The 57671-nt window shown below is 60.1% G+C and carries 50 protein-coding genes (1 of these 50 running past the window's edge); 6 read left to right on the forward strand and 44 right to left on the reverse strand.

The genetic code is table 11. From position 1 onward, the window contains the following. Positions 1 to 107: 107 nt before the first annotated feature. The 3 genes from EET67_RS18855 to EET67_RS18865 are packed head-to-tail and all read right to left on the reverse strand — an operon-like array spanning position 108 to position 3088. Complete coding sequence (locus EET67_RS18855; RefSeq protein ID WP_210211142.1) at positions 108 to 1643, reverse strand: helix-hairpin-helix domain-containing protein; 1536 nt, start codon at positions 1641 to 1643, stop codon at positions 108 to 110. After that, positions 1640 to 2404 carry a PP2C family serine/threonine-protein phosphatase gene (locus tag EET67_RS18860; protein ID WP_128627763.1) on the reverse strand — a complete coding sequence of 255 codons (765 nt, stop codon included), beginning with the start codon at positions 2402 to 2404 and terminating at the stop codon, positions 1640 to 1642. Before EET67_RS18860 ends, EET67_RS18855 begins: the two co-directional genes overlap by 4 nt. Before the next feature lie 6 nt (positions 2405 to 2410). Beyond that, entirely contained in the window at positions 2411 to 3088 is a 678-nt protein-coding gene (locus tag EET67_RS18865; protein WP_128627764.1) for a vWA domain-containing protein, read from the reverse strand. A 435-nt stretch (positions 3089 to 3523) separates the two neighbouring features. Here EET67_RS18865 and EET67_RS18870 point away from each other — a divergent pair, with 435 nt between their 5' ends. Further along, complete coding sequence (locus EET67_RS18870; RefSeq protein ID WP_128627765.1) at positions 3524 to 5224, forward strand: hypothetical protein; 1701 nt, start codon at positions 3524 to 3526, stop codon at positions 5222 to 5224. Positions 5225 to 5865: 641 nt separating this feature from the next. Here the strand turns inward: EET67_RS18870 and EET67_RS18880 are convergent. The 3 genes from EET67_RS18880 to EET67_RS18890 all read right to left on the reverse strand — a co-directional run bounded on the left by EET67_RS18880 (position 5866) and on the right by EET67_RS18890 (position 10159). Next, a complete protein-coding gene (locus EET67_RS18880; protein WP_128627767.1) occupies positions 5866 to 7227 on the reverse strand; it encodes an MmgE/PrpD family protein in 1362 nt (453 codons plus the stop codon). 187 nt (positions 7228 to 7414) lie between these two features. After that, on the reverse strand, positions 7415 to 8806 hold the full coding sequence (locus EET67_RS18885) for an MmgE/PrpD family protein (protein ID WP_128627768.1): 1392 nt from the start codon (positions 8804 to 8806) through the stop codon (positions 7415 to 7417). 270 nt (positions 8807 to 9076) lie between these two features. Then, a complete protein-coding gene (locus tag EET67_RS18890; RefSeq protein ID WP_128627769.1) occupies positions 9077 to 10159 on the reverse strand; it encodes an AbrB family transcriptional regulator in 1083 nt (360 codons plus the stop codon). Positions 10160 to 10290: 131 nt separating this feature from the next. Here EET67_RS18890 and EET67_RS18895 point away from each other — a divergent pair, with 131 nt between their 5' ends. Further along, complete coding sequence (locus EET67_RS18895; protein WP_210211143.1) at positions 10291 to 11379, forward strand: LysR family transcriptional regulator; 1089 nt, start codon at positions 10291 to 10293, stop codon at positions 11377 to 11379. A 76-nt stretch (positions 11380 to 11455) separates the two neighbouring features. Here the strand turns inward: EET67_RS18895 and EET67_RS18900 are convergent, their stop codons facing one another. The 10 genes from EET67_RS18900 to EET67_RS18945 form a co-directional block, all read right to left on the reverse strand. After that, positions 11456 to 12202 (reverse strand): SDR family oxidoreductase, encoded by a 747-nt coding sequence (locus EET67_RS18900; RefSeq protein ID WP_128627770.1) that lies wholly within the window; start codon positions 12200 to 12202, stop codon positions 11456 to 11458. Between the two features lie 237 nt (positions 12203 to 12439). Beyond that, positions 12440 to 12634, reverse strand: coding sequence for a hypothetical protein (locus tag EET67_RS18905; protein WP_128627771.1), 195 nt, complete (start codon positions 12632 to 12634; stop codon positions 12440 to 12442). Positions 12635 to 12660: 26 nt separating this feature from the next. After that, a complete protein-coding gene (locus EET67_RS18910) occupies positions 12661 to 14109 on the reverse strand; it encodes an amidase (protein WP_128627772.1) in 1449 nt (482 codons plus the stop codon). Positions 14110 to 14177: 68 nt separating this feature from the next. Beyond that, entirely contained in the window at positions 14178 to 15173 is a 996-nt protein-coding gene (locus EET67_RS18915; protein ID WP_128627773.1) for a Bug family tripartite tricarboxylate transporter substrate binding protein, read from the reverse strand. A 49-nt stretch (positions 15174 to 15222) separates the two neighbouring features. After that, positions 15223 to 16731, reverse strand: a complete 1509-nt coding sequence (locus EET67_RS18920) for a tripartite tricarboxylate transporter permease (protein ID WP_128627774.1) — start codon at positions 16729 to 16731, stop codon at positions 15223 to 15225. 14 nt (positions 16732 to 16745) lie between these two features. Continuing rightward, positions 16746 to 17225, reverse strand: coding sequence for a tripartite tricarboxylate transporter TctB family protein (locus tag EET67_RS18925; protein WP_165899966.1), 480 nt, complete (start codon positions 17223 to 17225; stop codon positions 16746 to 16748). Between the two features lie 606 nt (positions 17226 to 17831). Next, on the reverse strand, positions 17832 to 18827 hold the full coding sequence (locus tag EET67_RS18930; RefSeq protein ID WP_342634675.1) for a 2-hydroxyacid dehydrogenase: 996 nt from the start codon (positions 18825 to 18827) through the stop codon (positions 17832 to 17834). A gap of 100 nt (positions 18828 to 18927) precedes the next feature. Then, on the reverse strand, positions 18928 to 20391 hold the full coding sequence (locus EET67_RS18935; RefSeq protein ID WP_128627776.1) for a TRAP transporter large permease: 1464 nt from the start codon (positions 20389 to 20391) through the stop codon (positions 18928 to 18930). Between the two features lie 11 nt (positions 20392 to 20402). Then, a complete protein-coding gene (locus EET67_RS18940; protein ID WP_128627777.1) occupies positions 20403 to 21176 on the reverse strand; it encodes a maleate cis-trans isomerase family protein in 774 nt (257 codons plus the stop codon). Beyond that, positions 21173 to 22153, reverse strand: a complete 981-nt coding sequence (locus tag EET67_RS18945; protein ID WP_128627778.1) for a TRAP transporter substrate-binding protein — start codon at positions 22151 to 22153, stop codon at positions 21173 to 21175. The genes EET67_RS18940 and EET67_RS18945 overlap by 4 nt, the downstream gene beginning before the upstream one ends. Before the next feature lie 304 nt (positions 22154 to 22457). Here EET67_RS18945 and EET67_RS18950 point away from each other — a divergent pair, with 304 nt between their 5' ends. Continuing rightward, on the forward strand, positions 22458 to 23387 hold the full coding sequence (locus tag EET67_RS18950; RefSeq protein WP_128627779.1) for a LysR family transcriptional regulator: 930 nt from the start codon (positions 22458 to 22460) through the stop codon (positions 23385 to 23387). A gap of 59 nt (positions 23388 to 23446) precedes the next feature. Here the strand turns inward: EET67_RS18950 and EET67_RS18955 are convergent, their stop codons facing one another. From EET67_RS18955 to EET67_RS19045, 19 genes are all read right to left on the reverse strand, one after another. Then, positions 23447 to 24964, reverse strand: a complete 1518-nt coding sequence (locus tag EET67_RS18955) for a tripartite tricarboxylate transporter permease (RefSeq protein ID WP_128627780.1) — start codon at positions 24962 to 24964, stop codon at positions 23447 to 23449. Positions 24965 to 24977: 13 nt separating this feature from the next. Beyond that, positions 24978 to 25460, reverse strand: coding sequence for a tripartite tricarboxylate transporter TctB family protein (locus EET67_RS18960; protein WP_128627781.1), 483 nt, complete (start codon positions 25458 to 25460; stop codon positions 24978 to 24980). Then, on the reverse strand, positions 25457 to 26401 hold the full coding sequence (locus tag EET67_RS18965) for a Bug family tripartite tricarboxylate transporter substrate binding protein (RefSeq protein WP_128627782.1): 945 nt from the start codon (positions 26399 to 26401) through the stop codon (positions 25457 to 25459). The genes EET67_RS18960 and EET67_RS18965 overlap by 4 nt, the downstream gene beginning before the upstream one ends. A 473-nt stretch (positions 26402 to 26874) precedes the next feature. After that, positions 26875 to 27576, reverse strand: coding sequence for a tRNA (guanine(46)-N(7))-methyltransferase TrmB (gene trmB / locus EET67_RS18970; protein WP_128627783.1), 702 nt, complete (start codon positions 27574 to 27576; stop codon positions 26875 to 26877). Positions 27577 to 27596: 20 nt separating this feature from the next. Further along, positions 27597 to 28886, reverse strand: a complete 1290-nt coding sequence (gene metK / locus EET67_RS18975; RefSeq protein ID WP_128627784.1) for a methionine adenosyltransferase — start codon at positions 28884 to 28886, stop codon at positions 27597 to 27599. A 140-nt stretch (positions 28887 to 29026) separates the two neighbouring features. Then, on the reverse strand, positions 29027 to 29443 hold the full coding sequence (locus tag EET67_RS18980) for a helix-turn-helix domain-containing protein (RefSeq protein WP_128627785.1): 417 nt from the start codon (positions 29441 to 29443) through the stop codon (positions 29027 to 29029). Between the two features lie 121 nt (positions 29444 to 29564). Next, positions 29565 to 31157 carry an apolipoprotein N-acyltransferase gene (gene lnt, locus EET67_RS18985; RefSeq protein ID WP_128627786.1) on the reverse strand — a complete coding sequence of 531 codons (1593 nt, stop codon included), beginning with the start codon at positions 31155 to 31157 and terminating at the stop codon, positions 29565 to 29567. 273 nt (positions 31158 to 31430) lie between these two features. Continuing rightward, positions 31431 to 32507, reverse strand: coding sequence for a hemolysin family protein (locus EET67_RS18990; protein ID WP_128627787.1), 1077 nt, complete (start codon positions 32505 to 32507; stop codon positions 31431 to 31433). A gap of 27 nt (positions 32508 to 32534) precedes the next feature. Then, positions 32535 to 33038, reverse strand: a complete 504-nt coding sequence (gene ybeY, locus EET67_RS18995; RefSeq protein ID WP_128627788.1) for an rRNA maturation RNase YbeY — start codon at positions 33036 to 33038, stop codon at positions 32535 to 32537. Between the two features lie 16 nt (positions 33039 to 33054). Continuing rightward, positions 33055 to 34050 carry a PhoH family protein gene (locus EET67_RS19000; RefSeq protein ID WP_128627866.1) on the reverse strand — a complete coding sequence of 332 codons (996 nt, stop codon included), beginning with the start codon at positions 34048 to 34050 and terminating at the stop codon, positions 33055 to 33057. A gap of 74 nt (positions 34051 to 34124) precedes the next feature. Beyond that, positions 34125 to 35537 (reverse strand): tRNA (N6-isopentenyl adenosine(37)-C2)-methylthiotransferase MiaB, encoded by a 1413-nt coding sequence (gene miaB / locus EET67_RS19005; RefSeq protein ID WP_128627789.1) that lies wholly within the window; start codon positions 35535 to 35537, stop codon positions 34125 to 34127. Between the two features lie 49 nt (positions 35538 to 35586). Continuing rightward, entirely contained in the window at positions 35587 to 36387 is an 801-nt protein-coding gene (olsA, locus tag EET67_RS19010) for a lyso-ornithine lipid O-acyltransferase (RefSeq protein WP_128627790.1), read from the reverse strand. Between the two features lie 141 nt (positions 36388 to 36528). After that, positions 36529 to 37020 carry a GNAT family N-acetyltransferase gene (locus EET67_RS19015; RefSeq protein ID WP_128627791.1) on the reverse strand — a complete coding sequence of 164 codons (492 nt, stop codon included), beginning with the start codon at positions 37018 to 37020 and terminating at the stop codon, positions 36529 to 36531. Beyond that, positions 37020 to 37709: a tRNA (adenosine(37)-N6)-threonylcarbamoyltransferase complex dimerization subunit type 1 TsaB gene (tsaB, locus tag EET67_RS19020; protein ID WP_128627792.1), complete on the reverse strand. Its 690-nt coding sequence runs from the start codon at positions 37707 to 37709 to the stop codon at positions 37020 to 37022. The genes EET67_RS19015 and tsaB overlap by 1 nt, the downstream gene beginning before the upstream one ends. Positions 37710 to 37719: 10 nt before the next feature. Then, positions 37720 to 39879, reverse strand: a complete 2160-nt coding sequence (locus EET67_RS19025) for a malate synthase G (protein ID WP_128627793.1) — start codon at positions 39877 to 39879, stop codon at positions 37720 to 37722. 129 nt (positions 39880 to 40008) lie between these two features. After that, a complete protein-coding gene (locus tag EET67_RS19030) occupies positions 40009 to 42030 on the reverse strand; it encodes a hydantoinase/oxoprolinase N-terminal domain-containing protein (RefSeq protein WP_128627794.1) in 2022 nt (673 codons plus the stop codon). Between the two features lie 171 nt (positions 42031 to 42201). Next, entirely contained in the window at positions 42202 to 42993 is a 792-nt protein-coding gene (locus EET67_RS19035) for an ABC transporter substrate-binding protein (RefSeq protein WP_165899969.1), read from the reverse strand. Positions 42994 to 43053: 60 nt separating this feature from the next. After that, positions 43054 to 43776, reverse strand: a complete 723-nt coding sequence (locus tag EET67_RS19040) for an ABC transporter ATP-binding protein (RefSeq protein WP_128627796.1) — start codon at positions 43774 to 43776, stop codon at positions 43054 to 43056. Between the two features lies 1 nt (position 43777). Then, the gene (locus tag EET67_RS19045; RefSeq protein WP_128627797.1) at positions 43778 to 44470 is read right to left on the reverse strand and encodes an ABC transporter permease; all 693 of its coding nucleotides are present in this window, start codon (positions 44468 to 44470) and stop codon (positions 43778 to 43780) included. Positions 44471 to 44556: 86 nt separating this feature from the next. Here EET67_RS19045 and EET67_RS19050 point away from each other — a divergent pair, with 86 nt between their 5' ends. Both EET67_RS19050 and gyrB read left to right on the forward strand, forming a co-directional pair. Beyond that, positions 44557 to 45441 (forward strand): helix-turn-helix transcriptional regulator, encoded by an 885-nt coding sequence (locus EET67_RS19050; protein WP_128627798.1) that lies wholly within the window; start codon positions 44557 to 44559, stop codon positions 45439 to 45441. Positions 45442 to 45612: 171 nt separating this feature from the next. Next, positions 45613 to 48060 (forward strand): DNA topoisomerase (ATP-hydrolyzing) subunit B, encoded by a 2448-nt coding sequence (gyrB, locus tag EET67_RS19055; protein WP_128627799.1) that lies wholly within the window; start codon positions 45613 to 45615, stop codon positions 48058 to 48060. Between the two features lie 39 nt (positions 48061 to 48099). Here gyrB and olsB read toward each other — a convergent pair whose 3' ends face one another. The 9 genes from olsB to sppA all read right to left on the reverse strand — a co-directional run bounded on the left by olsB (position 48100) and on the right by sppA (position 56723). Further along, entirely contained in the window at positions 48100 to 48930 is an 831-nt protein-coding gene (olsB, locus tag EET67_RS19060; RefSeq protein ID WP_425359534.1) for a l-ornithine N(alpha)-acyltransferase, read from the reverse strand. Positions 48931 to 49231: 301 nt separating this feature from the next. Continuing rightward, on the reverse strand, positions 49232 to 51475 hold the full coding sequence (locus EET67_RS19065) for a PAS domain-containing hybrid sensor histidine kinase/response regulator (protein ID WP_245451072.1): 2244 nt from the start codon (positions 51473 to 51475) through the stop codon (positions 49232 to 49234). A 93-nt stretch (positions 51476 to 51568) separates the two neighbouring features. Beyond that, positions 51569 to 52045 (reverse strand): signal peptidase II, encoded by a 477-nt coding sequence (gene lspA, locus EET67_RS19070; protein WP_128627867.1) that lies wholly within the window; start codon positions 52043 to 52045, stop codon positions 51569 to 51571. A gap of 2 nt (positions 52046 to 52047) precedes the next feature. Further along, a complete protein-coding gene (locus tag EET67_RS19075; protein WP_128627802.1) occupies positions 52048 to 52902 on the reverse strand; it encodes a TrmH family RNA methyltransferase in 855 nt (284 codons plus the stop codon). After that, positions 52899 to 53948, reverse strand: a complete 1050-nt coding sequence (locus EET67_RS19080) for an RsmD family RNA methyltransferase (RefSeq protein ID WP_128627803.1) — start codon at positions 53946 to 53948, stop codon at positions 52899 to 52901. The genes EET67_RS19075 and EET67_RS19080 overlap by 4 nt, the downstream gene beginning before the upstream one ends. 102 nt (positions 53949 to 54050) lie before the next feature. After that, complete coding sequence (gene lhpI, locus EET67_RS19085) at positions 54051 to 55019, reverse strand: bifunctional Delta(1)-pyrroline-2-carboxylate/Delta(1)-piperideine-2-carboxylate reductase (protein WP_128627804.1); 969 nt, start codon at positions 55017 to 55019, stop codon at positions 54051 to 54053. A gap of 34 nt (positions 55020 to 55053) precedes the next feature. After that, complete coding sequence (locus EET67_RS19090) at positions 55054 to 55377, reverse strand: LapA family protein (RefSeq protein ID WP_128627805.1); 324 nt, start codon at positions 55375 to 55377, stop codon at positions 55054 to 55056. Between the two features lie 31 nt (positions 55378 to 55408). Next, positions 55409 to 55693, reverse strand: a complete 285-nt coding sequence (locus tag EET67_RS19095) for an integration host factor subunit beta (protein ID WP_128627806.1) — start codon at positions 55691 to 55693, stop codon at positions 55409 to 55411. 73 nt (positions 55694 to 55766) lie between these two features. Then, positions 55767 to 56723, reverse strand: a complete 957-nt coding sequence (gene sppA / locus EET67_RS19100; protein ID WP_128627807.1) for a signal peptide peptidase SppA — start codon at positions 56721 to 56723, stop codon at positions 55767 to 55769. Positions 56724 to 57280: 557 nt separating this feature from the next. Here sppA and lptC point away from each other — a divergent pair. Beyond that, a protein-coding gene (gene lptC, locus EET67_RS19105; protein ID WP_165899967.1) for an LPS export ABC transporter periplasmic protein LptC crosses the window boundary here: on the forward strand, positions 57281 to 57671 show its 5' portion. The gene runs 314 nt beyond the window's last position; the window shows 391 of its 705 coding nt (coding positions 1–391); it begins with the start codon at positions 57281 to 57283; the stop codon falls past the right edge of the window.

Genomic DNA, 57671 nt, shown 5'->3' on the forward strand with positions numbered 1-57671 from the left:
ATTCATGGCGGGTGTGGCCTCCGGGAAACGGCGCGGATCGGCGTAAGCAACCAAATCCTACGTCATTTCAACGGCTTGCACCACATCCGCCAACCCCCATGAATTTTTCAGGCTAGCTGCTTTTGCCGCCTATGTTTCTCGTACTCGTTTCTGACATTCCCGAAGGCGGATGCCAGTTGTTTGAACTCGTCGATGGCATCCAGCGCCTCCGCCTTTTTCCGCAACACCTGCTCAATGGGTGATGAGCGTTGAAGCTGCTCTACGCGCGAGGACAGGGCGCTGGCAGTCTTTCGATGTTCGGCCAGCAAGCTCTCTGCCGGTGAGGATGAGCGGAACAGAAGCCAGCCACCAAAGGCAGCGATGCCCAAGGCGACAATACCGGGGACACCGGACGCGAACGCATACGCCGCGCCGAACATGACGCCGACCCCTGCGATCTTGGCTAGTGGACCCAATCGCTTTTGAGACAGCGCCTCGCTGGCCGCCTGACTTGGTAAAGGCGCGCCCGCCACCGGCGGGATTGTCACCGATATGGAAGACGGGATGGAAACGCCGTTGATCGCCGACAGGAGCGCAGGAATGTCCAGAACAAACCCTGCTGCCGGGTCCAGACGACCGTTCGGGACGTGGACATTCGTGAGGTCCGTATCCAGAAACAGGGGGCGTCCGTATTCGTTCTCCATCCGGCACCACGGGCATTCCATGGCGTTCCGCGCGTAGCGATGGAGTTTGTTGCGGCTGCAAACCCGCAATGCGGATTCCAGTTCGCCAAGGGCCTCAACCCATGTCGGCGCGGACGGGCGTTTTCCCATATGGTTGGGGGAGAAGGCCGATTCAAATAGCTGGGCGATCTTCGGGGTGAAGTCGTGAAGCCGGACAGTGCCAGGCGGCGGAACCATGCCCGTGTTCCGGGAGGAATAGGCGAAGCGGTAATCCGCGATGGCCTTTTCCAACGGCATGTCCCCATGGCCGGTGAACCGGCCTGAGAACGGATGCCGGTCCATGCAAAGTAGCTGAAACAGGCACACAGCCAACCCGAAAGCATCGTGGTCGATGGTACGGACGATGGCTTTCAGGGATTTGCCCTGCAATTCGGGGGGCGTGTATTCGGGAACGCCGACGACGCACAGATAGCGTTGCGCGCCATCACTGACCTGAAAGCTATCGGCGTCTATCAGGGCGACAGTCGCGGTTGGGGATACGAGAATGCCGCGTTGATTGATGTCGCCAATAACGCAGCCTGTGGCATGGACCTGTGCGAACACGCGGGCGATGTTGAGCGCCACGCGCACGATGAAGGCATAATCGGCCTTGGGGAAATACTTCTGCCGGGACGACGGGGTTTGAAGCTCATGGATTTCCTTGTGCTTCTCGACAAGCCGCATCACGAAACCGGCGAAGATTCCGCGCCCATCAACGGCAACTTGATGGGGGAAGGCCACCATGGATGCGTTGTCGGCAAGCCGGGCGCTGACCATCGCCCGGATTTTCTTTTCGCGCTCGGCCACGATGCCGGGCAGATAGGTCTTCACCGCAAAGCCCGGCATATTGCGGATGGCGAACACCTCACCTTCGCCGCCTTTGCCGATACGCTTGTCGATGTGCAGTTCGTGGCGACCTACGAACAGCTTGGCCGTCTTCATTTCAGCACCGCGACGATCAGGGTCTTGTCGTCGTCCGTCCGCTCGTTGAGGCGGTCGCTGGCGAGGAAGGCGGCAAGGCTTCGGCTCAACGTGCAATCCCTGCCTGTGGCGGTCGAGGCGTCCAGCGGTTTTGCCATGGGTGTGAAAAACGCGGCTGAGGCTGCGCCGGTAACGCTGTCGAGAACAAGGTTCTCGATGCCGTCAGAAAAGGCCGCGATGGCATTGAATTGGTTGTCATGCCTGCCTATGCGCATGGCTGGCTGTGGGTCATCCGTGACGAAATAGGTGGTCGATGCGTACTCGCCGTGATGCGGTTTGCTAAGGACGCTCCATTGGGTATTGTCTCTGTCGCGGACGACGATTGCGCCGTCGCCTATATGCGCGGTGACGATTGTATCCGGCGACGCCATGACCAGAACCATCGTCGTGGCAAAATCTCGCGGGGTTAGTTCCCGCTTCTTTGCAGCTAACTGTATACGGTCGCGAGCAATATCCAGCCAAGTCCAGATCGTTTCATCGTCCGGTAGCTCCGTTGCGCCGCGCAACGCGCAACGGGCTTGACTAGCAAAGGTGCGGCATACGATGGACGCGCCCTGTCCGCCGAACTCGGCTGATCCTGCGCCATCGGCAACCACGGCGAAAAGCACCCGGCGACCTTCGGCACCGCTGGCGACAAAGCAATGCTTGGCATCCTGAAGTCTGGTCCCGGCGCGAATATGCGACAGGCCGACCGCGGACGCGGCCGCGTAACACCACTTCATGACGGCTTATCCGGCAGTTGCCCAGCCATCCGGCGCGGTGGGGTTGGCAAGCGGAACCTGATCCCCCGGGTTGGACCTGGACATTGCGCCCAGTGAGTTGGAAAGCCACTGGAAGAACTCTTTGAACTGGAGTCCCTTGAGCTTGAGGGGTTGGCGGACGGAGATTTGCGCGAGCATTCCGAGGTCCGCGCCTTCAACGCCGATTGCGTAGAACATGAAGGCTTTCGACGCTTCGCCTTCCTGTATCTGCTGGGCTGCGTTCCTCCAGTTGTCGGTCGGCGCGCCATCCGTAATCAAGAAGACCCAAGGGCGATAGAAGCTGACACCATTGGCGCGGTAGCGGTCCTTACGCTCACGCAGCATGCGCAAAGCCGTTTCGATAGCTTCGCCCATAGGCGTGTTGCCCTGCGTAGATAGATGTGGAGGGAAAAAATTGGTCGCGCTCGTAAAATCCATTTCTGTGCTGACGGGGCCGAAGGTCACGATGGCAAATTCAACGCGCTTGGCCGCTAGACTATCGCTCTGGATTTCCTCTTGGAGATGTCGCAGCCCCTCGTTCAACTGGCCGATGGGTGCGCCCGACATGGATGCGGAAACGTCGAGGAGCAGAATGCAGGGGCATCGTGCCTGCGGATTGTCCAAAAACTCGGCATCCCCAAACGGCTGCTGTTCAAAATCAGTCATATATTCCCCCAGAATAGAATCTCTCGCGAGCTGGGATCGTACCCAGCGACCGAGCATGCCCACATGTATTGTAGGCGGCGGCATTGCTCAATGTCTACGCCGCATGAATAGAGGTACTCGCGGCCTATGCGCCTGCATAGCCATGCCGCTCGGCGCTGCTGGATACAGGTGATCGGTGCGGGTATGGCGGAACTACGCATGTAACGCACCAGATTTTATGAATGTCACCATTTTTGGTCTTCGTGTTGTTTCCTCGACATGCCCGAATGACAATCTCAACCATGCGCCGTCGTTGGGGATTGTGGGGATAGTGCATGTTTTTGTTTTGTTCCGAGATGGCCAGCCATATAATCCGGTGGCGACTCAATTTTGGGATGCGCACGAAAGTCAACGTAGAAATCCGCATCTAGCGACGCGGTAAAGGGGACCCTGCAAATGTCCGGGCATGAGAAACGCCTGCAGCGGGTAAGGGAGGCGGCCGACAATCTCAGCCAGCTGATTGATTCAGCTAACAATGTCCCGCTGGACAACTATGTCGACCTTACCGACATCCGTGGGCTTCACGCTTCGCTTGGCATGGAGGTGGAGGAGATCACAATCCAAGATTTGGAGCGTATCATCATCGTTCGAGACGGCTTGTATAACATCGTCGAAACCACCAACGACTTGGAGGAAAACGCCCAGCACTCCATCGGCCAGCTTCTACATGCGTTAAATCGCTTGTACGTCGACCTTGAAGCCCTACTCAGATCCACGCATTCGATAGTGGAAGAAGCCAAGGCAACGGTGGCAAAGCAGTCCGAGACGGACCAGATTCCACTTTCAGCGGGTGGGCCGATCGCGCAGAACATCATCAATGTCTCGAACGAGGTCATCAATACGGTTACGATCAACCAGCGCTTCATTCAGATCAACATTCTGAATGGACTAAGCGTCGACACGCTGCGGAACCTCAAGGTTCGAATTCAGCGTCTCAGCGCTAGTGCATTCGCGGTAAAAGTACACCTCAACGCTAAGATTATTTATGAAGGAACGATAAAGTTTCTAACCGCTGGTGCCGACAAGGTGCTGACCGACATAAAGGCTCTGGCGGAGGTTCTAAGAGAAACCTTTAGCTCGGCCTCCGATCTTGTGAAAAGTCTTGAGCCTGTCATAAATGCCGGCACACGGTTCGTTAGATTGGTAGGCGGGCTTATTACCGGGTCGTTGAGCGACGACGAGCCTGAAATGAAGTTGGTCTCGTTCAAGATCGCCCGGCTTATGCAAAGCCGCTGTTTGACCAGCTCGACGGTTCAGAAAGATGGCTCGGTCGCGATAGGCGGTCGAGGTATTATCGTGACCGTCGAGACTTCGGGCAAGACAAGCCACATTTCAACCGAGAGCAATCAGGCCATCCTAGCGATCGCCGAGGTCGGCCCCACCATATATGCGCTCGGCACCCAAGACGGGCTTGAAATTTGGTCGCAGTCCCACACCGGCTTTCGCGGCCAGCATACCAGCTTCCGTGAGAAGGTCGTCGCCATAGCCCATCAACGTCGCAAAGGCACTGATACTCTCATAACTGGAGCAGGTGATGGTGGCATGAGGCGGTGGTGGCGGGTACTACAGGACCTTGAACAGGTAAGAGACAAGGATATGATTGCGCGCGACGTGGTCAATCGTATTGGCCGCTCGTTGCAAGCCCTCGTGGTCAGAGGCAGCCAGATATTGGTGGCGGTTAACAACAAGGTCGCAGTGCTGGACGAAGACTTCGACCTAGAGCGTGAAATCGACCTCAATCAGCGCGTCAACGCGATGTGCGTTCTAAGTCAGAACGAGGTCGTAGCCGTCGGCGAAGGCATCGTTGCGGTCGTCGACTTTAGCGTTGGCGTATTCACGCGCGTTCTTGGCGTGCCTGCCTTCGTCGACTATGTCAGCGTCGTGAAGCTTGCTGACAACCTCATTGCAGTGGCGACGGCGGAAGGTATCATTCGAGCAATCGACCTGACGTCGGGAGCGGAGTCAGGCGAAGTCAACGTCCAGATGCCGGTGAAGGGCCTAGTCGTCGCTGGGCGCCACTTAGTCGCCTACGGCGGAGAATGGAATAAGACCGGCAAGTCCTTGTGCTTGATTAGCTGGGACGAGGCAGCAAGCTAGGCAGCAGCATAATCGACCACATTCTGCCGACCACCCGACTTGTCGCCGACATTGTTAGATTAACTTGCATCATCTACTTGACCGGTCGCGGTCACAGTGCGGTCACCGTTTCGTCGTTTCGTTGCAGTTCAAGTCAGTTCATTGGAGTATCATTCCGTTCACAAGCCGCCAACCCGACGAATATCGGAAGAACGCGCCCTCTTGCGTACTAGGACGAAATCTGGGATATTCTGAACGAATACCTTGACAGTGTAATTTCTTGCTTGCCAAGGTTGGGGTCGAGCGTTCGAATCGCTTCACCCGCTCCAATAGTCAAAGCGTCGAAAGGCCGCGGTTTTCCGCGGCTTTTTCGTTTTCCGGACGGTTGGAATCGCAGCCGGCCGATGGGCTTCAAAAGGTCAGGGTTACACGCGGGTTACCAGTTTGCGTATTCGACGTAGCGTGAAGTCGCGGCGTCATCAGGAGCGGCTAGCCCAGCCAATTCGTTTCACTCCCAGCTTGGTGCCGTAGAGGAACGGCCATCGGCGGTGATCAAGCGGGCCCAGCAAAAAGGGCTGCTGCTGTTCGGCTGCAACTCCATGGCCGCAGCCGAACTCCGTGCGATGTCACCCCGTCTCCAGCAAGGCGACCGCGTCCGGATATCAGGCAGCTTTACTCGATGCCGGCGCGCAAGCCGCCGAGATTTCGGCAACGTTTGACAGCCTGGGCAGCGTCCATGCCAGAGCAATCAGCTTGCGCGTCTTGTCTTCGCCAATGATACGGACTGCCTGGCCAAGAAACTTGGCATCAAGCTCCTCATCGGTCAGCGGCCGATGAATGCTTCCGATTGCGTGCTCGACATGGTGCTCGATCCGGCGGCCGTCCTTCAAGGTGACGGTAATGTGGACGGCATCCTCATCGACATCCTTGCGCGCTTCGGCAGAAACGCGGTCGCGTAGCGCGATGACCCGTGGATCCGTTGCCATTTCGTCGGTGAAGGCGGTCGGCGTTCCATCGCCATAGAGCAGGGCGACCGCGGCAGAGTGATAGACACTGAACTTGGACTCAAGGCCGGTGCGGGGCGTCTTCTTGCCAGTCAGTTCAAGCACGAGCGGGTGGGTGACCAGTTCCACTTTTTCGATATCGGCTACAGCATCACCAAGTCCGGCGCGAAGCTGAATACAGCCGTCGATAGTGGGGTGGATAACGATACCGCAGGCGAACGGCTTGTAGCTGTTCAGCGCCGATTCCCAGCGACTGCCGAGACCATCGAGAATCTCCGAATAGTCCTGTTTGGTCGAGAGCACGTTGGCAAAGCCGCGCGGTGCTTCGATCGAGCGTTCGGAGCTGTCGAACCCGGCCGCCGCCATGAAGGCCGCCGCGGCTCCGTTCTGTGCCGCGCGTCCCGGGTGCAAGCTTTTGCACATGGTGCCGAACATCTCGCGCAAACCGGACGATTGGGTGGCAGCAATGCCGAGCGCCCAGACGGTCTGTTCGACGTCCAGCCGCAGAAGCCTTGAAACGGCCGCAGCAGCACCAAATACACCGGCCGTTGAGGTGATGTGCCATCCGCGGTCGTAGTGATCGGGATAGACGCAATTTCCGATCCGGCACTCTACCTCGACGCCAACGATGAGAGCGGCCAGAAAATCCTCACCGGTCACAGGCTGATACTCTGCAACAGCCATAAGCGCAGAAGCAACCGGCCCGGCTGGATGGATAATGGTTTTCAGGTGGGTGTCGTCATAGTCGAGAACGTGAGAGGTGATCCCGTTCATCAGTGCCGCATGGAGAACGTCGAAACGTTCAGTTCGTCCCAGGACGGACGCCTGTGCGGAGCCCGAAAACGGCGTGAAGGCAGCAATTGCACGATCGGCGGTTTCGTGGTCGGCGCCACCGATGGCACAGCCAAGCCAGTTCACGAAAGTGCGTACCCCTTCTGACTGGACATTGGCCGGAATGTCGGAGGGCTGCAGGCCCACGATCCATTCTGCGAGCTTGCGGGTTACGGGAGTATTGGACATATCGATACCTCGAAGGGTTGGAGAGGCCTCTTGCGAAGGCCCGTTCTATCCGATTGGATTTTCTTGATTATTTGCTGCAGCACAGCGATCGCTACCGCAAGGAACCGCCCAGGCCCATGTGATCGGCTGCGGCCGACATTGACGCTCAACCTTGTAAGATCAGCGTGTAGTTTTCATTGACCTTTCCTTAACAACGGAATGCCTTGAGTCGGCCAAGATCGGGGGCTGAAAACAGGTCTGCCGCAGCCTCGGCCAGTTCTTCGGCCTTGTCCGCGCCCCACCCGCCGAAAGCACAATTGGCGCGAAATTTTGTGAGAATCTCCTCCATTTCGAGCGTTTCTTTCACGCCGCCACGAAGGTAGGGCTGATGAGCCTCGAATTTTTGCCCGTCATCCAGCGTGACGATGACGGTTCCGGTGTAATTTCTGGGATATTCGTCAGCAGGATCGATCTCGTAGGAGACCTTCACGGTGAGATCGAGAATATCGGCAGCGGTGATCCGCTCCTCGGTGAACTGGCTCAAGCCGGCGGCACGGTCGAGCAATCCAACGGCAACTCCGAACGGAACGCTGAACTTGGCCGAATATGGCGTCGTCGGCCGACGCTTCTCCGTAAGTGGCTCCCATAGCCGATGAACCGTGCCCTCGCCGACCTTACATAGGACTGATTTGATGCGATCGACCGGAATGCCTTGGCCAGCCAGTCTGACGGCGCAGTCGATGAAAGGCTGCACCATGGTGCCGCAGGCATAAGGCTTGAACGCGATGCGCCCGCAATGCCAATCCTCGCCAAGATCGGCGGTTATCCTGGTCATGTCGGGTTTGATCTGGCCAACACCGAACGCAAAGAAGAAACCGTGCTCCCCCTCGAACACGGTACGCGGCCCGAGAAACCCTCCCCGCGCCAACAACGCCGCCCTTATGCCGCTCTGCGCGGCCCAGCCGGGATGGATGCGCTTGGTCCATGTCCCTTCCGCAAGATATTCGATGATGCCTGATGCGAAGCTGCCGGCTATGCCAAGCGCATCGGTAATTTCGCTGTCCTTCATGCGAAGCGCTGCAGCCACTCCCGCGGCAGCGCCGAGCGCACCTGCAACCGCTGTGGGATGAAAGCCGGCGCGGTGCTGCGCGGTGGGCGCAACGATCGCCATGCGGCACATCAATTCGGTGCCGACAACCATGCCGCGCAACACATCCGCACCGCTCAAACCGAAACGCTCGCCAGCCGCCAAAACAGCCGGGATCACTACGGCACTGGCATGCATGGGCGAACCTTCGAAGGTGTCGTCATAGTCTTCGCCATGCGCTGCGGTACCGTTGATAAGCGCGGCCCCCGCCATGTCGAAACCGGTGGAGTGACCGAATGCCGTACATGGCCCGGCCTGGTCCCATGTATCGACGATTGCGCGGACATAGGGTTCGCCCCGGGCAGACACAGTCAGGCCGGCATGATCGATCAGCGCACGCAGAGCGGTGTCACGTACCGATGCCGGGATCGCGTCGTCCTTCAATGCCGATGCCCATTGCGCGAAACGTTCCGCAACGGCTGCGCCACGAGGTGGATTTTCTGATTTGGCCATCGGCGCCCTCTTCCTATTCAAATATGCGTCGGCGACGCACCAAGTATTTGTCCGCCGGGAGCTTCATCCGGCGCCTGGCCTCATTGCTCCAGGATCGCACCTCTACCGACCCTACCTCAGGGCCGCCCGCAGCGGCCGACAATCAGAACAAGCAAGTAGCAGAATCATTGTATATTGTCGACAGTATTTTGTCGTCAATTTGTGAGTTGTTGTCACCAACCCCTTTGATTTTCCATATCCAGGCAGTTCGCCACGCGTGCACCCGCAAGCCTATTGCTGGCGTCTTGGCCCGACCATCCGGTCCAGCAATGCTTCCATCTTGTCGAACAGGCCTATCTTCCGGAACAGATGATAGAATTGCGGGCTGTAGGCATTGATGATGAAGGAGCGCACCACATGAAACGAGGTGATCAGCGCCGTGTTGAGATGCAGTACCTGGGCGGTGAGCGCCATCTCCGCCAACCCGCCGGGCGAAGCCGACAAAGTCATGCCCGACAGGTCTAGCCCCGTCACCAGATGCACCAGGACCGCGTAGCCGAACAGCATGGTGGTCATGCAGGCAACGAACAGTGCCGACATCAAACAAATGCGCGGCAGTTGGACCAGACTCTCGCGCTTGAACCTGGCGCCGATTGAAATGCCGATCATGAACTGGCCGAATGCAAAAATCGCGTAGGGAACCCTCCCCTCAACCATCCCGGAAGCGGCGACAATGCCCGCGCCGAGGAGTCCGCCGATCATCCAGGTATTGTTCGCGCCGGTGAAGCGAACAAGGTAAACGCACAGGGCTGCGACCGCGAAGACAATACCAAGCTGATCGAGCGATAGTAGCGAGCGTTCGGAATTCTGCGGCAACCCTCCGTCAATGCCGAAATTCAACAGCAGCGAGGGCAGAATGCAGACGAGCAGCGTGACCCGGATGGTTTGTGAAAACGCCACCGCTTCACGCTGGGCGCCTTCCTTCGCACCGGTCCGCGCCATCTCGGCAAGCCCCCCCGGAGTGAGCGAAAAGAACGCCGTGGGGATATTGACGCGGCTGACACGACTGAACGGCACGCACAACAAGGCAGTTGCCAGAATGGAAACCAAAGCCGTCAGCAGCATGACCGGGAACCATGTGGCGATCATTCCGACTGCGGCGACCGTGAGGCTGAGGCCGATGGACGTACCGACGATCAATTGACCAAGCTTGCGTCCGCGTTTGGGCGCAAAAACGTCGACGCCGAAGATGGACCCCAGCGCCGTCGGAACAAGGGACCCCAGCACCCAGGCGAGCGGAACACCGCTCAGCGAGGCGACATACCCGGTCAGAGCAGAAACCACGAATACCGCGATCGCCGGCAAATGCTTCATCGGCTGAAGTCCTTTTCCAATTGGAGCTGAAAGCCGCTCGCAAACGCACGACGGCTAGCGCCCAGGCGCCGGGCTTGAAAGCGCTCGGACACAATGCCAATGTCACTGCGACTCGCTTGGGGACACGGCGGTTGATCAAGATCGATGAAGGACCGCCATCCTGCTCGATCGGCGTGGCCACGGATTTCCAGAGGCGTGTCTTTGCACGGCAGGGCGCGCGAAAAATGGCTGCGCCCTACGGCCGCCAATCGTTTTTCCCACCGCAAGAGCCATTTGATGACAGCTGCATCCCACCATCGCAACAGCTTCGGTTTGCACAGACGATGAGGTTCGATCTGGCCGACATTAAAGCGTTCGTGACGGTGGCAAAGTTGGGAAGCTTCACTGCGGCGGCAGCGGAGATGCATGTGTCGCAACCGGCGCTGTCTCGACGCATCGAGAAACTGGAGACCGCCCTCAACACGCGCCTGCTCAAGCGCACCACGCGAAAAGTCGACCTGACGCCAGTAGGTATGGAGTTCAACCGGCGCGCGACCGAATTGCTGCACAATTTTGACGAGGCGCTGCTGGGCATCAGTGACGTTGCAAGAAATGTCAGCGGCGAGGTCAGCATTTCCTGCATGCCGTCTGCCAGTCGCTTTTTCCTTCCGCGCATCCTGCGCGACTACCACGAGCGCTATCCTGGAATCACAGTGCGCGTCGTTGACCAGGGCGCGACCGACGCGATAGCGGCAGTGAAGCGGCGTGAGGTGGACTTCGCGTTCAACCACCTGGAGGTGCCGGATCCCGAACTGACCTTCATGCTCGTTCTTCAGGAACGACTGGTGCTGGCATGCCAGCCCTCGCATCCGCTGGCACGCAAAAAGAGTGTCAAATGGGCCGAACTCGGCGCCTACGACTACATGACCGTCACCAAGGCGAGTAGCAACCGGCTGCTGATCGACCTGGCCCTGGCAACGGTACCGAACAAGCCGCGTGCCTTTTGCGAGGCCCAGCACGTTTCCACCCTGGTAGCCTTCGTGGAAGCCGGCATCGGCATCGCCGCCGTCCCCAATATGTGCATGCCGATCGGCAACCACCCCAGCCTCGTAAGCGTTCCGCTGACGAACCCGATGATCTCCAGGAAAGTGGGCCTCATCCGCCGAACAGGGTCGCGCCTGTCGACAGCAGCGCAAAAACTTTATGACGAAATCCTGAAGGTCAAGCATACGCTTCGATAGCGGTTGCGGGGCGCTGGCCGAGCCGCACCGCATCGCGCCGGATCGCGAAAAACCCGCTACGGTCATGCCCAAGGTCTCAGGGAAGATAGATCCCTCCATTCACGTGGATCGTCTGGCCCGTGACATAGCGACCGCCGGGTCCAGCCAGATGGCGCGTCATGGCGGCAACGTCTTCAGACGCACCCTGGATGTTAAGCGGGGACGAGTGATAGCTGTGATGAATCGGCTCCGTCAGCCCGCTCGCCTTACGGTTCGTGGCAATACGGCCCGGGACGACAATATTCGATGTTATGCCGCGCGGGGCCAGTTCAATGGCAAGCGCCTTGGTCAGACCGACAAGCCCGGCCTTTGCGGCTACCACATGGGCTCGTCCAGGCGCGCCGGAATGGGCCGTCAGGCCACCGATATTGATGATACGTCCTCCATCCTCCATGCATGAGGCGGCCGTCTGCGCGCACAAGAAGCTTGCGTCAAGGATGCTCGACAGCACATCGCGCCATTCCTGAAGCGAAATATCCGCCAACGCCGTCTCACGTCGCACGGCCGCATTGTTCACCAGCACGTCGAGCCGGCCATAGATTTCTTGTGTCTGTGCGAATAACGCCTTGACCTGCTCCGGATCACTCAGATCCGCCATGGCCAGCGTTGCCCTCCCCCCGCGTGAGCGGATTTCCGCAGCAACACCTTCTGCATCCTGTTGCGAACTCTTCGCATTGACGACGACGCATGCGCCGTCCTCGGCAAGGCCGAGCGCAATTGCGCGACCTATGTTGCGCGCCGAGCCGCTCACAATGGCTACTTTTCGCTCAAGTGGCTTGTTCATGACGAAACATTTTTCCTGTAGAACGAGATGCTTTTCGATCGCCGCCCCAGGCCACAGCAGACCAGACGGCAGGCGGTCCTGGCGACACGTTTGCCACCAACCGATTCCGGTGCGCCTGCCAGTGAGGCTGGCGCGAACCCGGTCATATTCATCACCTTGCCTTTGGTACGTGGACAAGTGTCCTCATCCAGAAGCCAAGGCACGGGTCAGAAGCGCGGCGATCTTCACCCTGAAAAGTCAGAACTCTTCCCGGGGAAAGACCGGCGGGATCGGCTCCGCTGCGTTGATCTGAGGCCCCAGCTCGGCCTCGATCTGCTCCATTGCCGAAAGCCAGGTCGAGAACCGGATTTCGATACTCTCGAAATCCTCCTCAGGAATATTCAATCCCTGCATCCTGGTTAACAGTCGAATGTCGTCGATGCTCAGTTCCATATGTGTGCTCCTTCGTGAAACTCAGCCTAAGCTGCCGCCAATGTTTGATTGAGATCGGGATGACGAAGGTGCCACTGCGTCGCCTGCTGATAGGAATATCCGACCTTCAACACGGTGCTCTCGCCAAACGGCCGGCTGGCGATTTGCATCGACAGCGGAAGGCCCTTGGCCGAAAAACCACTTGGGACGGACATCGCCGGCACGTTGGAAAGGCTGAACGGATAGTGGGCGATGCGGCGACGGATCAGTTTCGGCAAGACGTCAGCGCGATCGGTCAGCGTCTCGCGTGCGCTGGCTACAAGCCGAGGCGGCGTCACATCGGTGGGCATCAGCAGCGCATCATATTTGCGCATCGCATCCAGCACCTGCGCCCGCACGATCGTGCGGGCACGCATGGCGCGGTGATAGACCGTCGCCGGGATCAGGCTTGAGGCGACCAGTCGGGTGCGGGTACCCTTGTCGAAACGCTCGTAGCGATCGCGCAGGAAATTGGCGAGGAACCAGGAAGCGACATCGGCATCGGTCGTCAGCATTTGCAGCGCTACCGAATGCTTGGCCAGCGGCAGGGAAATCTCCTCGATCGTCGCACCTTGCCGGCGCAGGACATCGAGCGCATTTTCGAGGGCAGCACGCACCTCCGGATCGACGCCATCGCCATAGGCGAGTTCGCGCACCAAGCCGAGCTTTATGCCCCGCAGGTCCTCTTCAAGATGATCCCTGTAGCGAGGAACCGGACGTGGGCTCGACAAAACGTCATTGGGGTCGTGCCCGCTGACGACCTCCATAACCGCGGCGATGTCCTCGACGGAGCGGGCAAGCGGGCCGAAAGTGTCGCTGCTATAGCCAGCCATCACACCGCCATGGCGGCTGATGCGTCCGAATGTCGGGCGCAGGCCAACAATGCCGTTACAGGACGCCGGGCCGCGTACCGAACCGCCTGTATCCTCGCCGATCGAGAAGCTGCACTGCCCTGCCGCCGGAGCGATTCCCGAGCCGGTGGAAGAGCTCGAAGCATCGTAATCCGGGTTCCAGGGGTTGCGCGGCAGGCCGTATGGAAATTCGATAGTGCTGCCCTTGCCCCATTCATGCTGGTTCTGCTTGCCGATCAGGATGGCACCGGCGTCTGCCAACCGTTTGATCACCGTCGAATCGTAGGGCGGCACCATCTCGCTTTCGTCCATGACCTTGGTGCCAAGCGTGGTCAGGAAGCCAAGCGCGTGCATCTGGTCCTTCACGCCATAGGGAAGCCCGTGCAGGGGGCCACGATATTTGCCGGCTGTAATCTCGGTCTCGGCCTGTCGCGCCTGCTCCATGGCGCGCTCGCCATTGATATTGATCCAGGCACGAAGCACCGGATCATATTGCTCGATGCGCTCGAGGCTTGCCTCCATGAGTTCGACTGGGGACAGTTCGCGCGCCTTGATGAGGCGAGCCTGCTCTGTAGAGGTCAAATAGGTGCAGTCGGTCGAGGCCATAGAGGATATTCCCTGAGTTCAATGCGGTTGGTGGCCGCCAGGGCCAGAACGTCCTGGCGGCTCTTGTTTCACTTGGCCATGCCGAGTTCGGTCATCAGTTCCTTGGCGCGCTGGTAGTCAGCGGCGAAGAATTCTTTAGTTTCCGCGGAGTTCTTGTATTCGTTGCTAGCGGAACTCGAAGCCATGAGGTCTATCCAGACCTGGCTCTCGCTCACCCGCTTGAGTATCTTTTCCCAGCCCGCAATCTGCTCGGGCGTCATGTCCTTCGGTCCGAGCACGACCGTCCAGTTATTGGCGATGACGTCATAGCCCTCTTCCTTGCAGGTAGGGACATCCGGAACGGAGGCCGCCCGCTCGGCCGAGGTCAGGCAGAGGATACGCATGGTGCCGGCCTGGTGGTGCGGGATAGCGTTGTTCTGAAGCTGCGACATCGCGTCGATATGGCCGCCCAGCAGGTTGGTGACCGATTCGGCGCCACCGCCGAAGATCACGATCTTGAGTTGCTTGGCGTCAATGCCCTTCGCCTTCGCCAGCAGCGCAATACCGCTGTGGTTGGTGCCGCCACGGTCGCTACCGACCGAAATGGAAAGTGATGCTGGGTCCTTCTCGAGTTGGGCAAGCAACTCCGAGATGTTCTTGTATGGAGAGTCGGTGCGAACAGCGATCGCCACCGCCTCATTGCCCATGTAGCTGAGCGGGGTAACGTCAGTGAGCGGATCAAGCTCGCTGCGCCCGCTGATATGGTTGCTCATCAAGCCGCCCTGGGCGATGCCGATGAAGTGCGGATCCCCCTTCTGGCTGACATAGCCATAGGCGATACCACCACCGCCGCCGACCTTGTTCAAGACGACACTTTCAGCGATCTGCTCTTGCGTCAGGACCTTCTGGATCGCGCGGCCGGACTTGTCGTTACCGCCGCCGGCAGCCGAGCCGACAACGATTTCAACGACCTTGCTTGGGGCCCATTCCTCCGCCCTTACGTCAGCCGTACTGACCGACAGCAGTGCAAGACAGCCTGCCAAGGCAATACTGCGCGCCCTCCAGACATGTTTTTCATTTCTCATTGCTATACTTCCTCCAGTTTTTGAGTTGGCACTCACCAACGCTCCCAATTCAGTTGTCTTCCGTGCCGACAATCCGCCGCCGGCGCGAAACGGTGCTGTAAAGCGTGAAAGCCAGGATCACGACGCCGATTACCGCCAAGCCAATGGTCAGCTTGCTGCCGACGAAGATGGAAAGACTGCCGCTCGAGATCGTCATTGCCTGCCGGAACGACTGTTCCATGATGCCTCCGAGCACCACGGCTAGGACGAGCGGTGCCAACGGGATGTCGACCTTGCGGAAAATGTAGCCGGCGACGCCGAAGAACAGACAGAGATACAATTCGAAAATACTGTTGTTGATCGCGTAAACACCGATGGTCGACAGAACCAGCACGATCGGCAGAAGGATTCCCGTCGGGATGTAGAGAAGCCTGACAAAGATGAAGATCAGCGGCAGGTTGAGCAGCAGAAGCATGACGTTGCCGACATACATGCTGTTGACCAGCCCCCAGACCAGGTCAGGGCGGGTCTGGAAAAGCATCGGGCCGGGCTGGATACCAAACATGATGAACGCGCCAAGCAGGACGGCGGTGGAACCGGAACCGGGAACGCCGAGCGTGAGGAGCGGAACCATTGCGCCGGAACTGGCGCCATTATTGGCAGTCTCGGGTCCAGCCACCCCTTCAATCGCACCCTTGCCGAACTCCTCGGGGTGCTTGGAGCTGTTCTTCTCCACGGTATAGGACATGATCGACGCGATCGTGGCACCAGCACCGGGAAGGGCCCCGACAAGAAACCCGATGACACTTCCGCGGGCAATCGGCTTGGCCGATCTGCGCCATTCGTCCCGGGTCAGCATCAGCTTGCCTTTAAGGCGAATGATGTCGCTCTTCTGGGTAAACTTGTCTTCGAGGGCGCTGAAAACTTCACCAATGGCGAACATGCCGATCACCACGATGATGAAGTCGATCCCCTCTTGCAAAGCAGGCAAGCCGAAGGCGTAGCGGATCTGGCCGCTCTGCAGGTCGGTTCCGACGGTGGCGATACCAAGGCCCAGCATGGTGGCGAGCATGCCTTTTGCCGGTGACTTGCCGGTGAGCGAGAACACCGCCGTCAGGGCAACGAGCATCAGCATGAAATACTCGGCCGGGCCGAATCCGAGCGCCGCCTTGGTCAAGGGAACCGCCAGCAGCGTCAGGCCGATGACGCCGACAGTGCCGCCGATGAAGGAACCCCAGGCCGAAACGGCGAGTGCGGCGCCGGCCCTGCCCTTGCGGGCCATTTGGTAACCATCGATCGCCGTCATCACCGACGAAGATTCGCCCGGCGTATTGATGAGGATCGAGGTTATGGCGCCACCATACTGGGCGCCATAATAGACGCCAGCCATCATGATCAGGGCTGAGGTGGCGTTCAGATCGTAGCAAAATGGGATCAGCAGGGCCATGGCCGCAGACGGACCGATACCCGGAAGAACACCGATTATGGTGCCCAGCAAAACACCGATGAATGTGTAGGAAAGATTGCCCGGCTGAAGGCTGATGCCGAAGCCATCTATAACGTGGATAAGTGCTTCCATGATATGTCTCGGGCCTAGATGTCCAGGAGGCCCTTGGCGAGGGGAACGCCAAGAACATGCGTGAAGAGCACATAGACGCCAACCGCGAAGATGAAGCTCACCAGAATGTTTGCCACCCACTTCCCTGGATTGAAGTAGGCTGTAAGGCTGACGAGAAATATAACGGTACTGACTACAAACCCGGCAGCCTCTATTGCTGCATAATAAATACCAAGACTCACAACTACGAAAGAAAGCATGATATAACGCTTGTTATCTACTGTTTCGGATTCACGCTCAGAAACATCTTCTGCTTGGACAGCAACCTTACGTGATTGAACAGACTCAAGCAGTAACCATACCACTGAACCAATAAGTCCTGCAGCAACGAGGTATGGATACGCTCTCGGACCAAGTGGATCGACAGTATCCAGAGAAGGAATTTTCGTCGTTGCATACAAATATCCAACCGCGAGCGCTGTAGTGCATAGAATTATGATGTGATCACGGTTCAACGGAGCCTCCCTACGCTGCATCGTTGCTGACCTGCGTGCCTACCGGCTATGCGATCCATATAAAAGCAAACCATCTATGATGATAAGTGCAAATATCATCACTATTAATACGCTGAGTGCATGAATTAGGATGACCTGGAGTCGGCTGCCGGTATGAAAGGGCAGCCTCTCAGGGCATAAAATACGATTTCCTAAATGTATGTTTTTATTTGATTTTTTTTGCTCACAAAGCGTGAGACTACGGCAACCAGGTGCCACCACAAGACGAGATCAGCACGCGGATTGCCAGTTTATGGATTCCACGCAACGCGATATTGTGACGCTGAGGCCTACGCGGCAGCATTTGCCCAACGGACGTCAAGCCCGCCTAAGGCGGCCACCCTTGGGGTGAGGCCATTGCGGTCGGACCATTACGCGGAATGGAGACGGGACGCGCATAGAATTGTGGATGAATCAACCATCATCCGCCCCATTGTCGCCTGTGGCGACGCGGCCCAACTGCGCGACCAGGGCCGGCGTCGCTTTCCCGACGGCCATGAATATTCGAGGTGGCCGCCGCCCGTATATTCTCTATCGGGATTCACCGACGAACCGCATCGGCAGCTATCAGTAACCCCGGCGTGGATTGACCAGATGAAGCGGTTCCTTGCCTTCATGCACTCGCCGGATATTTTCGGCGACATCGCGGGCAGCCGTTTCCGGCACCGTGATGCTGGCAAGGTGCGGGGTGATCAGTACATTGTCCATCTGCCAGAACGGGTGGTCTGCGGGCAGCGGCTCGGTCCAGAATACATCGAGCGTCGCTCCCCCGATCTGGCCCGACCGCAAGGCTTCGATCAGCGCCGGTTCGTCCACCACCGGGCCGCGCGAAGCGTTGATGAACTTGGCGCCCTTCGGCAAGGCCTGGAACACATGCCCGTCGATCAGCCCCCTCGTTTGCGGGGTCAATGGCAGCATGTTCACCAGAATCTCTACCTGCGACAGGAATTCACCGCGAGCATCGCCGAACAGACAGCGCACACCGGGAATGGATTTTTGCTCGTGATCCCAACCGAGAACGTCGAAACCCAGATTTGCCAGCGCGGACGCAACAGCGGATCCGAGATGGCCAAGCCCCATTATCCCGACCTTGATACGGTGCAGCGGACGCGGATGGATATAGCGCCATTCCGCCACTCGCTTGGCCTCTTCGAAGCTCGGAATGTCGCGGGCGTATCGGATCACGGAAAACAGTACGTAGCTCTTCATGAGCGCGATCATTCCATCGTCGGAAAGGCGCGCGATAGGCACATCCGGAAGGTCCGAGCGGCCTGCCAGTGAATCGATGCCGGCACCGAGATTTGTGACAAGAGCAAGGTTGGGGAACGGTGCGAAGAAGCCGGGAAAGGGCTTCCAGGCAAGCACATAGCGCACGTCCTCCGGATCGCCGATATCAGGATAGACCCGGAAATCCAGCGATGGCAGTTCCGATTTCAAGAGATCGCGCCATTCATGCGGATCGTCGAACTCGCTGTAGAAGACAAGAGCCCCCACTGGCTTGATTTCTGCGGCGGAGAGGCTTTTCTCGTCTTGTGAATTGGGCATGGTGATAACCTCGATCATATCGGAATCCGGGCACGCGGAAGGCCCCGAAGGCAGGTCGCAGCCTGGTCGCTGAAAAGGAGTGGCCCACCTTGAAACAGGTGGGCCAGTTGCCTGGCGCCTACATCATTAGGCTGGGCAGCCAGGTCGCGATGGATGGGAAGAACACCAGCATCATCAGCAGCAGCACCATGCTGAGCAGAAGCGGCGTATTGGCCTTGAACGTAGCGACTATGTCTTCCTGCCCAATCCGGGCTGCGACAATCAAGGCAAGGGCTACGGGTGGCGTGACCTGGCCGATAACCACGGTGACCACCATCAGGACACCGAAATGCACCAGATCCACGTCAAGCGCCAGAAGCGAGGGGAGCAGCACCGGCATGATCATCGGGATCAGGGGGTCGAGGACCATTCCGGCCACAAGAGCCAGTGACAGCATGAGCAGTATCTGCGGAATGGTGGACTCGAAGGGGAACAGATATTGCATCATATCCAGCAGGGCTACAGGCACCCTTGCGGCCGACAGAGCCCAGCCCAGCGCCACCGAAAAGCCCACCACCAGCAGAACCTCACCGGTCAGCACGGTCGCCTCCACCAATGCCTTGCGCAAATCGGCAAAGGTCATCGACCGATAGATCCCCATCGACAGAACCAATGCATAGGCCACGGCAAAGGCCCCGGCCTCGGACGGCGTGAAGATGCCGAACACCAGCCCGCCGAGAATGAGGGTCGGCATGCCCATGGGCAGGATCGCCTCCTTGCCGGTGCGCATCAGTTCGCGCCATTCAAAGCCCTGCATCGCACTCCAGCCATTGCGGCGCGCCAGCAAGGCAATCGTAACCATCAGGGCGAGCCCCATGAGCAGGCCGGGAATGACGCCGGCGAGAAACAGCGCGCCCAGCGATGTGCCCGTGACCGCCGAATAAAGGATCATCGGCGAACTCGGAGGAATCAGGATGCCGATGCCCGACGACGTGGCCGTAATGGAACAGGCGAAGGGACCTGGATAGCCCGCGCGCTTCAGCTTCGGGATCATCACCGAGCCCGTACCGGCAAGGTCTGCAACCGAGGTACCGATCATGCCGCCGAACATGATACTCACCATCACATCGACATGGGCAAGGCCACCCCGCATCCAGCCAATCATCAGCACGCCCTTGGGCACGCGCAGGACGGGGCTCAGGTCCGCACCGAAAATCCGCATATACTGCCAGGTCAGCCAGGCGCAGTAGAACATGGTCGCCGAGCCCAGCAGGGCGCAGAACGCACCCAGCATGCGCTGGCGACCCGGACGAAGCCGGTAGGTGACAATGTCGCAGCAAATCAGCGTCTGGCGCAGGCCAGCAATGATAATGCCAACGGCGGCGAGCCACACCAGCAGATAGGTCACGGCCTCCTCCGTCCAGGGCAGCGGTGCTGAAAAGGCGTATCGCGAGAAGGCATTTGCAAACACCAGCATCGTCAGGACCGCCATCAGCACCATGGCGAGGTTCTCGAGCACGAAATTCAAGGCTCGGGAAAGCCGACCTGCCGGCGGTGCTCCCGCATCCAGCCCGGTGTCGGAGATCATTGTTTCCTCAGACATGACCTACCTCCCTAAGCCGCAATGCGCTTGCTGAAGAGCCGCCCGTAGCCGGGCTTTGCGCCGTTGACGCCCGTCAGTTCGAGGCTATGCCAGAACGAGGCCTGGACGGCCGAGATGACGGGCTTCCCAAGCGCTGTCTCCAGCGCCTCGATGGCGCCTACCGACCGGAAGTTGGTGCAACTGATGAACACAGCCGTGGCGTCGGGGTGATCGATCGCCATCACCATGTCGTACACCTGCTCCAACGGTACCTCGGCCAGCGCCTGGTCCTTGTCGATGCCCAGATTGCGGTGTTTGAGCACCTTGTGGCCGTTCTCCTCCAGGAAGCGGATGGCGCGCGCCTGCACGCCATCCACATAGGGAGTCGCCAAAACGACCGGCCCCGCCTTCACCTCGGCAAGCGCTGCAAGCGTCGCCGTCGACGCCGTCGTGATCTTCGGGCCGGGCGCCCAGGCCTGCAGCTTCTTGATCAAGGCAGTGTCATAGGCGGTGCCATGCAGGAAGGAAGCGCTGGTGCCACCGAAGCAAAGCACGTCGATGGGAGCGGATCCGAGCAGGCGTGCCGCCTGCTCGAGTTCCGGCGCGTTCATCATCTCCTCGATGCCTTCGACGGTCACTTTCGGCAGCTTGATGCGCGTGGTGTGAACCGCCACGCCCTCTGCGGCCATGGCCCACATCTCGGCTTCCATGACCACGCTGGAGGCCATGAAGATCAACCCAATCCGTGCCTTCGAGCCGTTCCCGTCATATCGGAAGCGGGGAGAGACTATGCTCCGCTCATTCATTTCAGGATTTCCTGTACGCGGGCCATGAATTCAGGCGTAACGACCGCAGAAATCTTTTCGGCAATAGGTGCGGCCGCTTCCTGGAATGGAGCAGGATCGATCTCGTTGACCGCTACCCCGGCTGCCTTGAATTCATCGACGAGCTTGGCATCGCTTTCATCGGAAAGCTTGCGCGTCTCATCGCCGGCTTTCTTTGCTGCATCCTTGAGCTTTGCCTGCATTTCGGGGGTAAGCGCATCCCAGGCCTTGCCGTTCATCGTCAGAGTGATGGGCGTGTAGACATGGTTGGTGAGCGAAATGTATTTTTGAACTTCGTGCAGGGAGAACTCCTTGATGACGGAAAGCGGATTTTCCTGCCCGTCGATCGCGCCTTGGCGCAGGCCGACATAAGCTTCGCCGAGCGGCATCGGCGTCGGAGCGGCCCCAAGCGCCTTGAATGCCACGATGCGGCCCTCGTTGCTCGGCGTCCGCAGCTTCAAGCCATGGAGATCTTCCGGCTTGGTGATCGGGCGGACATTGTTGCTGATCGCCCTGAAGCCCAGTTCGCCATATCCGACGACCTGGAGGTCGACAGTCTCTCGAAGGGATTTTGCCAGCATATCGCCGAGTTCGCCGTCCATCGCGGCGCGAGCGGTCGCCTTGTCCCCGAGCAGGAAGGGCATGTCGAAGACGGCAAATTTGCTGTCGAGGGAAACGATATCCGACCCCATCGAAACGATCTCGACCTGTCCGGCCCGGATCAATTCTGCAAGCGCATTCTCGTCACCCAGCGCGCCACCGTCGAAATATTCGATGGCAACCTCATCGCCTGCGGATTTCTGGAGTTCATCACGGAAAGTCGACAGCATTACATTGGTCGGGTCACGTCCGGTGGTCTCGACCGCCAGGCGCAGCTTGGTTTGAGCGAAAGCAGTCGGGACAGCCGTAAGGCTGAGGCCGATCGCTGCCAGAACTGCAAGTTTTCTGATTCCCAACATTTCAACTCCTCCTTGTTGGATTGCCTTGCTTCATATGCGGATATTCGAGCGTTGGACCGTCCAGCCACAAACACAGCGCCACGCGCTCTGCCATGCGGATAAACGTCCTGCACTAGAACCCTTCGAAGGTCGGTCGCTGCCCCATGTCCTCACCTGGCGCTGTGCGAATTGCCGTCCCCACGGCAATCAAGGTTTCCGTCCCCTCCTGACGGTTACCTCATGATTTTTCTTTCTTTGAAGACTTGAACACAGCCCGCGTATAAAGAAAAATACTTTTAAACCGGCAACAAGATAGATTGAACCTATGCACCTTTCATTCCGCACACTGGACTACATCGTCACCACTGCCGACACCGGCAGCGTGACCGAGGCAGCCCGACTGCTGAATGTATCCCAGCCTTCCGTCTCCAGTGCGATCGCACATATGGAGGCCGAGCTGGGCGCACAGATTTTCATTCGTCATCATGCTCGCGGCATGACCTTGACCGTGGCAGGGCGCCGTCTGGTCGGCGAGGCACGGCTGTTGCTCAATCATGCTCGGGAATTCGGCCGCAACGCTCTTGCATTGGGCGACGGCCTGTCGGGCGGGATCACCGTCGGCAGTTTCGTCACGCTGGCCACGCGCTTCATGCCGGGATTGCTCGCCGAGTTTTCGCAGCGCACGCCGGGCATCATGGTCAATCTGGAAGAGGGCAATCAGAAAGAAATACTAGATGGCCTCGTTTCCGGCCGCTTTGAAATGGCGCTTTCCTACGCCTATGCATTGACGGAGGAAGTGGCCGGAGAGCTGTTGGCGGAGCTGCCACCTTACGTCCTGGTCTCAGCCCAGCACCCGCTCGCCGATCGCCCTCACGTCAGCCTTTCGGAACTCGCCAACGAACCCTTCATCCTTTTGGACCTGCCGCATTCGCGCGAATATTTTTTCAACCTGTTCCTCGCCTGCAAGATCGAGCCGCGCATTGTCTATCGCTCACATTCCTATGAGCTCATTCGTGGGCTGGTCGGGCATGGTCATGGCTACACCATCCACAACGCCGTGCCGGGGACGACGTTCGGCTATGATGGAACGCGGATCGCGGTCCTGCCGATCCGCGAAACACTGCCGCCGGTCCATGTCATGAGCCTCAGCCTTCGAAGGCATACGATGCGGCCTGCGGCTCGGAAATTCGCCGATTACCTAAGAGAGGCGTTTGCGCCGGGCGGCCTTTATGGCGCCCCTATAAAACGGCAATAAGCACCGCTCCCCACACGCCGGGCGGGCTTGTAGCTCGCCCAGCCTATCCGAAGCCCCGATCAATCCTCGTCGCCAGCAAGTTGCGACAGGATCTTGCCTTGCCCGCGTGCGCGCATCACCAGCGGCACGATCACTGCCGCGGCAGCCAAGGTCAGCAAGATGATCGAGATCGGCGAATGCACCAGCACCGTTAGGTCGCCCTGGCTAATGGCCAATGCCCGGCGTAGTTGCTGTTCGGCAAGCGGCCCCAGAATAAGCCCGACCACGACTGGCGCGATCGGATAGTCGAAGCGGCGCAGCAGATAGCCCAGCAGGCCGAACGCCAGCAATATGCCAAGCTCAACGGCGGAGGGATTGGCGCCAATTGTTCCCAGGGTCGCAAAAACCAGGATGCCGGCGTAAAGCCAGTGCCGGGGGATAGACAAAAGCCTGACCCACAGGCCGATCAGCGGCAGGTTCAGCACCACAAGCATCAGATTGGCGACCAGCAGGCTTGCAATCAGGCCCCAGACCAGTTGCGGATTGCTGGTGAAAAGCAGCGGCCCGGGCTGAAGCCCGAATTGCTGGAAACCGGCCAGCATGATCGCCGCCGTGGCCGTCGTCGGCAGGCCGAGCGTCAGCAGAGGCACCAGCGTTCCAGCTGCCGAGGCGTTGTTTGCTGCCTCCGGTCCGGCAACACCCTCAATCGCCCCCTGGCCGAATTCCTCCGGCTTTTTGGTAAGTTGCTTTTCCACTGAGTAGGAAAGGAAAGTGCCGATCTCGGCGCCACCTGCCGGCATGGCGCCGATCGGGAAGCCGATTGCAGTGCCCCGCAGCCAGGGCTTCCAGGAGCGTGACCAATCTTCCCGGCTCATCCACACTGAGCCTTTGACCGGTTCAATACGTTCGTCGCCGCTCGACGGCGTTGCCGCGATGCTCAGAGTTTCGCCAATGGCAAACAGGGCAACCGCCAGCGTCGTCACCTCAATGCCGTCGAGAAGGTCAGGGATGCCGAAAGCCAGGCGAGCCTGCCCCGTCTGCAAATCGATGCCGATCAATCCCAAGGCAAGACCGATGAACAAAGCCGTCAGGCCCCGTAGAGATGAATCGCCAAAGGCTGCCGAAACCGTCATGAAGGCCAGCACCATCAGGGCAAAATATTCGGCAGGCCCGAAAGACAGGGCGAATTTGACGATCCAGGGCGCGATCAGCGCCAGTCCGATCGTGGCAATGAGGCCCGCAACGAAAGAGCCTATGGCTGCCGTCGCCAAAGCGGGTCCGCCCCTGCCCTTGCGGGCCATCTTGTTGCCTTCCAGCGCGGTGACGATCGATGCGCTTTCGCCCGGCGTGTTGAGCAAGATAGAGGTCGTCGAGCCGCCATACATACCGCCATAATAGATACCCGCGAACATGATCAGCGAGCCGGCCGGATCGAGCTTGTAAGTGACCGGCAGCAGCAGCGCCACGGTCAAAGCGGGCCCGATGCCCGGCAGGACGCCGACTGCCGTGCCGAGCGTGACGCCGATCAGCGCATAGAGCAGATTGATCGGCTCCAGCGCCACCAGGAAGCCTTGAGCCAGAAGGGCAAATGTATCCATGTGCCAGAGCCTGTTAAATCAAGCGTTCGAGCGGGCCGGCCGGTAAAGTGAGCTGGAGGCCCTTGGAAAAGACGAACCAGACGGCGAAAGACAGCACGATCCCGATCGGAATGGTTAGCCAGAGCGGGCCGCGTCCGAAGCCACGCGCGGTCGCGGCAAACAGCAGGCCGGTGGCGATGGAAAAACCGACGATGTTGAGAAGCAGCATCTGCGCCGCCAATCCGCCGACGATCCAGATGACAGGCCCGAATTTCTGCGGCTCGCGCTCGGGAAAATCGTTGCGCAACGCCGCGAACACCGTCCAGACGGCGAGAATCAGGAAGACAGCCGCTATGGCATAGGGAAATGCGGTCGGCCCTATGCGGGAATAGCTTCCGGCTCCTCCCATCGAATGGGTACTCCACGCGATGAGCACGCCCATTCCCGCCAGAGCGGCGGCAATGACCAGCGCCGCCCGATCGGGGCGACGCCGTGCACCAGGATCCTTGTCGATCATTTGACGAGGCCGATGTCTTTCAAGATAGCCGAGGTAGATTCTATATCCTTGGACAATTGAGCCTTGAACTCGTCACCTGCCAGGTATGTGTTGGCCCATCCCTTGGTGGCAAGCGCGTCCTGCCAGGTTTTGGAAGTCACCATCTTGTCGATGTCGGCGGTGATCGCGGCTTTCTGCTCGTCGGTTATACCAGGTGCTGCAGCCACCATGCGCCAGTTCTGAATCGACACATCGACGCCACCTTCCTTGAAGGTCGGCGCATCGATGCCCTCGAGCCTTTCATCGCTGGAGATGCCGATGATGCGCAACTGGCCGGCCTTTATCTGCGATTCGAATTCGCCATAACCGGAGATGCCGACCGTAACCTGCCCGCCAAGGATTGCGGCAAGGGCTTCGCCACCACCGGAAAAGGCAATGTAGTTGACCTTGGTCGGATCGACGCCAACCGCCTTGGCGATAAGGCCGGCAGTGATGTGATCGGTACCGCCAGCCGAACCGCCACCCCATGAGACAGCGCCCGGATCGGCCTTCAGCTTCTCGACCAGGCCCGCCATGTCCTTGATGTCGGAGGCCGCCGGAACGACCAAGGCTTCATATTCGCCGGTGAGGCGCGCGATCGGCGTTACCTGGTCAAGCGTGACCGGCGAGGCATTGGTCAGGATGGCACCCACCATGACATAGCCGCCGACGATCAGTTGCGAGGGATCGCCCTTTGCCTGATTGACGAACTGGGCAAGCCCGATGGTGCCGCCGGCACCCGGAACGTTGACCACTTGGACACTGGAAGAAACCTTCTCGTCCTGAAGCGCAGTCTGCATCGTCCGGGCGGTCTGGTCCCAACCGCCACCGGGCGCCGCCGGCGCCATGATCTTGTAGTCGGCGGCTTGCGCCGGAAGGGCAAGCAGCCCCCCAAGTATCGTCGCGAATACGAAATGCTTCACTGTGCTACCTCCTTGGTTGTCGTTCAGCTTCCCGAAGGAAGCCGAACTCTCAATGGCGGGCGAAGCGGTCAGTTGATCGCTTCGTTTCTTGTTTCAATGCAATCCTCGACCCGGTTGCGGCTTCCCGGATTGTTCGCGCACTGGGCAAATGCCGCACGCGAGGAAACCAACCGCTCGTGGATTTTGATTGTCGATGTTCCCGCTGTTGCTGATATCGAGCATCTTCGACAGTGCGAAACGGCAGGAACAGGTCGAAGTCCTCCCCAAAGCCTTGATCCGGCCATCTTCATCGCGACCTGGATCGTTATCTTATCTTGGCAGTTCGATAACCCACCCGCAAGATACTGTTTCGCTGGATCGCCCTGCATGCATCATGGTGACCTATCTCCTTGTTTGAGCACCGGATTTTTCTAAGACCGGATCTCACTTCGGCACATCTCTCTAGGAGGCGCACTCTTTCGGTCGGGCGGGAATCAGCGCCGGAGAAATGTCAGATAGGCCGGCTGGCGTCCCTCGCGCACCGCCTTTGCTTCATAACGGGTGCGGACCCAGCCGCCATAGGGACGATGCCAGTCCGCCGCCTCATCGGCCTGCCATTCGAACGCCTGATGTTTCCCACAAAGCAGCAGGGTCCAATTCACATAGGTGTCGATATCAGAGGCAAAGCGGAACTGTGCGCCCTTGGCCATCACGCGCGCAAAACGGTCGAGATTGGCCTTGCTCACAAAGCGCCGCTTCCAATGTTTCTTCTTCGGCCAGGGGTCGGGATAAAGAAGGTCGATGCCTGAGAGGCAGCCATCCGGAAGCCAATCCAGCACGCGGGTGGCGTCGTCATCATAGACGCGCAGATTGGCGAGCGGCTCTTGGGCGAGCGTCGTCATCAGACGAGCCATGCCGTTGACGAAGGGCTCTATGCCAATGAAACCGGCCTGCGGTTGGCTGGAAGCAATGTGGTGCAGATGCTCGCCGCCGCCAAAGCCTATTTCCAGCCGCACGGTGGAAACTGCCGAGGAAAACAATTCGCGCAAATCCGCCGGCGCTGGTGACGTCAGGTCCAGCCGATAACTGGCCAGGCCGAGTTCCAGAGCCGCCGCCTGCTGTGGGCGTATGGTCTTTCCATGCCGCCGACCAAAAAACGCTTCGGTCGAGCGGCTGGGCCGATTTTCGGCATTCATGACATCATCCGGACGGTGGATCAGGCCGCCTCGTCCTTGATCGCCACGTCGAGGATCGCATCCTTGATGGCCTTGACGAGGTCAGTCTTCTCCCAAGAGAAGGAGCCGTCACGGCCGGGCTTGCGCCCGAAATGGCCATAAGCGGTCGTCTTGGCATAGATCGGCTTGTTGAGGTCGAGGTGACGGCGGATGCCCGAGGGCGACAGGTCCATGACCTTGCGCAGTGCCTCTTCCAGAACCGCGGCGTCTACCGTTCCGGTGCCGTGCAGATCGACATAGATCGATAGCGGCTGGGCGACGCCGATGGCATAGGAAAGCTGTATCGTGCAACGATCCGCCAGCTTGGCAGCGACCACGTTCTTGGCCAGATAGCGTGCCGCGTAGGTGGCCGAGCGATCGACTTTGGTCGTGTCCTTGCCGGAAAACGCGCCGCCACCATGAGGGGCTGCGCCGCCATAGGTATCCACGATGATCTTGCGACCGGTAATACCGGTATCGCCATCCGGTCCGCCAACGACAAACTTTCCGGTCGGATTGACGTACCAGTTGCAGTTCGCGGCAATTTTCAGGTCGCCCAAGGCCTGAACGATATAAGGCTCAACGACGGAGCGGACCTTCCTGGAATCCCAGTTCGGGTCGAGGTGCTGCGTCGACAGCACGATCTGGGTGACCTCGGCCGGCTTGCCGTCGACATAACGTACCGTGACCTGGCTTTTGGCATCAGGACCCAGCTTGGCGACTTCGCCCACGCCCTCATGGCGGGCAGTGGCAAGAACCTCCAGTATCTTGTGACTATAGTAGATCGGCGCCGGCATCAGATCGGGGGTCTCGCGGCAGGCATAGCCGAACATGATCCCCTGGTCGCCGGCACCCTCCTCGCCCTGGCGGTCGGAGGCATTATCGACGCCCTGGCCGATATCGGGCGACTGCCCGTGCAGGAGAACGTCGATCTTGGCGGTCTTCCAGTGAAATCCGGCCTGCTCATAACCGATCGCGCGGATGGCCTTGCGCGCAACGGATTTGAACTTCGCCGGATTGACGACCGGATGCCCGGAAGCGTCGTGAACAATATTGCCGGCCTTGTCCTTTTTCAGGAGCGTGTCGGGAACACGCACCTCGCCCGCGATGATAACGCGGTTGGTCGTTGCCAGTGTTTCGCAAGCGACACGAACCTTCCACGGGTCCATGCCTGCCTTTCTGGCTTCACGGTAGACGAGATCGACGATCTCGTCGGAAATACGGTCACAGACCTTGTCGGGATGGCCTTCGGAGACGGATTCCGAAGTGAATAGATAGTTTTGCCGCGTCACGGGTGTCCCCTCTTGAAAAAACGATCGGCAACACGCCGTCGTCCTGGCACGATAGGTGTTATCGGACCCGGCCGGATGTCGTCAAGTTGGCATTTTTCATGGATAGGTCGCTTTTTGGTATAAGCGCCTAATCCCTGGGTTCATTCCTCGTCGGAGCCCAGCGCCTTCACCAGATCGATAATCTTTCGCCGCACCTTGGGGTCGGAAATCTTGACGAAGGCACGGTTCAGCTGCAGGCCTTCGGCACTGCCGACAAAATCCAGCGAGAAGGCCCCTGAAGCATCCTCTGCGAACCCCTTGGAAGCGTCCGGCTGGTTGGGCTGGTCCTCGAAGAAAAAGGACACCGGAACATTCAGGATCGACGAGATCGCCTGCAAACGGCTCGCACCGACCCTATTGGTGCCTTTTTCGTATTTCTGTATCTGTTGGAACGTAATCCCCAGCTGCTCGCCGAGACTCTCCTGGCTCATTCCAAGCATATTTCGGCGCAATCGGATTCTGCTGCCGACATACACGTCCGTCGGGTTCGGCTTCTTCTTGTTTTCCTTGTCGACCATCAGTTCCCTCGCCGCGTCTCATCGGCTTATTGTACAATTATTCGATTTCTTGAGCGACGTTGTCCGAACGTCTCGAAGCCCGCCCGGTTGGGCACAATATGAATTTCCAATATGTCAACTGTCAATTCGACCGAAAGCGTTGTCCCATCCGCATTCCGATGCCTATGGCTCCAAAGAAAAACAAGATTAACAATCCACTGGTGCGCGTTGGCCCACCTGCGGGCCGGCTCGCTTCATAAAACGGAATCACTGCATCGATCACGCCGCTGGCATCGATCGAAAGTGCATCGACAATCCGGCCGCGCAGGTCCACCACCGCTGAAATACCCGTATTGGCGGCCCGTACCAATGGAAACCCCGTTTCAACCGCGCGCAATTGCGCCTGCCGGAAATGCTGGTATGGGCCCGGTGTGTCACCGAACCACGCGTCGTTCGTTACATTCACAATAATGTCTGATGACGCTACGTCAACTGCAACAATGTCAGGAAATATAATTTCATAACATATGAAAGGAAGTGCCCGGATTCCTGACGCGACGGCGATGGCATGGCGCTCGATGCCGGGCGACAGATTCATCGGCCCGGCCACCAACTGCTCAAGACCAAGACGAGAAAAAATATCCGAAAACGGAATATATTCGCCAAACGGAACCAGATGGACCTTGTCCACGGCGTCGATGATTTCGCCGGCATCGTTGATTGCTACGACTGAATTATAGTAGCGCGGCTGGCTTGCAGCGGTGCTGGCCCCCTCCTCGCGCATTGCTCCCGCAACGAGCATCTGGCCCGGCTCCAGCATCTCGCCAAGCGCGACCAGTGCATCGGGTCGATCGGTGAAAAAGAACGGCACCGACGTTTCCGGCCATAGGATCACTTGCGGCTTCGGTTTGCCGGCAGCGACAGGCTGGCGGGACAGGTCGAGCATTGTGCGGAAAATCCGGTCTCGCGCTTCTGCGTCCCACTTCTCCGTCAAATCGATGGAAGGCTGAACAATCCGCACCGAAAGCGTCCTCCCGTCGGGCACCAGGGGCGTTGCGAGCCGGAAATAGCCATAAACGACATGGGCAGCGACCAGCAGGGCGGCCAGAGCCAGGCCAGCCACGGCATGTCGCCGGGTTGCCACAAGCGCCGGCATGGCAAAGACGAAGACGGCAAGCGCATTCATGCCGATCATGCCGGTGACGCCAACGCTTTGCATCAAAAGCGGTATCGGCATTGCCGCATAGCCGATGGCGTTCCAGGGAAAGCCGGTGAACAAGAACATGCGCAGCCATTCAGCCAGCCCGAAACCGAAGGCTAGTGCGGCTATGCGACCGATCGTATCGCTCCAAAGCAGGCGAGCCACCATGCAGGCAAAGCCGTAAAAGAAGGCCAGTAACAGCGGGATGCCGAGAACGGCCAGCGGCAGCGCCCAGGCGAAACTCTCGGCCTCGACCAGGACGGCGCCGCCGATCCACCACAAGCCTGCCAAAAAGTAACCGAAGCCGAACCACCAGCCGATGCTGAAAGCCGGCAGGAGGCGGCCGAGCAATCGCTTCCGCGACCCCTCCGTCGCGCCGTCAAGCAACCAAACGAGGACGGAGAAGGAAACGAAGCACGCGGCAAAGAAATCATATGGCGCCTGGCCCAGGACAGCCAGTGCCCCGGCCAGAAACGCTGCCAGCGCCCGGCGCCAGCCCCATAACAAAATTATCCGCCCTGCAAGGCGCTCCATGCGCGCTCCCCGGCGCATCCCCTCAGCGCACCGGCTGGGCGGAACACGCAAAAAACCGAAAGCTCCGTCACCTAGAGCGAGCTGACTTTTCCTTGAATCGCCCTCTCGCTCTAAGCCCTTGTTCTTGATGCATGATCTTGTCCGAAAAGTCTGCAACTTTTCGGGATCATGCACTAGCGTGCGCAAGCAGCATGGCGGCAGCGCTAAGAATCATCTCGAACGGTTTAGCAGGACCGGCAGACAGCTCCAAACCGATGTTCTTTGCGCGTTATTCTATGCCTGCTCGGCACGCGCAACACGACGGCGGCGCTCGCCTTTCTGGCTTTGCACGATGCGCACGCGCTTGACCCGGCGCGGATCGGCATCCAGCACGTGGAACTCGAAGCCGGGTATTGCCTGGACCACCTCGCCGCGTGCCGGCACGCGACCGAGGGTGTTGAAGATCATGCCACCGATCGTATCGACATATTCGCCATGTTCGCCGGCCGCGAAATCGTCGCCGATCATCTTGGCGACATCGTCGATCTCGGCCTTGGCGTCGACCACGAAAACACCGTCTGCCGCCTTGGTGATCAAGGGCTCGTCGTCGTCATGCTCGTCCTCGATATCGCCGACAACCATTTCAACGATATCTTCCAGCGAAACCAGACCATCGGTGCCGCCATATTCATCGATGACCAGGGCCATCTGCGTGCGCGATGCCTGCATGCGCGCCATCAGGTCCGAAGCCAGCATGGACGGCGGGACGAAGAGCACCGTGCGGATCAGGTTGAGGTCGCCTATCGACCGGGTCAGATCGACATGGGAAAGATCGAGGTTGACCGCGCCATTCGCCGGCTTTTTTGTGCGCCGGCCGTTCTTTTTTGGCTGGGCAAAGCGGGTGATATGGGCAAGCACGTCGCGAATATGGACCATGCCGCGCGGATCATCGAGCGTCTCGGCGTAGACAGGCATGCGTGAATGGCCGGACTGCTCGAACACCACCATCAGATCGCCAAGCGTCGTGGTGATCTCGACGGCCTCGACATCGGCGCGCGGGATCATGACATCCTCGACGCGGACTTCGCGCAACCGCAGAATATTGTTCAGCATCGCCCTTTCGCCGGGCGAGAATGACTCTTCGCCGGTCGCGCTTTCGGCCAGCGCGTCCGTCAGATCGTCGCGAAGATTGGATCCGTTGCGATGCCGGAACAGGCCGGCAAGCCTATGGAAGAACGAGTACCGTTCCGGTGAGGTTTCCGGCGTCGCATTGCTCGCCGGACTGTGACTAGACTCGTCTTCGGCGGTGTCTTTGGCCGTCTGGCCGCTGCCGGCATCGGTTTTGGCGGCAGTATCTGGGATGTCGTTCATCTTCGTCCGGTTGGTTGCCACTTCCTGTTACGCGTAGGGATCGGGAATGGCAAGCCTTGCCAATGCCCGGCGTTCTACCGCTTCCATCTCTTCCGCTTCCTCGTCGTTCTCATGGTCATAGCCCAAGAGGTGCAGAAAACCGTGAATGACGAGATGACTAATATGATGTTCGAGCAGCTTTTGTTCCAGTTCCGCCTCGCGCTGGACGGTTTCAAAGGCCAGCACGACATCGCCAAGCATCGGCGGAAGCGCTGCTCCGCGCAGATACGGGAATGCCGGGAAGGACAGGACATTGGTCGGCTTGTCCTTGCCGCGCCACTCGGCGTTCAGCGCCTGGACGGCCGCATCATCCGAAAAGACCAGGCTCAATTCGCTATGGCCTGACGGCCCGCCCGCTTCAGCCAAGGCACTTTCCACCGCCCCGCGGGCAAGGCTTTCAAGCTCGGCGTCAATCGGCCAGCCATCGGCCTCGACCGTCACGTCGATCTCGACGGCAAATGGCTCGACAGGATGATCCGCAGGATAGGTCATGGCGAGTTCAGGCAGATCAGTCTTCGGTCACACCGAGACCGCGCGCCATCTTGCCGTCGCGGTCATAGGCACGCACGATTTCGGCAACCAGCGGATGACGTACGACATCTGCATCGTTGAAACGCACGGTGACAACACCCGGCACGCCATCCAGAATCCGCAGCGCCTCCACCAACCCGGACTTGGTATTGGGCGGCAGATCGATTTGCGTCGGGTCGCCGGTGACGATCATCCGGGAGTTTTCGCCAAGACGCGTCAGAAACATCTTCATCTGCATGGATGTGGTGTTCTGCGCCTCGTCCAGGATAACCGCGGCATGCGACAGCGTGCGGCCGCGCATGAAGGCCAGCGGCGCGATTTCAATGACTTCGGCGGCAATTGCGCGCTCGACCTTGTCGGCCGGCATCATGTCGTAGAGCGCATCGTAAAGCGGCCGCAGATAGGGATCGACCTTCTCTTTCATATCACCCGGCAGGAAGCCCAGCCGCTCGCCGGCCTCGACCGCCGGCCGCGACAGGATGATACGCTCGATCATGCCGCGCTCGAGCAGCATGGCTGCGTGCGCCACCGCCAGATAGGTTTTGCCGGTACCGGCAGGTCCGATACCGAACACCAGTTCCGCGCGCTCCAGCGCACGCATATAGGCATCCTGGTTTAGCGAGCGGGCATAGATGGTGCGCTTGCGCGTGGCGATCTGGGCTGCCGCCATCTTGCCCTTGCGCTCCAGCGTCGGCAGGGTGAGCTGATCGTCGGCGGCAATTGCCATCCTGACCGCTCCGTCCACATCCGATTGGGCGATATCGACGCCCTTCTGTAATATCCCATAGAGATGATCCAGCGCCCGCCGTGCCTGTTCGGCGGCGGTCGGATCCCCCTTGATGGTAAGCTGGTTGCCTCGCGAAACAATTTCGACGCCGAGCTTCTGCTCCAGCCGCGCCAGATTCTGGTCGAACTGGCCGTAGAGCGCGCTGGCCAGCTTGTTGTTGTCGAAGGTCAAAACGATATGCGCCATGTCCGAGGCCCCGGAGGGCACGTTCTTTAGGTCCGTCTTGGCGTTCAAACGTTTCTCCTCGCCGGCCGACTCTGTCAGGCCAATTCGGCGAACAGGCTTGAATGGCCTGTTCTCATGATTCGTACTTGGACAATGTCGCCGATTTTTCCAGCCTTTTCATCAAGAATAACCGGCTGCAACCAGGGTGAACGGCCGACGATCTGACCGGCCTGCCGGCCGGGCTTTTCGATCAGCGCCTCGATGATACTGCCGACAAGGCCCGTCGCGAACGTCGCTTGCTGGTCCATAAGCAGGGCCTGCAGCCGCTGCAACCGCTCGTCCTTGGCCGCTTCCTCGACCTGGTTCTTCATCTCCGCGCCCGGCGTTCCGGGCCGCGGCGAATATTTGAAGGAGAATGCCTGAGCATAGCCAACATGTTCGACCAACTTCACGGTCGCATCGAAATCCGCTTCCGTCTCGCCAGGAAAACCGACGATGAAATCGCCCGACATGGCGATATCCGGGCGCGCGTTCCTGATACGGTCAATCAGCCTGAGGTAATCATCGGCCGTATGCTTCCGGTTCATCGCCTTCAGGATGCGGTCCGAACCTGATTGGACGGGCAGGTGCAGATAGGGCATCAGCGCCTTGAGATCACGATGAGCGGCAATCAACTCGTCATCCATGTCGCGCGGATGGCTGGTCGTGTAGCGCAAGCGTGCCAGTCCCGGGATTTCTGCCAGACGGAAGAGCAGCCGGCCCAGGCCCCACTCGCTGCCATCGGGTCCGACGCCATGCCAGGCATTGACGTTCTGCCCAAGCAGCGTCACCTCGCGCACGCCCGCCTCGGCCAGCCGCTCGGCCTCGGCAACGATCTGGGCGACTGGCCGGGAAACCTCCGAGCCGCGTGTATAGGGCACCACGCAGAAGGTGCAGAACTTGTCGCAGCCTTCCTGCACTGTCAGAAAGGCGGTGACCCCGCGGCTGATCACATCGGCCCGGCGCGGCTGCGGCAGATGGTCGAACTTGTCCTCCAGCGCATAGTCGGTCTCGACGACCTTGCTGCCGCCGCGCGCCTTGCGCAGCGCCTCCGGCAGGCGGTGATAGGTCTGTGGGCCGACGACGAGATCGACCGCCGGCGCACGACGGATGATCTCGCGGCCTTCGGCCTGCGCCACGCAGCCGGTAACGCCAATCATCAATTCGCGTCCGGCTTCGGCGCGCTCCTGCTTCATGTCGCGGATGCGCCCAAGCTCGGAATAGACCTTTTCGGCGGCCTTCTCGCGGATATGGCAGGTGTTGAGGAGCACGACATCGGCATCCTCGATGACGTCGGTGGCGACATAGCCGTCGGCCGCCAGCGCATCGGTCATGCGCTGGGAGTCGTAGACATTCATCTGGCAGCCATAGGTCTTGACATAGACCTTGCGGGCAGCACTGCTCACGGCACCAGGATCTTCCGCCAATGCCGTCGCGCTTTCATCCGTCAATAAATTGTCGAGCTTCATGAGGCGGCTTCTAGCCCTTTTCAACCGTGAAAAACAGCCGGATTCTTGATCAGTTCCCTGAGCAGCCGCCGCGCAGGGCTTTCTGCATCATGGCGTAGACCTGCTCTTCCGCTCGCCGCGCCACTTCCTTGCGGCTGGAGCCAGCATGAAATTCCAGCGGCTCGCCGAAATGCACCTCGACATCGACGGCGCCTTCGGCAAGCAGCCTGCCTATATGCGGCACGAGGTCCATATCGCCTATCCAGGCTGCCACTGTGCGGTGCTGCCTGCCCATGGGCAGGCCATGCAGCCGCGTATAGGCAATGGCCACGGGCTGGATGAACACCTTCTCGATACCGCCCTCGGCAATCGCGATGCTCGCCGCACCGAACAGCGTGCTCTTGAATGGCAAGAGCAGATTGCCATCGCTTGTCGTGCCTTCGGCAAACAGCACCATCGCGTCGCCTGCAGCCAGCCGGGCAGCAATCTCGCTTGCCTGCTCTCCGGATTTTCGCCGCCGCTCGCGCTCGATGAAGATCGTGCGCTGCAGCCGCGCCAGACTGCCCAGGACCGGCCATCCCGCCATTTCCGATTTGGCGATGAAGGCGAGATCGTTGGACGAGCCGAGGACCATGACGTCGGTCCAGGAAATATGATTGGAGGCCAGCAGCAGCGGACGCTGGCTGGACATTGCGCCGTGAATACTCACCCGCATGCCCAAAGCCCGCAGGATCAACCGATGCCAGGCGCGTGGAAGCAGGAATTCATTGGTAAATCGGGCCTTCAAAGCGAGAGCCTGCAGCGGTGCCAGGACCGCCGAACCGGCTGCGACCGACAGCACTCCCAGACCAATGCGCATCCAGCCGATCATACAGTGCCCCGCTGCTGCATGATCGCGCTAGAGCATGTTGCAGCCAAGTAGACTCACTTGGCGTCGCATACATGCGGCGAAATCAATCAGATAGACCATGATGTCGTCCGAAAACCGCTTCACACTTTTCGGCATCATGGTCTAGCGAAGATCGCGCCGCATGACCAGCGCACCCGTGCGGCCGGCACTGCCGGAATAATAAGCGGGCCTTTGTCCGACCTCATGAAAACCCAGCCGCCGATAGAGCGCGATGGCAGGCGCATTGGTTTCATCGACCTCCAGAAACAGCGACTGGGCGCGATCGGCATGCAGTTGCCGCAGCACCGCATCCATGAGCAGCCAGCCAATGCCCCGGCGCCGATGCGAGCGGGCGACGGCGACCGTCAGGATTTCGCCCTCGTCGGCGGCAAGCCGCGCCAGCACGAAGCCGACGGGTGCCGCACCGCGCTGCCCGACCTCACGCGCGGCATAGCCGAATACCGTGTCCTGCGTCAAAAGATCGGCGAACTCTCCGCCGGTCCACGGCCTAACGAAATCCTCGCGATGCAGCACCGCAACCGCGGCGCTGTCGGCCACAGTCAAAGGTTCGAGCACATAGTCGCGAACCCGCGGCTGGAAGAAGGGTATACGCATCACCTGTCCTCCCGCGTGCTCCGCGGCAGGATGAACCCCGCCTGCGGCTTGGCATCCGGCTCGCGCAGATAAAGCGGTCGCGGCTTTTCAGCCGGCTGCTTTTTGGCCGCCAGTCTCGCATAGAAGCCGATATCGGCGGTTGCCGCCAGAGGCCCGATAGCAAGGTCCGGGTTCTGCAGTTCAGCGGCAATCAGTTCTGCTGCCGTGCCGGCCAGCGACGCGGAAAACTGCCGTGCTAACACCACGGCCTGTTCCAAATCGATCACGGCGGGCTGAAACAGGGGGGCGCCGGCCTGGTCATAGACAGCCGCCTGAATCTCGCCACGTCCGCCATCCAATGCTGCAAGAACGTTGCCCAGCCCCGAAAGTTGGCGCGTCTCGGCAGCGAGGGCTTCGAGCGTGGTTATGCCGATGGCTGAAATGCCAAGCGCCAGTGCGTAGCCGCGTGCTGCCGACACGCCGACCCGTACTCCGGTAAAGGAACCGGGGCCCACCGAGACGGCAACGGCTCCTAGATCGGAGAACTCCACGCCAGCCGCCCGCATCGCATCCCCGACCACGCCTGCCAGATGCTCGGCATGTCCCTTGCCGAGGTCGAGCACGGCGCGGCCAAGCTCCCGGTCCGCCTCGGCATCGTGCACACAGGCTGCACAAAGCCTAGCGGAACAGTCGATGACGAGGAGCTTCATGCGTATGCCTTCAGCCGGCCAGCTTTGCCTTCAGTTCCAAGCGGCGCTGATGGAGCAGAGGCTCGGTGTAGCCGCTTGGCTGCTCGCGGCCCTTGAAGACCAGATCGCATGCCGCCTGGAAGGCGATGGAATTGTCGAAATCCGGCGCCATCGAGCGATAGAGCGGATCGGCCGCATTCTGTCGGTCGACGATCGCGGCCATGCGCTTCATCGTCTCCATCACCTTATCACGGCTGGCCACGCCATGATGCAGCCAGTTGGCAATGTGCTGCGATGAGATACGAAGCGTGGCGCGGTCTTCCATCAGTCCGACATCGTTGATGTCCGGCACTTTCGAGCAGCCGACGCCCTGATCGACCCAGCGCACCACATAACCGAGGATGCCCTGCGCGTTGTTGTCCAACTCGTGCTGGATGTCCTGCGGCGTCCAGTTAGGGCGCACGGCAACCGGCACGGTCAAAAGGTCGTCAAGTTTTGCCTTCGGACGGTTGCGGATTGCTGCCTGAACGGCATGGACGTCCACCTGATGGTAGTGGGTCGCATGCAACGTCGCGGCAGTCGGCGAAGGCACCCAGGCGGTGTTGGCGCCCGCCTTCGGATGCACGATCTTCTGCTCCAGCATCGCCGCCATCATGTCGGGCATGGCCCACATGCCCTTGCCGATCTGCGCATGGCCGGAAAGGCCGCATTCCAGCCCGGTATCGACGTTCCAATTCTCATAGGCGGCAATCCACGCAGCCTGCTTCATGTCGCCCTTGCGGATCATCGGCCCGGCTTCCATCGAGGTGTGGATCTCGTCGCCGGTGCGGTCGAGGAAGCCGGTATTGATGAAGGCCACACGCTCGCTTGCCGCGCGGATGCATTCCTTGAGATTGACCGTCGTGCGGCGCTCCTCGTCCATGATGCCCATCTTGAGCGTGTTCTTCTTCATGCCGAGCACCGCTTCGACCCGGTCGAAGAGTTCGACGGAGAAGGCAACTTCAGCCGGGCCGTGCATCTTCGGCTTGACGATATAGACCGAGCCCAGGCGTGAATTCGCGTGCCGGCCGTTTGCGCCGACATCGTGCAGCGCGATCAACGAGGTGACCATCGCATCCATAAGGCCTTCCGGCACTTCATTGCCATCAGGCAGGAGGATGGCCGGATTGGTCATCAGGTGACCGACATTGCGCACCAGCATCAGCGATCGGCCGGACAGAACGAGCTCGCCGCCATCCGGCGCGGTATAGATCCGGTCCGGGTTGAGGCGGCGGGTGAAGGTCTTGCCATCCTTGGTGATCTCCTCGGCAAGATCGCCCTTCATCAAGCCGAGCCAGTTGCGATAGGCAACAACCTTGTCTTCGGCATCGACTGCCGCAACCGAATCCTCGCAATCCTGAATGGTCGTCAGTGCCGATTCGACAATGAGATCGGCAATGCCCGCCGCATCGGTCTTGCCGATCATGTGATTGCGGTCGATCACGATCTCAATATGCAGGCCGTTCTTGCGCAGCAGCACTGCCGAGGGCGAGGCGGCATCGCCGCGATAGCCGACGAATTGTGCCGGATCGCCTAGCCCGGTCGACCCCACGGCAAGCTGTCCGTCCTTGATCGAAAGCACGCCGGCATCCGTCCACGATCCGGACTTCAGCGGAGCGGACTCGTCAAGCAGGTTGCGGCCCCAGGCAATCACCTTTTCGCCCCGCTTGGGATTGTAGCCCTTGCCCTTTTCCGCACCGCCTTCGTCGGAGATGGCGTCGGTGCCGTAAAGCGCGTCATAGAGCGAACCCCAGCGGGCATTGGCCGCGTTCAGCGCATAGCGTGCGTTCATCACTGGCACGACGACCTGCGGCCCGGCCACGGAAGCGATCTCGGGATCGACATTTTCGGTCGATACCTGGAAGGCGGGTCCCTCGGGAACGAGATAGCCGATTTCGGTCAGAAACTGGCGATAGGCTCCCATGTCGGAAGGGGCGCCGTTTTGCTGATACCAGTGATCGAGCTTTTTCTGGAGTCCTGCGCGCTTTTCCAGAAGGGCCCGGTTCTTCGGGGCGAGGTCCTGAACGATGGCGGCAAAACCCGCCCAGAAAGCGGTGGCATCCACACCTGTGCCCGGCAAGGCTTCTTTGCCAACAAAATCGAAAAGCTCCCGGGCAATCCGCAAACCCGACACTTCGATTCTATCGCTCATAATCTTCTCCCAAAAGCCGGCCTGGTGACAATATTGCTGCGGCCTTTGACACGCCGGGCCCCCAGGGTCAATTCACCCTGCGCATCATCTGACCCGACGTCAGCTTCAACGATCAGTGATGCGTCCGGTTCAAACGGCGATGCGCGGGCGCCCGGTAGCAATGGCGGTGATCTGCGCTTCGACAAACATTCGCCGATCCTGGATCACGGAGGTGCGGAACTCGCGAACGACCTCGATTTCGGCTGTATCGGTCCCCGCTTCCCTGGCGCGCGCGGCGGCAATTTCGCGCACATCGGCTTCGGCGACCGCGACCGCCTGCTCCTCATTGTCGAAATCCTTGATGGAATCACCAGAACTGACGCGGAAAAGTCCTTCCTCGGGCTGGCTGACATTTGCTTCCACCGAAACTCTCACCTGACCCACCACGGCGCCAAGCGCATTGGCGACATCGGTGTCTTCCGGCACGATGCATTCATTGCCGACCAATGGCGGCAACCCCGCATAGTGGAGCGGCGCGGAAGCGCCGAGGCCGATCACCGGGCGGTCAAGCGCCACGGAAAGCCGGGCAATGCCATCGCCCTTGTAGATCGCGCGCTGGACGAGCGCATGAGCGACGGTCGCCGCCCCGTCCAGGCCGTCCTCGGCAAAGGCGGTTTCGAAAACAGCTTCGGCCGACCGAAGGGTCAACGCCCTAAGCACCGCCTCTGCAAAGGCGTCAGCCGAAGAGGCAATGATCTTGCCGAGCCCGTCGCGCTTGCGTGCAAACAATTCGGCTCCCATTCGCGCTGCGGCAGCGTCCCAATTCGACTGCTTGCCAAGAGTGTGCGCCGCATCCGAGGGCGTGAAGCCGCAAATGTGGACGAGACCGCGCGAGACCAGATGGTTGAGGGTGGCATTCTGAGAATTGGAAGCGAGCAGCGTGTCCAAGGGCAGCGGCACCTCGCCGATCGCGGCATAAAGCCGAGCCTCGGGCCCGGAAAGCCCGGCTGCCAACCGCTCCGGCACACCGGTGCGCACTGCAAACCGCCCGTCCAGACGACCGGGGGTGGAGGCCAGCAACTGCCGTTCCAAATGCCTTGTAACCGCGTGACCATGCACAAGGCCTCCAAGCGCCAGCGGCACCAGCCGGCGGGGGCCAAGCAGGATCTTCGCTTCCAACCCACCGACGGCCAGCTTGACCTCGGAGTCGCCGCCAAGGCCGAATGTGTGCATGGCGACCGCCTCGACCATGGTGCGGAACCCGCCGACCGTTGCGCCTTCTGGATCAAGACGGGGCCGCCCCTTCTCCAGCACGGCAACATCGGTGGTGGTGCCGCCGATGTCGGAGACGATGGCGTTCTCCAAACCAGTCAGGTGCCGCGCACCGACGAGGCTGGCAGCTGGGCCTGACAGGATTGTCTCGATCGGCCGGGCCCGCGCGAAGGAGGCCGAGACCAGCGCGCCATCGCCGCGCACCACCATCAGCGGCGCTTCTATACCCCGCTTTTCCAGGAAACCCTCGGTGGCCGCCACCAGCCGGTCAATCATTGAGATCAGCCGCGCATTGAGCAGTGTCGTCAGCGCACGGCGCGGACCGCCTAGCTTCGCGGACAATTCATGGCTGGTGGTGACCGGCAATCCGGTCTTTTCACGGATCAGATCGCGCGCGGCAATCTCATGTGCGGGGTTGCGGGTGGCGAAGTAAGCACACACGGCAAAGCCCGAAACCGTCTTTTCCAGTTCGGGCAGTGCCGCTGTAAGCGTATGCAAGTCCAGTTCCTGTTCATTGCCGTGGACGTCATGCCCACCAGCACAGAAAACCACAGGGTCGAGGCCCAGTGCCGCTTTTAGACCGTCACGGGCAAGGTCGTCGGGCGAAAACCCGATCATGATCAGCGCCACACGCCCGCCCTGCCCTTCCACCAGCGCGTTGGTGGCAAGCGTGGTGGACATCGAAGTCAGCTTGATCTCTGCCGGGTTGACCTGCGCTTTCTCCAGCACCCCGTCGACCGCGCCGGAAATGCCGATTGCCAAATCGTGACGCGTCGTCAACGCCTTGGCCTTGGCGGCCACACCGCCCGCCTCCGACCAGAGTACGGCATCGGTGTAGGTGCCCCCGGTATCGATCCCCAGGAACAGGGGAGATAGCGGCGGCTTGGAGTAAACGGTCATTTTTAAGGAGATCCAGCGTGGACGGTCAGATTTGATCCCTTAGCCTATCCACAACCAGTTTGGAATGCGGCCAGTGACCGCCATTTACTGTGCCTTGCGCGGCATTTTACTCGACCATGCGAAGTAGAATGGGTCCGGCAGCACGGTGACGCGCTGCCGGAAATCCATGTGTCAGGACGGATCGCGGCTGGCGTTGGGGAAGAACAGTTGCTGGCCGTCGATCTTGTATTCGGCGATTGCTCCCTGGCCTTCCGGCGACACCAGCCAGTCGATGAAGCTCTGGCCGAATTCAGCCTTTACGGTCGGAAATTTCTCCGGATTGACCAGCATGACGCCATATTGGTTGAACAGCCGCTTGTCGCGTTCAACCACAATCTCGAGATCGCCACGGTTCTTGAAGGACAGCCAGGTGCCACGATCGGAAAGCACATAGGCATTCATGGCGCCGGCGGTGTTCAGGGCCGCCCCCATGCCCTGGCCGATATCGCGATACCATTCGCCCTTCGCAGCATCGATATCGATGCCAGCCTCCTTCCAGAGCTTGAGTTCGGCGCTATGAGTGCCGGACTTGTCTCCACGCGAGACGAACAGAGCCTGCTTGGCGCGGATGGCCTCGAAAGCGGCGGTGATGTCGCTGGTGCCCTTGATGCCAGCGGGATCGCTCTTGGGGCCGATCAGCACGAAGTCGTTATACATCACCTCATAGCGCTTCACGCCGAAGCCCTCTTCGATGAATTTCTCCTCCTGCGCCTTGGCATGGACGAAAACGACGTCGGCATCTCCACGCCGTGCGGTATCGAGCGCCTGGCCGGTGCCTTGCGCAATCACCTTCACCTCGATGCCGGTCTTGTCCTTGAACAGCGGCAGGATGTGATCGAACAGGCCGGAATCCTGTGTCGAGGTGGTGGAGGCGACGACAATGGACTTGTCCTGGGCAACGGCAGCAGTGCTGCCGAAAGCCATCAGTGCAACTGCCGCAAAAGCGGAAAACAGACGACGGTTTAACAAGAGAAACTCCCTGATTTAGATGACGAGGTCGCCACGGACGAATGAAGCGGCCTCGCCGGTTGACGGATGATCGAAGAAATCGGCAGCACTGGCGCGCTCGCACAGGCGCCCGCGAACGAGAAACATCACTTCCCCCGCCAGCCTGCGCACCTGACCCAGATCATGCGAGGCCATGACGATCTTGATGCCGGACTGTGCGGCCATGAGGATGATTTCCTCGACGGCACGGGTGGCTGCCGGGTCCAGATTGGCGGTCGGCTCGTCAAGCAGCAGCAATTCAGGTTCGCGCGCCAATGCACGAGCAAGCGCGACACGCTGCTGTTCCCCACCCGAAAGCCGCCTGGCCGGACGCGAGGCGAGCTCCAAAAGGCCGACGCGGGCAAGCGCTTCCTCCATGCGAGCCACGCGCAATTTGCGCGGCAGCCCGGCCTTGGCGAGGCCATAGATGACGTTATCGGCGACCGAGCGGCGCAGCATGACCGGACGCTGGAACAGCATGGCGAGCCGTCCCGGACCGAGCGCATTGCGCCCGCCCCAGGTGATCCTGCCTTCCGAGGGTGTGGAAAGCCCCATGCACAGCCGGAGCAGGGAGGTCTTGCCGGACCCGTTCGGCCCGACAATCAATGTCGGTGTGCCGGGGGGAATCGAGAAGTTCAGGCGATCCAGGATCGTGGTGGTGCCGGCACGTAGCGACACGCCTTCGAACCTGACCGGAAGATCGCTGGAAATATCCCGCATCTCAGCCCGCCCGCTGCTCGGACCAGACACGCACGCCCCAGGCGGCGGCATTGATCATCAGTATGAGGACGATCAGGATCAGGCCCAGTCCCATGGCAAGCGGCAGGTTGCCCTTGGATGTCTCAAGCGCGATCGTCGTGGTCATGGTGCGGGTGAAGCCATCGATATTTCCGCCGACGATCATCACCGTGCCGACCTCGGCTGCGGCACGGCCGAAGCCGGCCAGAAGCGCTGTGATCAGGCTGAAGCGGCTGTCCCACAGAAGCGTCGCCATGCGCCCACCTGCCCCGACATTCATGGCGGTCAGTTCATCGCGATATTCGTGCCAGAGATCCTCGATCGTCTGGCGCGTTAGCGCAGCAATGATCGGCACCACCAGCAAGGCCTGTGCGATGACCATGGCAAGCGGGGTGAACAAAATGCCGAAGACGCCTAGCGGTCCCGACCGTGACAGGAGCAGGAAAACGGTCAGGCCCACCACCACTGGCGGCAAGCCCATGAAACCATTGAGAAGCACGATGAGCGCCGTGCGGCCGCGAAAACGCGTCAGGGCCAGCAGGGCACCCAAAGGGAGCCCGATCACCACGGCGATCGCCACGGCTGAAAGGCTGACGGCCAGCGACAGCCGCACAATCGCATAAAGCGTGGCGTCGCCGCTGATAATCAGTTCCCAGGCGGTCATGCTATCGGGCATTTTCTTCTCCGACCGCGTTTGTCTGCAATGATTTCCATGCTGTCAAACAATTGAAATCGAACAGGAATATGCATAACAATGCAGGTATGGACCTTCTCACAACCTCCGAAGCGGCAGACTATTTGCGCCTGGGCGAACGCAAGCTCTATGAACTCGTCGCAGCCGATGCGATCCCATGTAGCAAGGTCACCGGCAAATGGCTGTTCCCCCGCCACGAGCTCGACCGCTGGGTGCTTTCCGGCCTGGCCCAGCCAGCCGGTATGGTGCCGGCAAATCCACCGCCGATCATCGGCGGCAGCCAGGACGATTTGCTCGAATGGTGCTTGCGCCGCTCCGGGTCCGGCCTCGCCTCCCTGAATGAAGGCAGTGAAAACGGTATTGCGCGGTTGCTGCGCGGCGAGGTGGCAGCCGCGGCGATCCACTTTCATTCGGCGCAGGAAGACGAGGAACCGGCCAATCTTGCGGCAGTGCGAGCCACGCCCCGGCTGCATGACGCGGTCGTGGTAGCCATTGCCCGTCGCGAGCAGGGTCTGCTGCTGGCACCTGGCAACCCCAAGGGGCTGCGCAGCCTGGCCGATGTGCTGGCGGGGGATGCAAGGATGGCGGTAAGACAAAAGGGTGCGGGCGCCCAGATGCTGCTGGAGGTGCTGCTGGCAAGGGCACGCGCTGTTCTATCTGATTTGAACCGGCTCGATCCCCCGTGCCTGACAGGACCGGATCTAGCCGCCGCAATACGTGCGGGTACAGCCGATTGCGGCATTGCGACCCGCTCGGCCGCACGCGCTTCGGGCCTCGATTTCGTGCCCCTGCTCTGGGAGAATTTCGATCTCGTGATGCGTCAGCGCACCTATTTCCAGCCGCCGATGCAGGCCCTGATCAGATTCCTTGCGCAAGGCGAACTGACAGCCAGGGCAGAAGAACTCACCGGCTATGACACCACGCCTGCAGGCCTGATCCGCTTCTCAAGCTGACGCGGCTTGACGAACCCTTGGCATTTGCGACGCCTTGGCACCTGATTTCCCCCGGAAATATGGCGGAAAACTTGGAAAAACCGCTTGAAACGCCTATATCTGGAGGTAATCAGGCGCGCGATTCGGAGGTGGGATCGCGCGCTGTCCTGTGACCAGATACGAAAGCATTTCATGAGCGATACGACCGAGAACACAGCCGGCATGCCGGCCGAATACGGCGCCGATTCCATCAAGGTGCTGAAAGGGCTGGATGCAGTGCGCAAGCGCCCCGGCATGTATATCGGCGACACCGACGATGGTTCCGGCCTGCACCACATGGTCTATGAGGTGGTGGACAATGCCATCGATGAGACGCTGGCGGGTCACGCCACGCTGGTAACGGTAACGCTCAATCCCGATGGTTCGGTGACGGTCACCGATAATGGCCGCGGCATTCCAACGGCCATTCACAGCGGCGAAGGCATCTCGGCCGCCGAGGTCATCATGACCCAGCTCCATGCGGGCGGCAAATTCGATCAGAATTCCTATAAGGTTTCGGGCGGCCTGCATGGCGTCGGCGTGTCGGTCGTCAATGCGCTATCGCTCTTCCTGAAGCTCAAGATCCGCCGCCATGGCCATATCCATGAAATGTCGTTCACGCATGGCGTCGCTGACGCACCATTGCGGGTGACCGGGGATTCAGGCGGCGAAACCGGCACAGAAGTGACCTTCCTGCCCTCCAGCGAAACCTTCTCGATGACCGAGTTCGATTATCCGACGCTGGAACATCGGCTGCGCGAACTGGCCTTCCTGAATTCGGGCGTGCGCATCATATTGAGCGACAAGCGCCATGCCGACGTGAAGGTGCAGGAATTGCACTATGATGGCGGGCTGGAAGAGTTCGTCAAATATCTCGACAAGGCCAAGAAGCCGCTGATCGACAAGCCGATCTTCATCCGCAACGAGCGCGACGGCATCGCCGTCGAAGTGGCAATGTGGTGGAACGACAGCTACCACGAAAACGTGCTTTGCTTCACCAACAACATTCCGCAGCGCGACGGCGGCACCCATCTGGCAGGCTTTCGGGGCGCATTGACCCGGCAGGTCACCGGCTATGCCGAAAGCTCAGGCATCGCCAAGAAGGAAAAAGTCTCGATTACCGGCGATGACAGCCGCGAGGGCCTGACCGCCGTGCTTTCCGTCAAGGTGCCGGACCCGAAATTCTCGTCCCAGACCAAGGACAAACTCGTGTCGTCAGAGGTGCGTCCGGTCGTGGAAAGCTTGGTCAACGAAGCGCTCGGCACCTGGTTCGAGGAACATCCCGGCGATGCCAAGGTGCTGATCGGCAAGGTGGTGGAGGCCGCGGCCGCGCGCGAAGCTGCACGCAAGGCACGTGAATTGACGCGGCGCAAGGGTGCGCTCGACATCACCTCGCTGCCCGGAAAGCTCGCCGACTGCCAGGAGCGCGACCCGGCCAAGTCCGAAATCTTCATTGTCGAGGGTGACTCGGCCGGCGGCTCCGCCAAGGGCGGACGCTCGCGCCAGAATCAGGCGATCCTGCCGCTGCGCGGCAAGATCCTGAATGTGGAGCGCGCACGCTTCGACCGGATGCTGTCGTCAGACATGATCGGCACGCTGATAACCGCGCTCGGCACCTCGATCGGCAAGGATGAGTTCAATCCCGACAAGCTGCGCTACCATAAGATCATCATCATGACTGACGCCGACGTCGACGGCGCCCATATCCGTACTCTACTGCTGACCTTCTTCTTCCGTCAGATGCCGGAGTTGATAGAACGCGGCCACCTCTATATCGCGCAGCCGCCGCTCTATAAGGTTTCGCGCGGCAAGAGCTCGCAATATATCAAGGACGAAAGTGCCTTCGAGGAATTCCTGATCGAAACGGGCCTTGAAGACGCCTCGCTCACGCTCTCCAATGGAGAGGTCCGCGCCGGGCGTGACCTGCGTGCGGCGGTGGAGGATGCGCTGGCCGTACGCTCGCTGCTCAACGGCCTGCACACCCGCTATTCACGCATGGTCGTGGAGCAGGCGGCAATCGCCGGCGCGCTCAATCCGGCGATATTCTCCGACCTTGGCCAGGCCAATGCCATGGCTGTGAAAATTGCCGAACGTCTTGACGCCATCGCCGAAGATACCGAACGCGGCTGGCACGGGCGAACTTCACCCTCCAACGAAGGGCTGGGCGGCTTCATCTTCGAACGCACGGTACGCGGCGTGAAGGAATATGCGCAGATCGACATGGCGCTGCTCAATTCCGCCGATGCGCGCGCTCTGGACCGTTATGCCACCCGTCTCGGCGAGGTCTATGCACAATCGCCGACATTGCGCCGCAAGGAGCTATCAGAGATGATTTCCGGCCCGATGGCGTTGCTCAATACGGTCTTTGCCACCGGCAAGAAGGGCCTGACGATGCAGCGCTACAAGGGCCTTGGCGAAATGAATGCCGAGCAATTGTGGGAAACGACGCTCGACCCCAATGTGCGCTCGCTGCTGCAGGTCAAGATCAACGACGCAACCAAGGCCGACAGCCTGTTTTCGCGTCTGATGGGAGACGATGTCGAACCGCGGCGCGACTTCATCCAGGAGAACGCATTGTCGGTCGCCAATCTGGACGTGTGATCGACCAGCCACCACCGACAGCGTGGGACTACAAAGCCTTCAGGCGGCGAAACTCTGGGATTCGCCGCCGTAATAATTGATGTAGCGGGCACCGATATCGTTCACCGGGAGTACGACGAAGACGTCGACCGTGCCGAAATCCGCATCGATGACGCAGCCGTCCCCTACCCTGGCACCGATGCGCAGATAGGCCTTGATCAGAGGCGGCATGGCAAGGATTGCTGATTTCGGGCTGACTGCCTCCGCGGGCATAAGATCCATGCTGCTGTAACGTCCGGCCACGGCACGCACGTCCCATAGGCTGCTGGTCCGGCAGTGATGCGCAAGATAGGACAGGGCCTCAGCATGGGCTGCCGGTACAGTGCCCTGGAACGAGGCACAGCCAGCCATCACGCCGATGTCATAGTGATTCACATAGGCCCAGATGCCTTGCCAGAGAACCTCAATGGTGCGCTTGGAGCGATAGGCCGGCAACACGCAGGAACGCCCGAGTTCGAGAAAGCGCCGACCCGGATGGCGCGTGATAAGCGCCTTCAACTCGAATTCCTCATCCGAATAGAAACCTCCGGACACCAGCGCGCGCTCTTGTCTGAGCAGGCGATAGGTGCCGACGATCTGATGATGCGCCGGACCCGTCAGGGCCGTATCGAACACCAGAAGATGATCGCAGATGTCGTCAAAACGGTCGGCGTCGCGCTTCGCTGTCTTCAGGCTGCCCCGGCCGGCGCCAAGTTCCTCATAGAATATGCGGTAGCGTATTTCCTGGGCCGCGGCGATTTCAGCAGCATCGCAGGCAAGGCGCACTTCCAATGTGCCGATCCGGCCCAGCGGCTTGCTGCCGAAGCTATGATCCCGATGCCGAGTACCGATGACGGCACTGCTGGTGTCCAGAAAACCATTACGTTCCGGCAAGGCTGTCTGCACGGGTGATTCTCCTTCCTGTCGTCCCAACCAGCAGGACTGGAACCAATCGACCTTCAGCAACCGGCTGCGAAGCGGCTTCGATCCCTATCTATTCGGCCGCACCCGCTTAACCGCCAATGCACATTGCTTCCGATATACTGGATTTGCTGTAGTGGGACAGTGCAACAGGATTGTGACTGTAACTTGCTCGCTTCGGTAGGACAACAGGATGCTCGGTAGCCGGCGAAACACCGGCATCCACAAAGGATCAGGCGACCGCATGGTCGGCAACTGCGCGCACCAGCGCATCCGGGTCGAGCGGCTTTGTGACGAAGCCGCTCGCGCCATGGGCAAGCACGCTATGCCGAGTCTTTTCCTGGCTATCGGCCGAAAGAACCATGATCGGGGTCGGGGCCGATCCCGTTTCCTCCTCATGCCGGCGGATCGCTGCGATGGCATCAAGGCCATCCATCACCGGCATATGAAGATCCATCAGCACCACATCGTAGCGCTGCTTGCGGCCCAATCCGGTCACTGCTTCGACGGCAGCCTTGCCATTGCCGACCACGTCGACGCGATGACCTGCTTTCTGGAGCGTGGCGCGCGCCAGCATCGCATTGATCTCATTGTCTTCGGCGACAAGAATCCAAAGTCCAGACTGACGCGCAAATCTGCCGCTCGATCGTGGCTTGGGTGTTTCGGGACGGGCAAGCGGCCCTGAACGAGCGGTCAGCAGGATGCGAAGCAGTGTCTCGCCACGCACCGGCCGGGCAAGAAACGTGGTGTAGCCGCTGCTCCTGAAAGCCGACAGCATATCGCGCTCGGTCGGGGCGATCAACGTGATCGCGTCCGGCCCCGCATAGCCGGAATTGCGAAGCTGCTTGAGGAGCCGCCCCTCGCTGGTTTCGAGGGCGGCATCCACCAGAACTATATCGCAGGCCCTGAGGTGGGTGGCCGCCTGCGCTGCGGTCTCGGCAATTTCAGCAGTGCCGCCATAGTCGCGAACCGTACGCGCTATCGCTGTGGCTTCGACATTGTTGGGCGACAGGATCAGGACATTGCGGCCGCGAAGCGCGGTTACCTGCATATTGGTTCCATCGACCGCCTCGGCGGCCGGCACGGTGAAGGAAAAATCGGAGCCCTTGCCGTATTCGCTGGTAACAGCAATCGTGCCGCCCATGGACGTAACGATACGCCGAGAGATCGCCAGACCAAGTCCCGCGCCGCCATGGCTTCTGGTCGAGGTGCCGTCGGCCTGCTCGAATTCCTCGAATATCCGTTCCATATCGACCTTGCGCAGCCCTTCGCCGGTGTCTGAAACGGTGAAACGGATCATATCCGCTCCCTCGACACACTCGCGCGTCAGGGTGAGCAGAACGCCACCTACATCGGTGAATTTTATCGCGTTGCCGATGAGGTTGAGCAGCACCTGGCGCACACGGCCGGGATCGGCCGTAATCATCTGCGGCACGTCCGGCGCGACGTGGGACCCAAGGCCGATCCCTTTGGCATAGGCCCGCGAGGCAAGCAGTTCCACAACATTGTCGCCGACTTCACGCGGCGACATCGGCTGCGGCTCGGGCTCGAAGCGCCCTGCCTCGATCTTGGAATAGTCGAGCAGATCCTCGATCAAGGCGAGCAAGGCGCTCGCCGAGGTGGAAACGGCGCCGACATAGGTCTGCTGTTCCGGTGAAAGGCTGGTGTCGGCCAGCAGCTTGGCCATGCCCATGATGCCGTTCATCGGGGTACGGATTTCGTGGCTGACCGTCGCCAGGAACCGCGATTTGGCCTGGCTGGCATGCTCGGCCCGCTCACGTGCATTAATGAGCGCGGCTTCAGCGCGCTTGCGCGCGGTAATGTCGCGCGCGATAGCCCGATGCGAAACCGCACCGTTCTCCTTGTCACGCACCGAAAGCTCGATCCAGGAGAACCAGCGCGGGCCGCCAGGCACCCGTATCGCTACATCCGTCGAACTCAGGCATTCACCGTCCGAAAACGCCGCATCCGGCACGATACCGACATCGATATCGAGTTCCGAAAAAGCGCGTCCGTGAAGGTCGCGCGCATCCATCGAGAGAAGATCGGCGAACACCTTGTTGGCATAGACGATACGGCCGTCGCGGTCGCGGTGAACCACGAGATCGCCAAGCGCATCGATCAGGCCTCGAAAGCGCTCCTCGCTTTCCTGGAGCTCCCACATCCGATCCGCCAACGTCTCGATCTCGGCACGGTCGCGAGTGACCTTCTCATCGGCCAGAGAGGCTGCATGAGCATCCAGATAGACGGCCCTGGCGAGGATCAGAAGTCCGGCCGAGCCTGTCATCAACAGGCCGACGGTGAGAAAATCCGGGGCGCCGGCAAGCCTGGCAAGACCGGCAAACAGGACGACAATGACAAACAGAGCACAGATCAGGCCACGCGATCCACGGGCCGGCAATTCCGGAACCAGCGGTGGCGGCGCCACGATGCGCCGCGGCGACAAGTCCTCATGTGCAGGCATTGCGCCGCTCATATCGGCGCTGGTCGCCTTCTGGGTGGAATCCGCGTTCATGCCGCTTCCATAGACGACAAGCCTTAGGGAAGCTTTTGACGTATCATTCGAATTTTATCGTTCGGCTCGTTGACGTCGCCCGCCAAAGAACTCTTCGAACAAAACAAGCACTGCGCCGACCGTTATGAATGAGTCCGCCAGATTGAAGACGGCAAACGACCAGACGGGCGTGTGGAAAAGGATATAGTCGATGACATGACCGTAGAATGTCCGGTCGATCACATTGCCGATGGCGCCGCCGATGATCAGCGCAAAACCTGCCCGCGCAGCCAGTTGATCAGGCCGGGTGCGACCGGCCAGATAGAGGACAAAACCTACCACAGCGAGCGAAAGCAGGATCAGGCCCTTGTCGCCGATCCATGAAAACATCGAGAAGGCGACGCCGGTATTGTAGGTGCGGAAAAGCGCCAGGAATGGCAGCAGATCGACCTTGTCGTGCATGACAAGGTGCGTTTCGACCAGAAGCTTGATCCATTGATCGAGGGCGACTGCAATAATGGCAAGCAGGGCGTAGGGCGAAAGCGTCTTCAGCTTCAAACACTGTCCTCCGCACCGAGCGTCAGCGCACTGCGTCTGATCTCGAAAAGCATTACGCCCGTAGCAACGGCAAGATTGAGGGAATCAGCGCGGCCAGCCTGCGGAATCCGCAGCAGCCGATCGCAGCTTTGCGCCAGAACATCCGGCAGCCCCTGCTGTTCATTGCCCATGAGGAGCAGGACCGGCCGACCGGAAAAATCAACTGAACGATAGTCGACCGCCCCCTTCAGATGAGTGCCGGCAACGAGGCCGGGAAAGTCCTTGCGCCAGGCCAGAAACGCCTCAGGGGTCGCCCGCGACACAGGCACCGCGAAGACCGAGCCCATGGTGGCACGCACTGTCTCCAGCGAAAACGGATCGGTCGTATCGCCCACGAGGATGATACCCTTGGCGCCGACTGCATCCACCGTGCGGATGATCGTGCCGAGATTGCCGGGGTCGCGCACACGGTCGAGTGCCACCCAGACCTCGCCATTTTGCGGGCGTATCTCCTTGAGGGGGAGGTAACGTTGCGCGAACACGCCCACGACCATCTGCGGATTGTCGCGGCGGGTGATCGCCGACAGAACCTTCTCGGAAACCTCGAGCACGGTTCCACCGGCTGCCACGGTGCGGGCGGCGACCTTTTCTACCGCCGGATTGCCGAGACCAGCCTTGGCGAATACCAGCGTCCTGATCGACCAGCCGAGGTCGAGTGCATCGATCACCAGCTTCAGGCCCTCGGCCATAAAGGCATGCTGCTGGTCGCGGAATTTCTTCAGGGCCAGCGACTTGATGGATTTTATCAGCGGATTGGCAAGGCTGGTGACTTCCTTGACCCGCCCCGGCGCACCTTCGCGATGTTCGTTCATGAGGCAACCCAGCGCGAAAACAACGAGGTCGACAATGCCCGCCCTGCCGATTTTTCACGGATGATCAGTTCACCGGATTCAATCGTTCCGCCCATGCCTGCGAAAGTGTCGCGCATCAGGGCGTGAATGGCAAAGAATGAGGCTCGGATCGAGTAGGCCGTCAGCACCACGGCAAGCGGCCTTGGCGTCAGGATCGAGCGACAGATGTCGGTGAGCATCGGCAGGTCGTCGAACAGTTGCCAGACCTCGCCCTTGGGCCCGCGTCCATAGGCCGGGGGGTCGAACAGGACGATGTCATAGGTGTTGCCACGCCTTTCCTCGCGCTCGGCAAACTTCATCGCATCCTCGCAGATCCAGCGTATCGGCTTGTCGCCAAGCCGCGCGATCTCCTGGTTCTCGCGTGCCCATCCGATCGCCTTCTTCGAGGCGTCGACGTGGGTAACCTCCGCTCCCGCGCGCGCCGCCACGAGCGAGGCAAGCCCGGTATAGCCGAAGAGGTTGAGCACCTTCACCGGGCGCCGGGCATCGCGGATCAGCCCGGCCATATGTTCCCAATGAGAGGCCTGTTCGGGAAAGACGCCGACATGGCGAAACGAGGTGAAGCGACCGAGATAGTCGAGCCCGTCATGGCGCATCGGCCATGTCTCGCCAAGCGGTGCTTGCGGAAAGCGCCAGCGACCCATGCCCTCCTCATCGGTATCACCGGTAAACACAGCATCCGCGGCATTCCATTCCTTGGCCGGTAAGGCCGGCTGCCAGATCGCCTGCCCCTCCGGCCGGATGATCCGGTAAGGCCCGTATTGCTCCAGTTTCTGGCCGTTGCCGCTGTCGAGCAGGGCATAGTCGGCATTGGGCGCAACTTCGAGAATGAGCGGCAGCTTCTCACCCGGCAAAGTGCCTTCGCGACGCCGCAGGATACGAACAGTCTTTGGGTCGGCATTCTCCAGCGCATGACGGGGCGCGTCATGACGATCTTCGCGCGGTCGGATCAATGGCCGCTCGGGCTGCTGGCGCTTATCGCGGCGTTTGTCACGCGAAGGTTTCATCGGTACTCCGGAGGCGGCAGCCGCGCTTCTGCCACAGCCCTGCGCTTCAGGCAACAAAGGCGCGCTGTGCTGGAAGTTATCGCGGCAACCGGCGAGGTTCCGTCAGCCGGCGCGGTTCTGTTGTTGATAGACCGCAATGCCGGCGGCGAGATCCTCCAGCGCGGCTCCGACCGATTTGAACAAAGTGATCTCGTCGGGTTTTTCGCGCCCTTTCTTTTCACCACGCGCCAGTTCGTGCAGATCGGCCACGATGTTTTCCGCCTTAAGGACGCCAGATGCGAGCGGCTGGACGATATCCCCGGCCTCCTTGGTCGCTCCTGCGCGCGTGTCGACGAAGACACGGGTGCGGCGGATGGCATCATCGTCCGCCTCGCGCATGGCAGGCGTGAAGCCGCCGACCAGATCGACATGGGCTCCCGGTTTCAGCCGGGCGCCATTGATCAGCGGCGTGGTGGAAATGGTGGCGGAGGAGACAATGTCGGCTTGTGCCAATTCCGTGTCCAGATCGCCGGCCACCTCGGCCTGGAGGCCTTCGACGCGAAGTTCAGCGACGACCTTCTCGGCATTGGCTGCAGTGCGGTTCCAGATGCGGATTTCCTTGATGGGCCGCACCGCCGAATGGGCTCTGGCCAGGAACGGCGACAGCGCGCCCGCACCAACAATCAGCAGGCGTGAGGCGTCCTCGCGGGCAAGGTAAGTCGCTGCAAGCGCCGACGCGCAGGCCGTGCGCCATTGTGTGAGCCGCTGACCGTCGATGAGCACTTGCGGCTCGCCGGTGGTGCCGTCGAGAAGGAGATAGAGCCCCATCACCGCAGGCTTGTTTATGGCATTGTTATCAGGCGAAACCGTCACGATCTTGACGCCGATATGGCCGCTGCCGGAAACACCGGCGTTGAAGTCGCTCCATGCCGGCATCAACAGCAGCGTCGAAGCCGCGCCGGTCGGACGCTCGATCGTATGATGGTGGCGAACCGGCTGGATGGCGCCTTCGCGAAAGGCCACGCGCAAGGTCTCGACCAGACCGGGGAAGGTCAAAGCGTTATCGACATCACGGGCCGAGAGCATCAGCATGAAATTTCTCCGAGGCAAGAGCGCGGGATAGGCTCTAACTCTTCAGGGTCGGCAGATTTGCCTGGCTAGTGCCACGCGGCTCGGGTTCGGCCAGCGTCTGGAGTTGCTGGCCGCGCTGACGTGCCAGCTTGCGGTAGCGGCCCTGCTTGAACCAGGTTGCCAGGCTGCCGATGATAATACCTACAGCCACGGCCGCAAACAGCAGGAAAAACAGCGGCAATTGCACCGTCAATGCAGGATTTCCCGGATTGAACGGGTCCAGTGTGAAGGCGGCAGGCGATCGGTTCGCCACCGCCAGCGCGATCAGGATGATGGCGAGCGGTACGAACACCACAATAAGCATGAAACGATTGAGCATGTCGTTTTCCAGGAGCGCCCAGGCTTTTAGCCTATTTGCTCGCATTCAGCCGTTCGCGCAGTTCCTTGCCGGTCTTGAAGAAAGGCACCCACTTCTCTTCGACCTGGACCGAATCTCCTGTGCGCGGGTTACGACCGGTTCGCGCTGGGCGGTTCTTGACCGAAAAAGCGCCGAAACCGCGCAGTTCCACCCGGTTCCCGTCAGCCAGTGCATCCGTGATCTCATCGAAAATCGCACTGACGATGTTTTCTACGTCGCGCAAAAACAGATGCGGATTGCGTGCGGCGATAATTTGCACGAGTTCGGATTTGATCATGAGCGCTGTCCCCGCCGATGGTTTGAAAATAGGCAGATGATTTTATTCGTTTTTAAGCCGCTCCACCGGAGTTTCAAGGGTGCCAGAGCGACACGAGACCGTCAAGGAACAAGCGCTCGGCACCGATCTCCCGCAGCAACTCGGCACCGCGATCGGGCACGCCGAGCATACGCGCGACAGCCTGCAAGAGCGAACTGCCGAAAAACAGGCCGCTTCCACTGCCTTTGGCCTCCCACTCCACCACTTTCAGGCCAGCCGCCACACCTTTGCCCGAGAGCCATTTGACGGCTTCGGCCTCACCGCCCAGCCCGTCCACCAGCTTTTTTTCCAAGGCCTGGCGCCCGGTAAAGACCGAGCCGTCAGCCAGCGCCAGCGCTTCTTCGCGGCTCAGCGGCCGGCGCTCCTCGACGAGGCCGACGAACCAGTCATAGCTGTCGAGGATCATCGAGCGGATCATCGCCCGCTCTTCGTCATTGGTAGGGTTGAACGGCGAAGGCTCGGCCTTGAGAGGCGATGACTTGATCTCCTCAAGCTTCACGCCGAGTTTGTCCATGAGCCCGGTAATATCGGGAAACTGCACCAGAACGCCGATCGAGCCGACGATTGAGGATTTGCGCGCCACGATGTGATCGGAGGCGGTGGCGATCATATATCCTGCCGACGCCGCCAAGGTCCCGACTTGCGCCACCACCGGTTTTTGTGCGGCCAGCTTGCGCACGGCCTCGAAAATTGCCTCGCCGCCGGCAGTCGTGCCGCCCGGCGAATCGATCGACAGGATGACGCCCTTGACCGAAGTCGACTCGCCGATCTTGTCGAGGCGCTCGATAAGTTCCTCGTCCTCGGTGATCGTTCCCTCGATCTTGACCTTGGCAATGTGGGCCGCGGCGGTGCCGCCGAACTCATCGCCATAGATCCAGGCCGAAGCCGCCGCTATTCCTATTGCCGCAATCACGATTGCGGCAATACGCCAGAAGGTGAGCTTGCGCCGCAAATTGCGGCGGTCGATCAGATCGTCTGCTCTCGAAACCATACCTGCCTCGTATTCGGCAAAAAACATCAATGCAAGTCTGTCGGGCAAGTCTATCGGCGTCACGCATCGGCCCTATGACCCGGACGCCGATCAGAGCCTAGATCAAGCCACCGGCAAGGGCCACCGCTTTCGTCGTTGCCGCTATGCCTTTCCATGTCGCAGGCCTTGCGGGGCTGACTTTTCACCGAAAAGTAACCATATTGAGGACAAGGGGAGAAGTGAAAGGGGTTTTAAACAGCATTATCCGTCAAGATCCGTCAAGGCGTGGCGTTGTACGGAGCAATTAGCGCAGTGGACTTGCATCCGGCAAAGCTGCGATCAGGCGCGGCCAAGTGCATGGCAGTGCCGTAACGGAATGGTGTGCGGGGCTGGAATTTTACCCGAACCAACCAATATTTACCGCGTGCAAGACTAATTCCTGTTTCGATTGAGTTGGAGTTATTCTGGTTCAAATCGCCACAATTTTGTGGTTTTCAAACGTTTGATACTGCACGCCCGGACTGAAGGGCGCCAGGACCGTCCATCTGCAATCGATACTGTAACGAAAAGGCATCGAGTTGGCGCGACCGACTGAACTAACCAGCAGCCAGTCTGCACCTGAATTGCAAGCGGCAAGCCAGTCGCTGGCATTTGAGCGCGCCGAGCGGCATTCCCACAAGGTCCGGTTTCTCAAAACCGTATTGCCGGTCCTGGCCTTTGCCATGGCGGCGGCGTTTGCAGGCTATTCATATCTGGCTACTCCCAAAGCCGTGTCGGTCAGCGCCGATGGCGCAGCCTATTCCGATGGCAAGCTGGTCATGGCCAACCCGAAGCTTGACGGTTTCACCAAGGACAATCGCCCCTACAACATGACGGCGGCGCGGGCGATCCAGGATTTTCAGAACGAAGGCATCGTCGAACTCGAAGGCATCAACGCCAAACTTCCCGTGAACAATGACAACTGGGCGT

Origin of the sequence: Borborobacter arsenicus, from assembly GCF_003934165.1 — a bacterium.
Lineage (GTDB): Bacteria > Pseudomonadota > Alphaproteobacteria > Rhizobiales > Rhizobiaceae > Pseudaminobacter > Pseudaminobacter arsenicus.

Excerpts from the sequence above, each read along its gene's own strand:
- EET67_RS18935 (WP_128627776.1), bottom strand. The coding sequence starts at position 20,391 with ATGTCTGAGGAAACAATGATCTCCGACACCGGGCTGGATGCGGGAGCA.
- EET67_RS19025 (WP_128627793.1), bottom strand. The coding sequence starts at position 39,879 with ATGAGCGATAGAATCGAAGTGTCGGGTTTGCGGATTGCCCGGGAGCTT.
- EET67_RS18860 (WP_128627763.1), bottom strand. The coding sequence starts at position 2,404 with ATGAAGTGGTGTTACGCGGCCGCGTCCGCGGTCGGCCTGTCGCATATT.
- EET67_RS19000 (WP_128627866.1), bottom strand. The coding sequence starts at position 34,050 with ATGGCGCATATCGTTTTGACCTTCGACAACAACAAGCTGGCCAGCGCG.
- EET67_RS19030 (WP_128627794.1), bottom strand. The coding sequence starts at position 42,030 with ATGACCGTTTACTCCAAGCCGCCGCTATCTCCCCTGTTCCTGGGGATC.
- EET67_RS18855 (WP_210211142.1), bottom strand. The coding sequence starts at position 1,643 with ATGAAGACGGCCAAGCTGTTCGTAGGTCGCCACGAACTGCACATCGAC.
- EET67_RS19050 (WP_128627798.1), top strand. The coding sequence starts at position 44,557 with ATGGACCTTCTCACAACCTCCGAAGCGGCAGACTATTTGCGCCTGGGC.
- lnt (WP_128627786.1), bottom strand. The coding sequence starts at position 31,157 with ATGGAGCGCCTTGCAGGGCGGATAATTTTGTTATGGGGCTGGCGCCGG.
- EET67_RS19015 (WP_128627791.1), bottom strand. The coding sequence starts at position 37,020 with ATGCGTATACCCTTCTTCCAGCCGCGGGTTCGCGACTATGTGCTCGAA.
- EET67_RS18990 (WP_128627787.1), bottom strand. The coding sequence starts at position 32,507 with ATGAACGACATCCCAGATACTGCCGCCAAAACCGATGCCGGCAGCGGC.
- EET67_RS19045 (WP_128627797.1), bottom strand. The coding sequence starts at position 44,470 with ATGCCCGATAGCATGACCGCCTGGGAACTGATTATCAGCGGCGACGCC.
- EET67_RS18950 (WP_128627779.1), top strand. The coding sequence starts at position 22,458 with ATGCACCTTTCATTCCGCACACTGGACTACATCGTCACCACTGCCGAC.
- EET67_RS18910 (WP_128627772.1), bottom strand. The coding sequence starts at position 14,109 with ATGGCCTCGACCGACTGCACCTATTTGACCTCTACAGAGCAGGCTCGC.
- sppA (WP_128627807.1), bottom strand. The coding sequence starts at position 56,723 with ATGGTTTCGAGAGCAGACGATCTGATCGACCGCCGCAATTTGCGGCGC.
- miaB (WP_128627789.1), bottom strand. The coding sequence starts at position 35,537 with ATGAAGCTCGACAATTTATTGACGGATGAAAGCGCGACGGCATTGGCG.
- EET67_RS18955 (WP_128627780.1), bottom strand. The coding sequence starts at position 24,964 with ATGGATACATTTGCCCTTCTGGCTCAAGGCTTCCTGGTGGCGCTGGAG.
- EET67_RS18930 (WP_342634675.1), bottom strand. The coding sequence starts at position 18,827 with ATGATCGAGGTTATCACCATGCCCAATTCACAAGACGAGAAAAGCCTC.
- EET67_RS18980 (WP_128627785.1), bottom strand. The coding sequence starts at position 29,443 with ATGGTCGACAAGGAAAACAAGAAGAAGCCGAACCCGACGGACGTGTAT.
- EET67_RS18915 (WP_128627773.1), bottom strand. The coding sequence starts at position 15,173 with ATGAGAAATGAAAAACATGTCTGGAGGGCGCGCAGTATTGCCTTGGCA.
- EET67_RS18960 (WP_128627781.1), bottom strand. The coding sequence starts at position 25,460 with ATGATCGACAAGGATCCTGGTGCACGGCGTCGCCCCGATCGGGCGGCG.
- EET67_RS18920 (WP_128627774.1), bottom strand. The coding sequence starts at position 16,731 with ATGGAAGCACTTATCCACGTTATAGATGGCTTCGGCATCAGCCTTCAG.
- olsA (WP_128627790.1), bottom strand. The coding sequence starts at position 36,387 with ATGATCGGCTGGATGCGCATTGGTCTGGGAGTGCTGTCGGTCGCAGCC.
- EET67_RS19095 (WP_128627806.1), bottom strand. The coding sequence starts at position 55,693 with ATGATCAAATCCGAACTCGTGCAAATTATCGCCGCACGCAATCCGCAT.
- EET67_RS18890 (WP_128627769.1), bottom strand. The coding sequence starts at position 10,159 with ATGAAGCATTTGCCGGCGATCGCGGTATTCGTGGTTTCTGCTCTGACC.
- gyrB (WP_128627799.1), top strand. The coding sequence starts at position 45,613 with ATGAGCGATACGACCGAGAACACAGCCGGCATGCCGGCCGAATACGGC.
- EET67_RS19090 (WP_128627805.1), bottom strand. The coding sequence starts at position 55,377 with ATGCTCAATCGTTTCATGCTTATTGTGGTGTTCGTACCGCTCGCCATC.
- EET67_RS18885 (WP_128627768.1), bottom strand. The coding sequence starts at position 8,806 with ATGGCCAAATCAGAAAATCCACCTCGTGGCGCAGCCGTTGCGGAACGT.
- lhpI (WP_128627804.1), bottom strand. The coding sequence starts at position 55,019 with ATGCTGATGCTCTCGGCCCGTGATGTCGATAACGCTTTGACCTTCCCC.
- EET67_RS18940 (WP_128627777.1), bottom strand. The coding sequence starts at position 21,176 with ATGAATGAGCGGAGCATAGTCTCTCCCCGCTTCCGATATGACGGGAAC.
- EET67_RS18900 (WP_128627770.1), bottom strand. The coding sequence starts at position 12,202 with ATGAACAAGCCACTTGAGCGAAAAGTAGCCATTGTGAGCGGCTCGGCG.
- EET67_RS19080 (WP_128627803.1), bottom strand. The coding sequence starts at position 53,948 with ATGAAACCTTCGCGTGACAAACGCCGCGATAAGCGCCAGCAGCCCGAG.
- EET67_RS19065 (WP_245451072.1), bottom strand. The coding sequence starts at position 51,475 with ATGAGCGGCGCAATGCCTGCACATGAGGACTTGTCGCCGCGGCGCATC.
- EET67_RS18945 (WP_128627778.1), bottom strand. The coding sequence starts at position 22,153 with ATGTTGGGAATCAGAAAACTTGCAGTTCTGGCAGCGATCGGCCTCAGC.
- EET67_RS19075 (WP_128627802.1), bottom strand. The coding sequence starts at position 52,902 with ATGAACGAACATCGCGAAGGTGCGCCGGGGCGGGTCAAGGAAGTCACC.
- EET67_RS18905 (WP_128627771.1), bottom strand. The coding sequence starts at position 12,634 with ATGGAACTGAGCATCGACGACATTCGACTGTTAACCAGGATGCAGGGA.
- EET67_RS18865 (WP_128627764.1), bottom strand. The coding sequence starts at position 3,088 with ATGACTGATTTTGAACAGCAGCCGTTTGGGGATGCCGAGTTTTTGGAC.
- EET67_RS18870 (WP_128627765.1), top strand. The coding sequence starts at position 3,524 with ATGTCCGGGCATGAGAAACGCCTGCAGCGGGTAAGGGAGGCGGCCGAC.
- ybeY (WP_128627788.1), bottom strand. The coding sequence starts at position 33,038 with ATGACCTATCCTGCGGATCATCCTGTCGAGCCATTTGCCGTCGAGATC.
- trmB (WP_128627783.1), bottom strand. The coding sequence starts at position 27,576 with ATGAATGCCGAAAATCGGCCCAGCCGCTCGACCGAAGCGTTTTTTGGT.
- EET67_RS19040 (WP_128627796.1), bottom strand. The coding sequence starts at position 43,776 with ATGCGGGATATTTCCAGCGATCTTCCGGTCAGGTTCGAAGGCGTGTCG.
- EET67_RS18880 (WP_128627767.1), bottom strand. The coding sequence starts at position 7,227 with ATGTCCAATACTCCCGTAACCCGCAAGCTCGCAGAATGGATCGTGGGC.
- EET67_RS19035 (WP_165899969.1), bottom strand. The coding sequence starts at position 42,993 with ATGGCTTTCGGCAGCACTGCTGCCGTTGCCCAGGACAAGTCCATTGTC.
- tsaB (WP_128627792.1), bottom strand. The coding sequence starts at position 37,709 with ATGAAGCTCCTCGTCATCGACTGTTCCGCTAGGCTTTGTGCAGCCTGT.